Raw genomic sequence first — 55,981 nt, 5'->3', positions numbered from 1 at the left:
CAGCATCAATGCGGCAAATTCGCCGTGGCGGTGTCAATACTGCGGCACGGTCGTTCATCCGCACAGCTAGCGGTACTCGACTATTGTCAGGAACGAACGATCCTGCCAGAATGAGAACTGGTAGAACATCAATGAGCACGGGCGGTAGATCCAATCTGGAGCACCGCCCATTTTTGTTGGTCGCATATCTCTTAGAACAAAAAGAGCCCCGCCGCTAACGACGGGGCAGTGTGTTGGGGAGACAGGTCTAACGACGAACCCACTTCATCGCGTCGAAGCCGATCTTAGTGGAAATCCAGGGCTCGTTGGTGACGTCAAGCAACCTGACGAAGCTGTTCGATCCAGCCGGAAGATCGTAGGTGCCGAGACTCACCCAGGCATCGTAGACGACAAACTGGTTGACGTGAACAGTGGTGTAGTTATTGCCCGCGATCCAGATTTCGTAGTTTGCATCCTTGGTCGTTGCGTTGTTGCGGGGGATGAACGCAAAGATTTCGTATCTGCCTGCCGTGAGGTTGGGTCGCCACTGACCGACATTATCCAGAGCCTGGACCCCTTGCTGATTGTTCTGTGTCCAGAGCATTGAGCCGTTGATGCCCAGACCAGTTGCTGTGTGCCAGTAGCTCGGGGTGCCCCACTTAAAGAATCCAACGGAATTGATGTTACTAACAGCATCGGAGTTGTCGATAACGACCTCAGAGGGTCCACCGCCGCCGCCGCCACCGCCTCCTCCCCCTCCTCCACCACCAGTGGCGTCAGGGAAGAACCGGTCAAAGACATTGAAACTGGCGTTTAGGAGGTTAGGGAACTGCCGGTCTACCCAGGTTCTGCCCATCGCTTCGGCCCGAATCCCGGCTGAGGCGGTGAAGGCTCCTTGGACATTGACCTTCAGGCCGTTGGGATTGCTCTGCCGATCATAGCGACAGACAAAGTTCGGCTCCAGCGAAAAGTTCGGGCCGACGACGTCATAGAGTTTGACGGTCGCTTCAGTCAAAATCGGACAGAAGGTGACTACTGATCCCGTTGAGAAGTTCTTCTCGATCGCAAGGTCAAAGCCTTTGTTAAAGGACTTGACGAGCGACCAATCAGAGCCGTTAAACTCGGCTCCACCTTGGACCATTGCTGAGGCAGTAGCTGTGGCCGTAAACTCAGCGGCCATATCGCCTCGAACGGTCACAAAGATGTCAGCGTCGGTCTTGATAACCAATGGCACTGGTACGCCAAGCACAGTGCCGACATAGATCGTGATCGGCTTGAAGGAAAGATGCGTTAGCTTGTGCTTAACGTTGATGCCGTTAAAGCCACCGCGAACACGGAGTTGAGCTTGCCCAGAACTGGTCAGCACAGCTCGGCAGTGCTGAATGTGGAGACCGCTGACCCGAAGTTGAAAGTCCAGATCAAACGATAGGTCGATCCCGCCATCGAGCTTAACAGCGACACCACCTGCTTGGGCAATGACACGCTCGGGAACACCAATGCGAATGGCTCCACCGACCCGGCTGCTCGGTTCGACCGTGACGCCGCTGGCGACTTGGCCCTGCTCGATCACATCGTCAGCGCCAAGTGTGCGCACAACAGCGATCTCGGCATTACTGAAGACGTCCTCCAGGGTGCCCGGCTCGGTCGTAATCGTCAGTTCGCCTTCGCGTGAACGGGTGACTTTCTTTGCTTTTCGAAGAAACCCCTCACCTGTACTGGAAACCAAGACGTCGCCGTCGACAATTGGGGGAACAGAACCGGTCAAAACGAGGGTACTGGCATCAGGACGGTTGACTGTAACGGAACCATCTGAAGGGATGACCCGTACGTTGGCGTGAACCTGACCGGTACCACCGCCGGAGCTTGAGCCCGACCCACCGCCTCCACCACAGCCGACGAGAACAATAGCAATAACCGCCAAAAATGGGCGGAAAGACAACAATCTCTTCATCGATATGCCTCCGAGTGTGAATTGGCCACAGCCAGCGCTAAACGAACTGTGACTATAGTCACCAGTATATACGAAGTAGACAGAAATATGGTGCGGATTCCAATGTATTTGAAATGCCGGAGTTGTCGCTGCCAGAAGAGTTCGGTCGATTAGTGCGGGAATGGCGGACCGAGCGAGGGTTCAGCCAAGAGGGGTTTGCCTATCGCTGCGGGGTTCACCGCACCTACATGACCCATATCGAGCGTGGCACCAGAACGCCAACGATCAACGTGGTCGCGAAACTGGCCCGGGGGTTAGGGGTGGAAATCAGCGCAATCTTTACCGAGTTGGAGAGCCGGGGCGCGACGGTTGAAAAGACAACGGAACAGCCCTCGCCGCGTTAGGCGCGGTCTGTACCAGCACGAAAGTTGAGCAGACGCGTTTCGCCTGCTCTTAGTAGTCTTCGGGCAGTAGAACGGTCGTCGCTGATCTATCTGCCTCAGTGATAATCCAAAACTTCGTGCCGCACCCATCTCTGTAGACCGAGAGGAGCCTGCTGCCATGCTGCAATGCCCTGTCGTTAGCTTTGCGGTCATCGTCGTCGACCTCGCCCCAGTCACACAAAGCGTGCCGGTTCAACGCTCTGAGAACCTCAATCCACTCCAATTGGCACTCCGCGTTGGGTGTGATATATGTATTGCCAAGTTCAAATCTGTCTGCCATCGCCCTCACCTCGCCGCAAGAACGCGTGTGCTCTTGCGGCCAAGAACGGCGGCGGCAGACGCAGTGACAGCATCGCTCAGGTAGCCAGCTAGGTCAAATATGCAGGCGTTTGAGCTGGTCCAGAGAGGTGCGAAGGTAGATTCGCCCATCGATCATGCCCGCTCTATCTCAGGAGGGCCTTTTAGCTTCAGGAGCCCCAAAACCTAAACCTAACTTTCAATGTCACTTGCATTCCTTTCAACTCTCTCGGCAAGGGGCAGACGTTGATACGCTTGGAGCAGGCTCTGTTCGATAGAAACAAGCTGACTTCGATAGTGGTACAGCGACTGTGTCTCCGCAATTGGCACCCATTGCGCTAAGATTTGAAACGCGCCATCTGCGTCCTTGTCGGCAACGTGCAACCTGGCTGTTGTGACCGCTACTTTAAGAGAGTTATAGGTGTCGCCTGGCTGGGCAGCGGCTTCCAGTGCATCGCTTGCTTCGTCAAGTCTGCCCAGTGCGATAAGTGCCCGTGCTTCGACCTCTTTAGTGCCTTTGAAATCCACTCCAATTTCTATCTCTGGGAGCACGCTTTGCAAGGCAGCGAGCTGATACTCAAGAAGGCTCCTGTTCCTGACGCCATGCCGGTAAAGCTCCTCTAGGGCGATCAGTCGGTCTCGAAGATACGTTTGGAACAAGGTCCTGTGCAAACTTCGCTCGCGATCGGTTCGGGGCTGCCAATCGCTTAAGTAGCGCCCAAGGCGAGACATGGCGGATCGGCTGTAGCGCGGGGAGTCTGGATCAACCGGATAGGTAGAGATGGCTTCTTGCCAGAGCGCTGATGCTACCCAGGCTGGCTCGTAGGCGCTCGTTGCCAGGTTTTGCAGTTCGCGAGAGACGTGGATGGCTTGCCTGTGTCTCTCCGTATGCGAGCTAGTCTCGACATGAATCTTGCCACAGTGGTAGGCAAGCTCCTGTCTTGATGGCTGATGCGCCAACTCGTGCCAGAGGCTGCCCGTCGCATCCCGAACATTGCCAATTTTGCCCAGCTCGTAGAGGCTATTGCGGCACTCCAGAAACCCCCAGATTTCATCATCAGTTGCCCCGGCGGTAGGTAACTCCGTTTCGATTGGCGAAGGGGCATAATCGCGAATCCAGGCCTGATAGAGGGCTTCCTTCTCAGCGATATCTGGAAAGGCTCTGAGCAAGGTTTCGAGGGTCTGGTAGCTCAGATTGGGGTACGTACCCTTGACGATTTGAGAGATGCGCCCCGGGCTCAGACCAGCCACTGCCGAGAAGGCCGCCAGCGAGGCATATCTGCGCCGGGCCAGCAGGCGCAGTTCCTCCCCAAACGAGCGCTGTTGCACCAAGTTTTCGCCTTCCCCTTTAGACTTTTCTAAAGAATACGGCTTTCTCCCAAAAACAGCAATTCAGGGGCGCGAAGATATCTAACTGAGATGTACTACGCGCTCACAGAACTGATTGAAAGCCTGGCCCGCTCCGTTTGCAACGGTGTTGTTGTTGCCAGAACTGGTCGGAGGCGAACGAGAGATGGGCAGCTTCCGAAAGGCGTTATCGTCGGAACGATGTTCGGCGACAGTGAGCGATCAGGTCAACCCTTCGCCATTACCGAAGGCGAGCGCAAGAGACACACCTACGTTCTCGGCTCAACGGGTGCAGGCAAAACGAACCTTCTTCTGAAACTGATCCAAGCCGACATTGTGGAAAACCGCACGTTCGTCGTCATCGATCTGCGCGGCGATCTAATCGACCGGATTCTGGCCTTACTTGCTGCCGATTCCGAGTCAGCCACGGACCGGCTATGCCTCGTTGACCTTCGGCAGGACGAGTTTGTCTGTGGCTTCAACCCCTTAGTCGGCTCAGGGGATCTGCACAGCCGGGCTCTGTATGTCCTTGATGTCCTTCGCTCACAAGCCGAATCTTGGGGCGTAGCGTTGGACGAGACGCTGCGCAACACCTTAATCGCCCTGGCTGAATCCGAGATGTCACTCTGCGAGACAGAGCCTCTGCTAACGAATTCGTCTTTCCGTGAACGGATTCTGGCTGGTCTTAACGAACCGAACGCCCAATCCTTCTTCTCACTCTTCCATGATCTGTCTTACGAAAAGCAGACGACGCTGTCGATGCCGGTCATCAACAAGGTGACGCCTTTTCTAGCCGTGCCGAAGGTTCGACGAATGCTCGGCTCTGGCGTGGGAATTGACGTTATTAAGTTGCTGGACACACCTGGACAGATTCTGCTGGTCTCTCTAGCGGTAGACCGGCTTCACGGGGCGGCACACCTCGTCGGCGGACTACTTGTCAGCGCTATCCAGCACTCTGCGATGGCGCGCGTCGATCTCCCGGAAAAGAAACGTAACCCCGCTCATCTGTACATCGATGAATTTGAAACGATGGCATCGGAGTCGTTTTCATCCATCGTCGCCGAGGGACGCAGATTCGGTTTGTCGCTGACGCTCTCTCATCAAAACCTCTACCAACTCTCCACCGGCCTCCGGCAAGTTCTGCGAAACAACGTCGGCTTGCAAGTCTTCTTCCAAACCGGATCGCTAGATGCCTCTGAACTATCCGGGGAGATTGTCGGCCTTGGCTCCAAAGACGAAGTCAAGACGCTTCTTCTTTCCCAAGGTGTTGGTCAGGCCATCTTCGTTCGGCGCGGCCAACCTCCAGTCCGCGTCCAGACCGACAAGATTGACGATCCCGAGGCAACTTCCAAAGAGGTTGAGGAACTCAAGTATTCGGGCCTAACTCGTTTTGGGCGACAAGCAGAAGATGTGGAAACCGAGATTCGCGGCCGTCTTGCCAAACCACAGACCAAAACAGAACAGATTGTCCGCCATGACCGCGCCCCGGCAGTTCGCGGAGGGAAGAAACCGTGAAGCGCGGCTTTCGGCTGACGGAGCGCGATGTTCGACTGCTGAGTGATCTCTTCGGCCACTCGGTCATCACGGCGGACCAGATTGTCCGGCTTGGCTACTTCGGCTCTTTGGTGCGTTGCCGATCTCGCCTTCGAAGGCTTTGCGGCGCAGGACTTACCCAGAAGGTTAACGCTTTGCCGGTCAAGGGATCGCAGGCCCTCTACGCTGCAACTCCTCACGCGGCGGCGGTCATCGCCGAATACACCGGGCTTGGTCTGGATGATGTCCGCCTTCACCTCAAGCGTCCCTGTTCACCGCTTCTGCTTGAGCATTCATGCCGTATTACTGAGTTTCGCATCGCGGTTAGTGAATCTGCAGGCCGATTGTCGGTTGAGTGGCTGCCCGAGCCGCACTGCCGACATGCTTACTCTGTTAAACGGGGTGACGGCTGGCAGAGGCACACTTTCAAACCGGACAGTTTCTTGCGAATCGAGCACTTAGGCGAAACGCACTGCTTCTTTGTTGAGATAGACCTCGGGCATGTGTCGCGCAAGTGCTTCAAGGCCAAGATTGCCAGCTACCGTAGGTATGCCCGAGGGATTTTCCAGGAGGCTTACGCTCAAGATTCGTTTGCCGTGCTGGTCGTCACGACCGGTAGTCTGCGGCTTCGTCACCTATCTTCACTTGTTCACAAGGACGATCCCCGCTTTCTTTTCACCACGTTTGGTGCTATCGAGACCGAGAGTCCCTTGGACTGCGTCTGGCTTGACCCTCAAACCAGGTCTATCACCGGGCTTTTGCCAGACCAAGAGGTCAGTCCGTGATCCTCTGTCTTTTTTGCTTTCGGCTTTGGCCCAAAAGCGCTAAGTTCTGCGGCAATTGCACACGGAGTTTCGGCTGCCGTCTTTGCTCAAAAGGCCATCGTAGTCCTTCTGTCGCCACGGTCTGCGTTGAGTGTGCCAGCAAGGACTTAAGCAAGCCGGGACGGTATCTCTCGCTTCGCCCGCTCTCTTTGGTTCTTGCCCTTGGTCTGATCTTCCTTGGACTTAAGTTCACCGTCGCCAACTTTGGGTCGATCTCAGCCTTGGCGTACCAAGTAGCAGACGGTGTGTTCGGCTTTGTTTCGGGGATAGGCATTGCCCGGGCCGTTGCCTCGATCTTCAACTTTCTCATCATTCTCGCCCTGCCGTTCGTGCTGGGCTGGATTCTCTTTGAGCGGGGTAAGCGTCCCTCGGTCTGCCTGCAAGCCTACTGGCGGCTGGTTGGTGCGCTATCCCGGCTCTTCGTTCGTAGTTTCAGCTTCGTTGCCAAGGCGGTCTTTGCGCCCCAAAAGAGGGACAAGAGCAAATCCAAACGCAAGGAGCCCTGACGATTCATAGGAGGCCTCATGTCAAAAACATCTCTTGTCGTTTTCTCAATCGTTCTTACCGCCGGAATCCTAATAGCGTTCGCTGGATGCAAGCGGGAAGCAACGAAGCCCGTTTCGCTTGTCGTCGCCATCGATGTCAGCTGCCCAAGCCCGGAGCTGACGAACCGCTACGGCGCGGCGCTCTACTCTTTCCAGAGGCGACTGGATTCTCAAGGGGACCTGACGGTTCTTGCATTTGCCAATACCTCCCGGACGATCTATCAGGGACCACCGATCCACAGCCGGGGAACGTTCAACCAGCGGATTGGCCAGCCACTACTCGCTACCGCCAAGGCTCAAGAAAAACCCGGCACCCAGACGGCACTTGTCTTGACCGAACTCGTCAAAACTACCGAGCGCTCCAAACTTCCCGTCGTCGCCATCGTCATCACCGACGGCGGCATTGAGGATATGAGCGCTCATGTCGTTCGCTGTATTCGCGAGAGCATCGGCCTATTGTCTAAGAACCCAAAACTTGAGTGTCTGGTTGTCGCCGGGGTTTTGCCCGAACATCGAACTCGCTGGTCGAACTGGTTAGAACCGCTGGGTGATAAGGGCTTCGTTCGGGGCTCTAACGACTCTCAAGAAATGCTCATTGAGCGCATCCGACTGGCGCAAAGTGGAGGAAGCCAGTGAGAGTTGAAACCGCCACGCCGTACACCAATGTGATCCCCAGGGTCCGGGACAAAGACGGCGATCCGGTCCCTCGGCATTTCGTCTATTCTCCTCCCGTGCTGACGCATGATGCCGAAGCCATGCTAGAAGCCGGGACCGCCGCCAGAGAGTCCCCTGAGGATGCCAAGCGTCTGGTCCCATGGCTACTCTGCTGGAACGCGGTGGCCGCCTCAGAGAACGTCAAACGCCTTCGACAAGACATGGCGGATAGCCTCAACGAGCGAAACGACATGCTCCGCCGCGAACTGTCTGAAGTGCAAGACGCGCTCAAACAGGCACGGCAAGACGAAACCGAGAGAGCTTCAGACTTGGCGGCGATACTGGCCCCGCTTGGCATTGCGTTACGCCCAAGTGCCTCCTCCCTAGAGCTTGGAAGTGACGAGCCGTGTTCGTTGGAAGAACTGGCGGGTCAGCATGGACTGCCTTCACCTTCACAAAAGCCCTCAGCGCTCTACGGCTGGCTCCACAAGTTGGTCGCGGTCATCGGCGGCGGCACTGTCTTTGGCCTTAGCCTTGGTCTGCTGATCGACAAGTTAGAGCTGGCTTCCATAGGGGAAGAACTGCCGCTAATTTTGCTCTTTGTAGCGCTCGGGATTGCTGTCATGTATTTGGTCGGCTCGGTGTTGACGCCGCTTGCGACGTCGGTTGGCGGGAGCCTCTACCGTCTCGGTGTGAAAAGCTCCTTTGCGCGAAACACGCTGCCGTGGCTTTACGGCTTTCTCCTGATTGGCCTAGCCGTTGCGTTCGTCGTTATCGAGTCCAAGGTTGAGCAAGTGGGGCTCTTCAAAGGGCTGGTCGAGAGTTCCAGTCTCTCAAGCATGAAACTGACGAAGCTGGAGATGGGTTTTGTTGCGTTGACGCTGTCGCTACCCATCGTCGCCAGCTACGTCTGCTTGGGATTGATGGAGGGTGAGCGCAAGGCTAATCTGACGTACTTGGCCTACCTTCAGGCCAAAGCTCAGGACAGTATCCGCCAGGATCCTCGCTTCGCTGAAGCCTCACGACTATTTCAGCACTACAAGCTGACTTTACTCGTCCGGACTGAACTCGAAGAACACTCCAAGTCAATTACTTCCTCAATTCGTGAAACCTTCACGCTCGAAGAGCTACGCCGTCTCGAAGACCAAGAGATGGATGCGGCCGGAATCTCGTATGCTGCGGAGCGGGCGTTGCTCGGTCAATCTGAGGACGAGCCAGCCTCTGAAAGGCGATCGATTGCAGAACGCCGCAAATATGGTCGATTGGGCTGGCTGTGGACCCGGCTTAAGAAGGGTTGGACGTGAACGCAGTCCCCCTTTGTACGCACGAGCAGCGACATACCTTAGAGGAAGTGCGAAAAATCTGGTGCCGGAAGCTCGGCAGGGAAGTCTCCCTGGAAGAATCCAAGCTCTACAACGCGCGAGTTATCCAGTTTCTCAAGATTTCCATTTGGATCGACAGAAAGCCGTCGTAAAATGTGATCCCATGTCTTACGGTCGTCGCTCGGCCCGAAAGGCCGTCAAAGTTCAGGAAGTTCAGAGCGCTGTGCTTTATGCCCGGGTTTCCACTAAAGAGCAAGAGCAGGAAGGCTACTCGCTCGATGCTCAGCTTGGTCTTTTGCGCCGTTACGCTCAGGATCGCGGCTTGCAGGTGATCGCGGAATTTGTGGAGGCCGAAACTGCCAAGGAAGCTGGGCGGAGCGAGTTCCAGCAGATGCTTTCATTAGTGCGTTCAAAGCGGGTTAGCGCGATCCTCTGCGAGAAAATCGACCGTCTGTACCGTAACCTCTCTGACCGGGTCAAGGTCGGCGAGCTGGCCGTTGCGCTACATTTTGTCAAAGAGGGGACGATCCTGACGCCATCGTCTAAGAGTCACGAGAAGTTCATCCACGATATCAAGCTGGTCGTTGCCAAGAACTATATCGACAACCTCTCAGAAGAAACCCGGAAGGGAATGGAGGAAAAGGCGCGGCAAGGAATCTGGCCGTCCTATGCTCCCTACGGTTATATCAACGTGGTCAGCGGTGCAAAGCGCACGATTCGTCTTGACAAGTCCCTTGCTCCGAAGATCAAGCGTTTGTTTGTCGCCTATGCCGACGAGGGGCTGTCTCTTGATAGCGTAAGGCGACTGGCAATCGAGATTGGCTTGCGATCGCGCAACGGCAACAGAATCCATAAGAGCGGTATAGCCCAAATCCTGTCCAATCCGATTTACTGTGGCTTGATACAGTGGAACAGGCATGTATACGTCGGCAGCCATGAACCAGTTGTCTCAAAGGAGCTCTTTGAGAAAGTGCAAGATGTCATGCACGGGCGCAACCGGAACAAGACGGGCTTCGGTGTGCTGGAGTTCACCTACAAAGGGATGCTGACCTGCGCCCATTGCGGCTGCGCGATCACGGCCGAGATGAAGAAAGGCAAGTACGTCTACTACCACTGCACAGGAAGAAAGGGGAGGTGCCCTGGACAGAAGTGCATAGAAGAAGAGCAGGTTACGACCCAAATCTCAAACAAGCTCCGAGGGCTGAGGATCGATCCAGAAATACTGGAGATGTTGCGCAGGGCGCTACTCGAGAGTCTGACCGAAGAACGCGCCTTCCATGTTGACCAAAGGGAGTCTCTTGAGGCTGAGTGCAAGAGTCTGGAAGCCAAGTTGGAAGCACTCTACATAGATAAGCTGAACGGGCAAGTGCCGCTCTCAGCCTACGATAAGCTCAAGGCCAAGTGGGAGTTGGAGTTGGACCAAGGGCAATTGTTGCTCTCAAACCTCGGCAAGGCCCAGTCATCGTATTTTGAGCTCGGTGTATCCCTTCTGGAATTAGGATCGAACTGCCATTCCAGGTTCGAGAAGGCTAACTCTAAGGAAAAGCGAGAGTTGCTCAAAGTGCTGTGTTCGAACTCCCTCTACGACGGTCGATATGTACAGCTTTCGCTTCAAGAGCCGTTCAAATCCATGCTCGAAACATGTGAAAAGAACGGCGAAAACCGTGAAATTGAAAATTGGCTGCCCGCCAAGGATTCGAACCTCGATTAACAGGGCCAGAACCTGCCGTCCTGCCATTAGACGAGCGGGCAGCTCGAAGGGCGAGATTATACCTTCGTTGCTTGAGAGTGGTTGGCGGCCGGTGGGACTGGGTTTGGAGCGGGTCTGTTTGAAGGGGGGGAGCCGCTGGTACAAGCCTCTGGGCTACGGACTGGGACAAGAAAAGTATTGAGGTATGCGCACCCTGAGGCAAAAAAAATCCGGCTACACAGACGGGGATTCAGATCGGAGACATCGAAGTGCGCCTCTACAGCCTGCGCTCGGAAACATCCCTATTGGCATCAAACTTTGTTAAACGTACCTGCTCCAGAGTCTTTCGTAACAGTTGCACGCCTCTCCTTGCTGGCTATCAGTGCAGTAGCTTACATATTGCGCCAGGGCTGCAAGCATTTCTCTGTCACAGTTTGGAATCAGCTCTAATGTCAGCCAATGCTCCCATTGTCGATTACGCTCTGCTACCGCTCCACGAAAAAGCCAGTTAAGGAAGCGGGGCGTTGATTCTGGACAAAGGCTGCTCTTTGTTGGTGCCGTTGCATTATCCTCTTCAAGAAAGGCAATCAAGAAGCACGGAGCAAAGCGCTTATAGGCTTCTATCGTGAGATACCACGGTTCGACGATCCAGAAAACCGTCGGATCAGCCGCTTCACATGTCTTGCCAATCAGTTTCTGCGCTTCACGCCGTTGCATACGTGAAAGCCCTGAAGGGTGCTGCACGATCTCTTCAAGTGAACTGAAAGCGCGGCGGTCGTTGCCAAAAGCCTCGGTTATTCTGTTCATTAGCTCGGTCAGATCATTTGTGGCAGACATGACCAAACGTACCAGCTATAGATGCCTGAGGACGCACATTGTGCTGATCATTTCTTGTACCGCCTACAGTCCTGATGCTAAGACCTGTGCTTTCAAACTCACTCTCCTTCAGACGACGGTCGCACGCTCAGAATATACAGCGTCCGTAGAAGGCGGAAGTTGCTATCCGATCCCGCACTTCCCGCTCTTGGCCAGTTACAGTCTCTTAGCCTCAGGACTTCATGCAACCAACCCCAATAGACAGCGATAAGTGCGTCCTGAGGCATCATAACCGTCCGTCAGGGTTGCTTTGCGTGGCGCTTGATCCAGTCGGCGAGGTATTGACCGTCGCGCAGGGTGATAAAATTCGAGATACCACTGGCTTCATCGATGGCGTCTCTGGTGAACCGATTTGACGTTACTATCATGCCTCCATTAACACGGTCTAGCTGAATCACACCATAGAGCGATCTAACAACTGTGACGTCAATTGGATTTTTGGGCAACGGATGTTTAGCTTCGACATAGAACAGGTGTTCACCCAGGATGTTTCGATTCGATACTATAAAGTCCTTTCCGCCGTCCCTCGTCCTGGCGGTTGGTGTCACCTCGAATCCTTCGCGAGAAAGTAACTCACCCACCATGTCCTCAAATCGATCACTCGAAAGTTGTACAACCTGGTCATAGTTCCAACTAAGTGTCTTGAAAACTTCGTCCCAGCAATCGGAAAGCGTGACAAGATTGATCTCAGGTAGTGATAGATCGGTTACAAATACATTTTTCTTGTTACAACTAAACTCAACTAAGTCGATGAAATACTTTGAGTCTCTGAACAGAATTAGCTCTGGAACCTCAGTAATCCAACGATTTGTATCGTTAACGATTGATTCTGGTAGTTGAGAAAAATACACTCCGGCAGGTTTGTTCGTGTACCTGATAAGAGCGCGTAACTCCTCATCTGTAAAGGATTGTTTTGTCCTATCGCTAGTGGCATCATAGTCCCAAAGGGGAGTGATCTTAAATAGTGGTACATTCATTCTCTCAAGGAAGTCGATCTCTGTGTCACTGGGTTGTCTCGTTCCCGATGCTACGATCACTGCATCGTAGCGCGGAATAAAGTGATCGATTGTTTCAATTCCCAAAGCGATTGTATGTATTAGTTTTGGCTGAGTGGCAGTTGGCAAGAATAGTGAGCTGATGTTAGGGTCAGAAATATGCTGATTACCGATTGGAAGAATGCGATGACCCGCCGACAAAAAGCTTTCTCCCAGCATTCGTACGATGTTCTGGCCATTGTCATTATCAGCCAAAATCAGAATATTGAGCCCTTTAGCCAATCTGCATCCTCATCTTATTCTTACACATGTCCCCTCTTTGATGCTCAGGACGCAACCATCTCAAGTTTAGGCAATCCCAGCTTAACGGACTGAGGTATTCGTACCTCAGCACACAAGCGTTTTGAGGTATTAAAAGGGACATACAACAAGAAAGCATTATTGTAAAATGTATGAATGCACTATATTAAAGCTTATTCGACGTTTCTCAAAACTATCATTCGCGACCTTGATGCTATTGACATTTCTCCTTCACTATACTGTGCAGTATTAGTGTTTGGAGACCAAGTTCTGCGTTTTGATCTTGATGATAGCATTTGGCGGTCAGAGCCAGTCGACAAGCGTTGTGTCAAGCAGTGCATGGAACGGGCTGAACTCATGCGCAATCGTATTACGATCTGGGATCGGTCAGCCTTATTAATGCCTTAGGCGTTTTTGTTGCCTTGTAGGGTCGTCGACGACTCCCGACGGTGGCAATCTTAGGGAGGTGGCGCGGAGTCTTTATAGCTTGCTCAGCACGCTCAAGGGCAGCGTGACCGACGCCATATAGGCCGGATTCTGCCGATAGTCATTCACCGGTGACAGGCACTCCCACGGCGCGCCTTTCTTATCCTCTTTCTTCCGCCAGTCTTCCGCCTTAAAGTGCGCCACCATCTCCGCCACCAACTGCGGTGGCAGACCCCGATGCATCGACGACACCGTTTCAACCAACCACCCGGTCGGGACATGCCAATAAGCGCCGTTCTGATAGGTGTTCAGCGTCACCCCAGCCGTCTTCTCCCAAGCGGAAGTTGCCGAGAAATCCTTATCGGTGGGCACATGCCGCACAGCACCTTTGTAGTGGATAGTGCCCTCACGCACAGCGTTGATAACCGTTCGGCGCAGGATGTTGGCGGGCTCACCTTGAACCGCCTGGATGTGCAGGGCAAAGAGGGTGCCCCAGACATCCACTTGCCGTCCGACCCCGGTACTGGCCATCAGCCAACCGTCGTTGGCGAAGTGCTGGAGCAGGCTCTGCTCCAGCAAAGCTCGACTCTTTTGATACTCGCCGACCCTTTCCGTCTTCTTGCAAGCGCGGCAAAGGACGACCATCTGCCCAAGGGCACGGTGGCGAAGCAGGGAAGCGAACAGGAGATTTCCGGTCATGTAGACCGTGTCGCAGAACCCAAACCCGACGGCTCGCCGCTCGGGAGTGGTGAAGACGAGGCCGGTTTCGGCGTCGATCGCGGGGCAGTCGAGGGCTTTGGCAAGGCGGTCGAAGAGGGTCATCCCCTCGATGGATTCATTCAGGAAGTCCGGCTTGCGGGTGAGCAGCCAATATTCGTGGGCGATGTTGATGAATTCGTAGTGGTCGTCGATGGGCGGCAGGATGCCCCAAGGCTCGCCGCCCTGATCTTCGCCCGGGGAGTAGGTGCCGGGATAGAAGACGGGCTGACCATCGGGGCGGATGTGGTCGGCGATGGCGTAGGGCGGGATGATCGCCCCGCTTTTGAGCTTGCGCTCGGTTGGGCCGTTCTGGGTTTTGGCGACCAGGCGCAGGTGATTGAGCACAGTGGGCGCGTCGATCAGGCCGTTGCCGAGGGCCATCGAAAAGTCGCGAATCCAGAATGCGGGGTAGCTGCCGCCGGGGGTGATGAGGGGGAATCCGCAGGCGTTGCCGCCTTGTCCGGGGGCAAGAGTGGCGAGCTTGACGGTGTCTTTGGCGAGGGCGCGCAGGAAGTCCAGGTTGGCTTTGGCAATGATCTGGGTTTGTTGGGCTGCGGCCCACAGGCTTTTGGGCAGGGCGGTCGCCGCCGCGCAAGCGCCGATGCCGATGAGGAATTCCCGCCGGGTGGTCATGAGGTGAAGATACCTGGGGTTTTCACCCTGTGTTTGGTGCAAAAGAGGCGGTAACTACCCCCACCCCCTGCCCCTTCCCCCTCGCTTCGCAGGGGGAGGGGGGTCTGCTACGCGCCGATGCCGATGAGGAATTCCCGCCGGGTGGTCATGGGGTGAAGATACCGCCTACGGCTCCGATCCCTCCATATCTGCCGATATGGAGGGTTCTATGCCGAGTGTCTGATCCCTTCCCCATATGACAGGGGGAAGGGACCTGTGAGCGATAGCAAACTGTGGGATGGGGGTGGAGAAAAAGAAACCTGGAACCCCCACCCCTGCCCCTCCCCCATCACGCCGACTTCGTCGTCGAGACAAAGGAGGGGTTAAGCGGCAACGACGAAGCGTTGCCCTCCCACGCCGTTCCAAGTTTCGAGGCGCAAGAAACCGATAAACTCCTGTAGGAGCTGACCAAGGATGGCAAAGATTCGCGGGGTGTGTTTTGATATCGGCGGGGTGATGATCCGCATCTGCCACACCTGGAACGACGCCCTGGTCCATGCCGGGCTGACCCCTTCCAAGCCGTTGCTCGATAACCTTCCCCTGGGTGGCTTTCCCGAATTCGACGCCTTTCAGGACGGCCTGATCCCCTTTGACGAATACGCGATCAAGCTTGGAGAGTTCCTGGGCATCGAGCCCGATCAGGCCAAAGTCGCCCACAACGCCATTCTTAAAGAGATGTATCCAGGGACGCTCCAGATCGTGCGTGAGCTGCAGGCCGCTGGACTGGTGACCGGCTGTCTCTCCAACACCAACGAGCCGCACTGGCAGACCATGCACTCCGGCCAATTCCCGAACATCCACGAGCTGAAAGTTCGGCTGGCCTCGCAAGAGGCGGGGGTCAGCAAGCCGGAGGAGCGGTTTTTCAGGATGTTTGAGGAGCAGTCGGGGCTTGAACCGGGGGAGATCCTGTATTTCGAGGACACCTTGATCAATGTGGAGGCAGGGAAGGCCTTTGGCTGGAATGCGGTGAAGATCGATCCGGATGGGGATGTTGAGGGGCAGATGAAGGAGGCTTTGCGGTGTTACGGTGTTACGGTATGACGGCGCGAGGGTGGCACCGCTGAAAGCCGGATTTGCCGCTATCCGTCTAAACCCTCATCCCCTGCCCCTTCTCCCTGGGTCGTCAGAGAGAAGGGGTTCGTGAATGCGCCGTGCTGGGCGTGCTCCATTGCGAAGTGAAGCTCTAGGGATTTCACGCAACGGGCGCAAAGGAACCAAGCTCGCAAAGAAGAATGCGTCGAGTGCGCAAGCATTCACTAGCTGATAGCTGGCCCTCCCTTACCTTTTATTCCGAAATCTTTCCCCTGAAGTACTCCGCCGTCCTTTTCAGCCCATCTCGCAGCGGTACCTTGGCTTCCCAGCCATTCAGGATTTCGCGGGCGCGGGTGAGGTTGGGCCGGCGCTGCTTGGGATCGTCCTGAAGCGCGGGCTTGTAGGTGATCGGACTGGATGAACCCGTCACCTCCAACACCACTTTGGCAAACTCCAGCACGCTGTACTCGTCGTCCGCGCCGACGTTCACAGGCTCATGAAAGTCGGACATGGCGAGCCGCCACAATCCCTCGATAATGTCATCGACGTAGCCGAACGACCGGGTTTGCGAGCCGTCTCCATAGACGGTCAAAGGCTCGCCACGCAGGGCTTGGGCCAGAAAGTTTGGCACTACGCGCCCATCGTCCAGCCGCATACGGGGACCGTAGGTGTTGAAGAATCGGACGATGCGCGTATCCAGGCTATGAAAGTGATGATAAGCCATCGTCATGGCTTCGGCATAGCGTTTGGCTTCGTCGTACACTCCCCTCGGGCCGATCGGGTTTACGTTCCCCCAGTAGGTTTCGGGTTGGGGAGACACGAGTGGATCGCCATAGATTTCGCTCGTCGAGGCAAGCAAAAACTTTGCACCCTTCGCTTTCGCCAATCCCAGCGCCTTATGCGTGCCCAGCGCGCCAACCTTCAGCACGGGAATAGGGAAGCGGATGAAGTCGATTGGGGAAGCCGGACTGGCGAGGTGGAACACATAATCCACGGCACCCTCGATAAAAAGGAACTCGGTGACATCCTGCTGGATGAATTTGACACGGCCCGATCCTGCGTGATGGGCGATGTTGTCGGTCGATCCGGTGATGAGGCTGTCGATGACGACCACATTCCAACCCTCGGTTACGAGACGGTCGGTCAAATGTGAACCTAAAAATCCGGCTCCGCCGGTGACGACAGCGACTTGCGGCATGTGTACATTAGGTTATCCGTTTTCATGGACTCTTAGCCTCCCTAACCTGCCTTCTTTAGTGAGACACCCTTGGCGAGCGTTCGTATCATCGGCAGAAGGAACAGATAGGGGTCTGCGTGCAGTATCTGTAGCGTATGTTTGCTGTCTCGCTCTTTGCTGGCATTGCTATGGCCGTATCGCTCTCCCAAGCGCCTGAACGCTATGCCCCGGTCAAGGACACCCAAAAGCCGCCGCGCCAGCCCTATCTGCGCTACTTCACACAGGATAAGTTCGACCGAAAGATCACGTTCTATCTTTCGGAGAACCCAGGCGGGAAGAAGCTGCCGCTAGCTGTCTATGTGCAGGGGTCGGGATGCCAGTCCTGCTTTGTCATGCAGGGCGAGGCGGTGGTCCCCGCTGGCGGGCATATCGTCGTGAACGAGATCGCCGTCGACAAAGCGCGGGCCTTGATCATCGAGAAGCCAGGTGTGAAGTATCTCGATGATCCTAAGGAGGGCGGTGCAAGGGGAGCCTCCAAGGAGTTCTTGGAGCAGCACACCCTCGACCGCTGGGCCGAGGCCGTCGAAGCCGCGATCAAAGCGGCCCACAAACTGCCAGACATCGACGCCTCAAAGCTCCTTGTGATCGGGCATTCGGAGGGCGGACTGGTCGCGGCTCGGGTGGCGAAGGACCTTCGTGCGAGCCATGTCGCCGTCATGGCAGGGGGAGGCCCGAGCCAGCTCTTCGATATTCTCAGCCGTGCCCGCGAGGGTGTGTTTTTTAACGACGATGGCTCGACGCCGGAGAGCCGAGAAGCGTATGTGCTGGACGAATGGAAGAGCATCCAGGCCGATCCGATGAGCACCGAGAAGTTCTTCTTTGGGCATCCGAATCGTCGTTGGTCCACATTCCTGGCGTCGTCTCCCATTGCCGAACTGTCGGACTATAAGGGGAAGGTCTTTATCGCGCAGGGGGCCGAAGACAAGGGAGTCGATCCCAAAAGCGCGGAAGTCCTTTTTGCGGCTCTCCTGGCGAAGGGCGTGAATGTAAAGCTCGACGTGGTGGCGAATGCAAACCACAGCTTTAGGATTCTGAACGATCCCAAGATCGACGGGTGGAAGCTTGAGCTCCAAAAAATTCTGGATTGGTATTTGCAGTCAGTGATGTAGGCAGCATCTGCACACAAAATAAGAACAGCGCCGGGCAGCCGCCCGACGCTGTTTTGTTGTATTCGCAGTTACTCAGTTGGACCGGTTAAGCCACTTTCAATTGGGGAGCGGAAACCGCTACCTTTTCGATTGCCGGCCAGGTTGCCTCGTCGGGCTGCAGAACGAACTGCTCTTTACCCTCCAGGGCTGCCATCAGCCGGCTGTGTGTGTGCTGGGCAAGATCTTCTTCATCGCGAACGACGCAAACTATCTTCTCAGCTCCGCCATCAAGACAAAAGTCTTTCAGCGACATCAGCACATCCGTTGCCTTCAGGTCGAAGGACTTTGCTCGCGAATAGTCGAGCATCAGCAAATAGGGCTGACTCCCAAACTCTTCGACAACTGCTTTCAACTCTTCTGCAAAAACCGTCATCTCCTCAACAGTGACTCGCCCGCCAAGGCTTGCTTCGACTTTTGCATCATGATCGTCCCATGTTACTAGATACATTTCCCACTTAATCGACCCCCGTTTCACCCGTGGGGATCGACCTCCTCACGACTGTTGTTCCAACTCTGGGCAAGCGAAACCCCAGTATTCTGAGCGGCTCCGCTAGAAACCCGTATTTCCTTCGGCTGGCAATCTCTCTGGCGGAGAGAATTGCCGGGACCCCTGCCCCAGAATCCCTCGGTGAGGGAGACCTGGAGCCTCTAAGAACGTCTGAAGTGTTATAGTGGTGTCTACAATGCGTAACAGTTTCTTAGCGATTCTTCTCCTTTTTTCGATGGCGGTGTTTGGGTTTGCCCAATCGCCAGCAGAGCGACCTTCGGCATTGGAGGTCGCGATTCCGTTGCTCAATGCTAAGGCTGTTCAGACGGAACTCAAGCTAACGCCCGCACAGGTGAAGAAGATCGATTCGCTCCGGCAGTCGATACAAGACCTCATCATGAGCATGAATAAGCGCAGTTCACCGCCGTCGCAGTCGGAAGTTCAGGCCGCCGACAAGAAGATGGGCGGGCTTATGGGGCAGGTCTTGGCTGTTCTGAGCAAGACGCAGCAGACTCGCTTGCGCCAGATATTCATCCAGCAGTACGGGATTTTTGCAATTGTGGCGAAGGATGTAAAAGGTCTCGTCGGCATTTCGGCAGCCCAGGAATCAAAGATTCGCAAGATCCAAGAGGACGCAGATAAGAAATCAAAAGACCTCTTTGAGCAGCGCCAAGTTCAAATCCGAGCCATTCCTCAGCCAAAGAACCCGGACAGTATCAAGGAACGAGAGGCCTATCACAAGAAGATCGAGGAGATGGCTCGAAAGTTTGAGGCGGAGGACAGCAAGACCCGGCTGGCTTGGAAGAAAGCAGCAGAAGCAGCCGCTTTGGCGGTGCTTACGGCTGACCAAAAGAAGAAGTGGCAGGCCGCTCAAGGACCGAAGTTCGACTTTAGCAAAATGGGCTGATCGAGAGGATGTCGGGTATCCGACCTCCAACGCACCAAACACCTATCGGGTGGCGTCCTCCAATTCGCGGACGGCCTTTAGAACTTGATCTCTTCCTCGTCCCTCTTGCCATTCTTCGGCGAGAAGGTTCACGAGCCATGAGCCAACAACGGCCCCATCGGCGACTTGGCATACCATCCGAACGTGGTCAGGTCGGCTGATGCCGAAGCCCACGCAGACGGGCAACTCTGTTCTCGCTTTGAGCCGCCCGACGAGCCCACTGACTTCGAGCGGAACCTCACTTGCATGACCCGTGACCCCGGTTCGGGAAACAGCATAAACAAAGCCGGATGCTCGCCGACAAACTTCGTCGAGGCGTGCGTCGGTGCTTGTGGGGGCAGCTAGAAAGATGTTGTCGAGACTGTGCGCACGGCTTGCATCAATCCAAGCGCTTGATTCTTCTGGAGTTAGGTCGCTAATGATAGTTCCGTTTGCACCGTGGCCCGAAGCTGTTTCGGCAAAGGAATCAAGCCCAAAACGAAGCACGGGGTTGTAATAGCCCATCAGCACAACGGGCACCTCTATGTTTGCTTGCCCTATTGCGGCAAGCACGGCGCGTGGAGTGACGCCACGGTCGAGCGCCCGCTGACTTGAGGCTTGGATGACGGGGCCATCGGCGATGGGATCACTGAATGGAATGCCGACTTCGATCAGATCGGCGCCCGCTTCCTGCAATGTCGTGAGGATCGAGGGGAGCTCTTCGAGGTCAGGGTCTCCAGCCGTCACGAAGAGTACAAGCGCTTTTTCGCCCCTTTTCTGAAGCTCGGCAAAACGTTCGGAGATCTTTCCCATGGAGGGATATAGTTTGGCTGATTGAGGTTGAAGGCCGCAGGCTAGCTCATTCCTGCTCTCATGTCGATAAACTTCTTGAGGAGCGCGGCGATGCGGGTGCGTTCATTCGTTCGGAGTTTGGCTACGGAAGCAGTGATTGTTTTCAGAAGCGCGACGCAGTCCCTCTGGGCTTTTACGGCATCGCTGTAATATGTCCCGTCTGGAGTGTCATATTCTGCGATCCGCTTTTGATCCTTAGCCAGCCGACTGCCGATCTGCTCTACTTCTTTTTGGAGTGTGGCAAAGGATAGAGCTTTACGGTTTTCTTTGCTCAGCGGCTTTTTGAAAAGAACATCGTAAAGCGCCTCTTCGGTATCGGCAGAGACCCCAGCAATCACTGGATTCCAGATTGTTCCTCCGCCGCTGTAGGCGATGCCGACCGAGATCATGCCGTATCCAAAAGCGTCGGCAGACTTGCGTATCGCTGCAATAGCTTCCTTTCGGGTCTTTGATTCTTTGGCTAGGCGCTGGTCGTTGCGCTCCTTGAGCGCTGCTCCGTATAGCCTCTCGGCATTCGACATGTCGAGCGTACTTTGTCCGGCCTTCGAAGTGTAGAAGTCGAACCACTTTGATCGCCCCATAGATAGGATCTGGGCATTGGTTTTTCCGTAGGTTTTGGACTGTGCTTGCGCGAAAAGCGCCCCCGCCAAGAGGGAAGTCGCAATTAGAATGGATCGGAAAACCATAGACTCATTATCCTTTGATTTTTGTCAGTGAGCTCGAATCTCAAGGTATCAGCCCATCTCCCCGCAAACGTTCCAGCTTCCTGTCTGCCCCCTAGAGAACATCGAAGAATTGCGGAATATCTGCAATGTAAGCGCTTGTGAGCCGCAACAGTTGTAGAATCTTGTTGGCACTTCGAAAGGCGGTAATCTTTCGTGGTAAAGGCGGCTCATAAGGACGTGAACATGCGCATCGGCGAACGCCAAAGCGCAAGGAATGAGCAAGATGCAGTCAGGGAAATGGATAACGCTGATGCTGCCTTTTATGGTGGTTGTGCCGATACCGGTGCCTCAGGCCCGGATGATCGTTGAGTTTCCCCAAGTCCAGGTTCAACCCGGAGAATGCGCTGCCAAGCCCGAATTCGTTAAGCCAGCGACTACCGCTACCGAACTTGAGGCCAGATACATTGAGCAGTGCTTGAAGCTCACGAACGCAGAGCGTGCGAAAGCAGGGCTTGCGCCTTTGAAAATCAATCCGACCCTCTCGCAAAGTGCGCGATGGATGGCCGAGGATATGGCGAAGAACAACTACTTCGACCACATCGACAGTCTTGGACGAGGCGTTGGTGACCGGATGAAGGAGTTTAAGTACTCCTATTCCTTGGCTGGGCAGAATATTGCCGGCGGTCAGACCACCCCCGAAGAAGCAATCGAGGATTGGCTAAAGTCGCCCGGGCATCGCGCGATCATGCTCAAGCCGGACTTTGATGAGATCGGCATCGCGTATCTGCCTGCCCCTGGGCACAAGCTCAAGTTCATCTGGGTTTGTGATTTTGGACACCGGCGCTAGATCAGCGAGTTGCACAAGGCTACCAGCCGTTCCACATCTGAATCCTTCGTATCCACCACCGACACGCAGGCCCGCAACCCCCTCCGGTCAGGCGGGACCGGCGCAATCGACAGCCAGCATTCCTTCGTCTCCAAGATCGACTGAAGCGCCGCCTCCAGCGACACCGCTCCCGACTCGATACGCGGATGCGTGAAGTTGACAACCGGAAGCGGCGTCGCATTCAGAATCTCCCAGCCGCTCTCTCTCAAAAGTCTGCGCAGGAGATCGCCCTGGCGAAAGTGGCGGTCGATCATCTCGGCATAGCCGTCCAGCCCAAACGTCGCCATCGTCATCGCCACCTTCAGACCGATAAATCGGCGTGACCACTGAAGTGTCGTCATGTACGGCTCGTCCAGATCGCCAACCCGCGCAGGCATATACGATGCCTGAACCCCAAACCCCCGCACCACCGGGTCCTTCAAACGAGAGAAGAACATCCCCGCGCCCATCGGGCAGTTCAGCCACTTGTGGGCGTCGAAGGTGAGCGAATGCGCCCCGTCGATGCCGTCGAGGACGTGACGATGCTTGGGCGATAGGATCGCCGCCGCCGCCCAAGCCCCGTCCACATGCAGCCAAAGCCCGTGCTTCTCGCAGAGGTCGGCTAGCTCGGGCAGTGGGTCGATGATGCCGGATGCCGTCGTCCCCGCCGTGCCCACGACCATAAACGGAAGGCGCCCCGCTGCCTCATCTTCGGCGATCATTCGCTCAAGCATGGGAAGGCTCATGCGCAGGTCCGCTTCAACCGCGACCCTCCGCAATGCCGACCGCCCGATCCCCGTGTGGTGCGCGATCTTCTGGAAAGAGTCGTGGGCGATCTCGGAGACGTAGAACACGGGCTGACCGCTGAGCCCATGAACGCCATCGGCTGCGTATGAAGGAAACTTCCACGTCAGCCCGCAGATCGCGCCGGTTAGGTTGGATTCGGCTCCCCCACTGGTGAAGGAGGAGAAGCCCCCTTCGGTCCATCCCAGAAGGTCGGAAAAGACGGCAAGGGCATGCCATTCAACCTCGTGACACGCCATCGAATGCGAATAGGCAGCCTGCTGGGAGTCGAAGGTCGCCGCCAGCGCATCCGCCATGATCGCCGCAGGCAGGGAAGCCGTGTTGTACAGGCCAAAGTAGCGCGGGTGGGGTGTATGCACAATGCCGTCGCGCACGATCCATGCCGCGTCGTGGATGAGGTCGGGGAGCGAGCGGGGGCTGTCGAATGTAAAAGCCCGTGCCACCTCCATGCGAATCTCTTCCGGCGTTTTCACGGGCACTGCCGGGAGCGTGTCGATGTGAGAGAGGTAGTCGCCAATTTCCGATTCAAGGGCCTCGAAGTCGGCGGAGGTGGGGACGCGCGATGGGATCATAAGTGGGTTGCAGATTATCCGTTGTGGTGGGGCCTGCGCTATCGAAAAATTCACGTTAAAGTTGTATGGTCTTTGCGAAATTGAGTTACGCCCCCATATCAGGTTCCGCTGGGCTAGAATGAACAGAACTCCATGAGCAACTTTGTCACCCTCTCTCGCGACTCCAACCAAGCCCTCGGCATCGGACAGTACGCCATCGACTTTATGTCGGGCAAGCTCGGCTCCGGTCCTTCTGCCGCAGTTCTTGAGCGCACGCGGCTGTTCCACACCGACGCTGTTCTGTGCGGCTTCTCGGCGCTTGCGCTGGGAACCAACGCCCCCACCATTCTCCGCGCCGAAGCCTTGGAGTACCCAGATGCGAACGGCGCGACGGTCTTCGGCTCGAAGGCGAAAGTGAAGGCGGAGAAGGCGATTGTCGCGAACAGTTCGGCGGTTCGCGAATGGGACAGCAACGGCACGAATTTCGGCTACAACCCGGAGCTTGGGCATACCGCGGGCGAGTTTGGACACAACGACTTCTATCCGGTAGTGATGGCGGCCTGTCAGCAGAAGGGTTTGGACGGAGCGACGGCTCTGCGGGCGATGGTGTTGCTGGATGAGATTCGGGGGCGGCTGGCTGAGGTCTTCAGCCTGAAGAGCTACAAGATCGATCACGTCGTTCACGGAGCCATCGGATCGGCGGCGACCTATGGGGCGCTGATGGGGGCGACGGCGGAGCAGATCGAAAGTGCGATCGGGATGTTTGTGGCTCACTACATTCCTTGGCGGGCGATCCGTGCGGGCAAGCAGCTCAGCGACTCGAAAGGAGCCTCGGCGGCGATCAGCACGGAAGCGGCGATCCTTTGCATGAAGCGGTCGATGGCGGGCTTTGTTGGACCGAAGGATATCTTCCGAAATCCTGAAGCGGTCTTCCGCTTCTTTGAGCCGACGACTCAGGGCGCAGAGCGATGGAAGGAGAGCGGGGACTCGCCGTTTGACTTGGTGCTGGCGCATTCGGGCGACGACTTTGCCGTGATGGGGATGCACTTTAAGCTTGGGCTTTACGAGCACCAGTCGGCGGGGGCTTTGCAGGGGGTGATTGATCTGCTTTCCGCCAATCCCCAGCTGCTCGACGATCCGCAGGGCGGCAATATCGCAGGGATTACCATCCTGGCCTACGAGCCCGCTTTCGGAATCATCGGCAACCCGATGAAGAAGGACCCCAAGACACGCCAAAGCGCGGACCACTCGATGGCCTACATCGTGGCGACACTCATCCGAAAGGCGCTCGAGTACAAGGCCAAGCACGGCGCGCTTCCCACCGGCGGCGGGGCGAACGATGCGGTTTGGAAAGCCCTGATGCTTGATCCGTACGACTACCAGGTCGCCGACAGCGCGATCTACCATCCGGTCGCCCGGGCGTTGATGCAGAAGATCGATTTCCAGCACGGCGGGACGGATTATGATGCGAAGTATCCGGAAGGGATTCCGACATCGGTAAGAATCTCGTATGTCCCCCACCCCTCAGTCCCCTCCCCCATCCCGACAAGTCGGGACGAGGGAGGGGAAGTTTTGGACAGCGGCTTCGTGATGTTCCCAGCCGGACATGCCCGCAATACAACCGCCGATCTGCGCGATATTCTTCGGCATAAATTCAGCTTGTTGGGTGGATTATCATTGCCGGATGGAGCCGATGTGAGCAGCTTTGTAGAGCGATTGGAGAGCATAGGTAGCTTGAATGCTGACCAATTAGCCACTCTAACGAGCACAGCTTTTGCGAGTAGACCAGGCTATGAATAGTCCTGGTAGTTAAACCTGCTTTCCAGCATCAAAAAGCATCCTCGCAAACTTGCCAGTTTGCAGTTCTTGCGCCAATCGGCGCAAGAAAGTGCACGTTACCTGACACTCCCAGAGCCAACCATTTCTAAGAGTCATGGAAGGCAAAGCCGATGTTAAGCAGGATGCGAACACAGCAAAAGCCCGCGGTTTAAGGCGCGCTTTTGCTGTCATCGGCATATTTACTTGGGTGATTTGTCTCGCTGTCGGCTTCAACACTTTTCTTACTTGGGAGACCACCCCTGGCGTACAGGGTGGACAGCCTACTTCGACGCCAGTAAAGACAGATACGAACAAGTGGCAGATTGTCATGGTCGCCCACACGGAATGCCCGTGTACCCGCGCTAGCTTTGTCAACCTTGAAAAACTTCTGATTCGGTATCCGTCACAGCTCACCTGCTCTGTGGTTTTCTGCGGCCCGAACGCGAATCCATCTTCGAACTCTGAGAATGTGAAGTATGCCCAGCGACTAAAAGGCGCAGCCATCAAATTCCTCAGTGAAGATGAGGTCCAGGCGCAATATGAGTCGGCGACGTCGGGTCAAGTGTTTCTGTATTCTCCGTCCGGTGATTTAACGTTCAAAGGTGGAATAACCAATGGGCGAGGGCACGAGGGCGCGTCCGAGGGGACGATGGCGATTGGCGATCTTATAGAGCAACGAAAAGCTCCTGCTGCCTCCCCCGTTTATGGCTGCCCCTTACAGAGTCCGAGGTCGAATAGATGACAAGCGCACTCCCAGTACAATCTCGGGCCAATGAGCTGTTTGCAGCTCATCGCGACTCTATCTACCGCTTTACGGACCGCCTCTTTTGCTTCCTGATGATGGCGCAGTATTTAGGCGCGATCATTGCGGCGCTAGCGCTGAGTCCAAAGACGTGGGAAGGCCAATCGAGCGCGATCCACCCTCACGTGTGGACGGCTTTGATTTTAGGCGGCCTGATCTCCATGCCAACGGCGTTTATCACCGGAGTTTGGCCGGGCAGACCGTTTACGCGCTATGTCGTCGCCGTCAATCAGATGCTGATGGGCGCGCTTCTCATCCACATCAGTGGTGGGCGCATCGAGACGCACTTTCACGTATTTGGGTCCTTGGCGTTTCTTGCGTTTTATCGTGACTGGAAGCTGCTGATACCGGCAACCCTGATTGTTCTCGTCGACCATATTTATCGCGGCTTGTACATGCCGACCTCGGTGTACGGTGTCTTTGCCGGAGCACAGTGGCGGTTTATCGAACATGCCGGTTGGGTCGTCTTTGAGAACATTATTCTGGTCGCCTCGATTGTGCGCGGTTGTCGTGATATGGAAGAGAACGCGTCACGACAAGCGGAGATCGAGTTCTCAAATGAGCGTATAGAAGCTCAAGTTGTCGAGCGTACAGCGGAGTTGATGGCGAGCGAACGCCATAAGGCTGCTGTCTTGAATAACGCCATGGACGGGATCGTTACGTTCGACTCTGAGGGTCTGATCACAGAGATTAACCCGGCGGCGCTTGCTATTTTTCAGCTTGAGGCTGACGATGCGGTAGGGAAAGACTTTATCGATTTACTCATCGCCGAGCAGTGTCGTGAAGCGCTTCGCCAGCGGATGTCCAAATTCCATACTCAAGTGAGTCACGTGCCGACTCATGCACGATGGGAGTTGCTGGGACAGCGGCGCAGCGACAAGGCTTTCGAGATTGAGCTTTCCGTTTGCCCGATCAAGGGTGAGTCCATCCATTTGTTCACCGCTTTTGTACGCGACCTTTCCGAAAAGATTTCGCTTGAAACTCAATTGGCGCAAGCGCAAAAGATGGAGAGCATCGGCAACTTGGCCGCAGGTATTGCGCACGAGATCAATACCCCGAATCAGTACATCGGTGACAATATCCGCTTCTTGCAGGACAGCATCGAGCAGGTTCTCGGCGCGGTAGATGGCTTCAAGACCTTGATCGAGGGCAGTCCGGATGATCTGCAAGTGGGCGAATTGAAACCGCAGGCACGACAGATTGAAAAGGATGCCGATCTTGCTTTTATCGCTGAAGAGATGCCAGCGGCGGTTTCGCAGGCGCTCGAAGGCGTTGAGACGGTAGGCGGAATCGTCAAGGCGATGAAAGAGTTCTCGCATCCCGGTGTCAAGAACTGGACGACAGTTGAACTGAACAGAATCATCGAAGGCACCCTTACCGTGTCTCGAAACGAATGGAAGTATGTCGCCAACGTTGAGGCTGACCTCGACCCGAATCTGCCGACCTTTAGAGGGCATCCTGGCGAGCTCGGCCAGGTGATTTTGAACCTTGTCGTCAACTCTGCCCATGCTATTCGCGAGAAGCATACAGACGGCGAGAAGGGGACTATCAAAATCAAGACGTACGAGGAGGACGGCAACGTTGTTCTTTGGGTCAGTGACAACGGATGCGGAATTCCCGAGGATGTTCAGCGCAAGGTATTCGATCCCTTCTTTACAACAAAAGGCGTTGGAATTGGTACTGGGCAAGGGCTTTCCATTACCCACAACGTCGTTCACCGGCATGAGGGTCTTATCACCCTCGAAAGCACGGTCGGTGAGGGAACTGAGTTTACGCTCAAATTCCCGATAGAGCGTCGAGAGAGCGATGACGCATTCGATTGGAGCGCCGCGTGAAGACCATTTTGCTCGTCGACGACGAACGCAATGTGCTTGACGCCCTGCGCCGCATGCTCCGGGCAATGCGTGACGAATGGGAGTTTCTATTCGCCGAGTGCTTTACCGAAGCGGCAGAGATTATCCAGTCAACCGATCTTGATGCTATCGTCTCTGACCACAACATGCCGGGAAAGACCGGGATAGACTTGCTGCAACACCTGAGGGCGGGGGATCGGAATTCGAGAATTCCGTTTATCATGCTCACTGGGAACTCGGATTCAAGGCTGTTGCACGAGGCTCTCGATAAGGGCGCAACCGACTTCCTGCACAAACCTTGTGACGCTGCCGAGCTGATTGCAAGACTCAAGAACGTCATCGCTCTCAAGGATTTTCAAGAGCAGATACTTCACCAGAACGAATTGCTTGAACTGCGGGTTCGAGAACGAACGCGGGACCTTGAGCGATCTCAGAGGGACATCGTTTTTCGGCTTGCGAAGGCTGCTGAAGCGCGCGATTCCGATACCGGCAACCACATTCTTCGGGTGGGCCTCTTCTCCCTTACTCTTGCGAAGGAGTTGGGAATGGATGAGCGCTTCCAAGACGATATTCTTTTGGCAAGCCCGCTCCATGATGTCGGCAAGATCGGCATTAGCGATGCGATTTTGCGAAAGCCGGGAAGCCTGACCGACGAAGAGCGGCAAGCGATGCAGGAGCACTGCCGGATCGGGGCGGAGATTCTGAGTGAGGAGCTGCAAGCGACGTTTTCGCTCCTTTCGCGTGAGGTTGACGAATCATCAAGTTCAGGCGGGAATGCCTTGCTCGCGATGGCGGCCAACATTGCACGGTACCACCACGAGCATTGGGACGGAAATGGATACCCTGCAAGAGTTTCCGGTGAAGACATACCGATCGAGGCTCGCATTGTGGCGGTAGCCGATGTCTACGATGCATTGAGATCGCCCAGACCCTATAAGGGCGCAATGTCTGAAGGGGAGACCGTCGCCTATATTTTTGAGCGATCAGGGTCACAGTTTGATCCGAGGGTCGTGTCTGCAATGATGAGCGTTCGAGATGAGCTTGAACGCATTAGAACTGAATTGGAAGATTGCGCCGAATCCGCACGTCGTGCGGCGTAACGGTGTGTTTGCTTAGTGGTGATCATGAAGGAACAGAACGAACAATATCGAATCGTGTTTGTCGATGACGAAGCAAGGATTCTTGATGGCCTGCGCCGGATCACAAGATCGCGCTGTGCCGATTGGGATTGCCACTTCGCCAGTCGGGCAGCTGAAGCTCTTGAACTGCTCGAAGAGGGCAACTTAACTGCCATCGTATCGGACTTGAACATGCCAGGCATGACAGGGCTTGAGATGCTTCGCGTCATTCGTGCGTCGGAAAAGTACAATGCCTTGCCTGTCGTCTTGCTTACTGGGAACGGAGAGTACAAAGTACGTCAGCAGTTAATCGACGAAGGCGCTGATGATGTCCTGACGAAGCCTTGTGACGTTCTCGAACTCCGAATGCGTTTACGCAATCTGCTTGAGCTGAGAAGACTTCAGGGCTCAAACAAGGCCGCTTAAGCGTCGCGGTGAACGGTGTCTGGCGAGAAGCCAGGCACACATACCGCAAGATATTCCGCGCCCTCAGCGTCGGGCGTGGAATATCTCACCCATTCCCCAGGCTTACTGACAACGGCTTGTCCTGCCGTGACTTCTATCTCCCCACCTTCGAACTCTACGACAAGCTTTCCGCGAAGGACGATGGTGAACTCTTCAAACTCGGGCTGTTGACCTGGTTCCTTCCATCCGCCGGGGCTGCGCATGTGTGCAACTGAAACACCCGAATGTCCAGAATTGACGCGGCCTATGTATTCGTCGATGACCTTTGGCTTGTTGCCGGCGGCTTCGATGCGGGTTGGGGAAGGGATGAGGGTTGGCATTGTCGTGGGTAGTAAGTCGTGAGTTGTTATTTGTTGCTTCTGGGCAAGAAAACTTCCGCCATCATACAGCGCACAGAACCGCCTCCGCACTGCTCAATGGTCGGGATATCGATAGGGATAAGTTTGCCGTGACGTTCAAGCGCTTCGATCTGGCTTGGGTCCAAAGCGCCATATGCTCTGGCGGAAAGGACGACAAATCGCTCTCCACCGTCATTGCGAACTTGAAGCATATTGCCAGCAAACCGCTTCATCTGGGCCAAGTTAATCTCGACGATCTCTTTCCCCGTCTCGGCAAAGAGGTGTTGCAATTGTTTGAGTTGGACCTGGTCGCGCACGGTTTCCAGACACACAACGACGAACGCTTCCCCCAAAGCCATCAAGACGTTTGTGTGGTAAATCGACTTTTCTGTTGAGTCCACTGCGTCGAACATCACGAGGTGGTAGTCGAAGGCTTCGGCAAACTTTGCTGCAACCTCGGGGCTTGTGCGGGGACTGTGGCAGGCATAGACGATGCCGTTTTCTCGGTCCAGCACCATGCTGCCGGTGCCTTCGAGGTACTTTCCGTCCTCTTCAAACGGGATTAGATTTACGGTCGAAGAGATCTCATACTCGCCGAGGGAACTCAGGATCGGGTTCTCGCGCTCCAAGCGTCGGTTTTCAGAGAGCATGGGATACAGAACAACGCGTCCATCTTCGTGAAAGCTGATCCAATTATTCGGGAAGACAGCATCGGTCTTTTGGGGAGTTGGTGTGTCTTCAACAACGAGGACCCGTACTCCAACCCCTTTGAGCGCTTTCACAAACAGTTCAAACTCGTCCAGCGCTTGGTTGTGGACGGAGATGGGATCGAGCTTCGCGCCAGTTTGAAAGACGTTGCTTGATGCGGTCTCTGGGTTATAGCCAAATGCAGCCGGGCGCACCATAAGTACGGTGTCTGAGATCTGCTCTGGGCGACGGTGCATGTGTGGAAGGATATCCGATGCACGGATTTTGAGTAAGGCAGTAGGGACATTGATCGCGACGTAAGAGGAGTAGGAGCAGGATGAACAATTAGACGCGCCTTGCGAATTCGCAAGGCGCGTCCAGGAGCCATAACGTCGAAAATGACCGGGGCCGCGAAGCGGCCCTGGCCTCTGTTGGGGGTTTGTAAATGACTTACTGGGTCTCGATCGAAGTGATCTTGCTGCCCTCCATCGTCACAACGACTGCCAACGTCCATGCGCTGCCGTCTGGGTTCCGACCGCTGACCTTCGTTCTGCCAATCGTCCCTGAACTGCCCGCCTTCGATGTGTACTCGGCGTTGCCGCCTTTGGCGTTGTCATCCACGAAGTAGCCTTGTTTGGTCGCCAAAAGGATAGCGATGGATTCAAAGTGAACGAACAAATCGTAACCGTTCGGTCCTGGGATAGCCCGCTTGCTCTTTGGCATCTCTTCCTCGATCAAAGCGTTCCATTCGTCGACATTTGTAGGGTCAAACGGACGCACGGTCTGTCCCGTCACGCGATAGATCGCCATTGATGAGTCGCTTCCTACAGCTACAAACCTGCTTCGGTACGTGTCGTCAAGGTGGCTGTTGGCGATGTTGCGGTAGGCGTTTGCAGGCAGAGACAGCTGCGGAGTCTTCTGCCGGACAAGCTCAGCCGGATTGCTTGGGGTTTGGTTCTGCGGGCTGCCAGGCTTGAAGTCCACAAGAGTCTTCACCTGCGAGGTCTTTCCGCCCGGCTCGAAGACTTCCTCACGAACGGTTCCTAAGCCTGGGCTCATCCAGGTTCTTGACCGGACGTATGGCTTGCCTCCGTCTTCGCTGACGGACATTTCGATGATCACCGCTTTCTTCCGTCCTATGGGTGTATCGACCATCACGTTGTCGCTGACGACATTGCGAGTGTATTCATAGGTGGGGGGCTTGGGGGGCGGTGTGTCGTTTCCGAAACTCTGTGCTGTTTGGTAGGCAGGCTGCGTACGGTGTGACCACTTCGTCCCCGCTGTTGCCGGAAACTTCATCACAACCGTGTTGGTGTCGGCGCGGCGGAAGCCCGGTAGGTCCTTGTATTGACGGTCCATCTCATAGGCGCCATCTTTGGCGAGAAGGACATAGCCATAGCCGTTGTAGTGACCGTAGTCCGAGCGATACTCGACGACCGGCATTCCCTTGTAGCTCTTGACGCTCCATGCGACGGTTGTCCAGATCATGTCCTCCGAACCAGGCCGACTGACTTTGTAGGTCCACGTCGTGCCTTCGGTCGAGGGGAAGTATTCCGATCCCTTTGCCGAAACTTCGCCGACCTGCATCTTTGCAGCGAGAACGAAAGCTCCGGCGGCGATGGCGGCGATAACCGCCACGCTGCGCTTGGTTGTTTTTGTCATGGTATTGGCTCCTTTGTCCAGCAGCCTCCGAATCCGGGCTTCCAACTCGCCCCGTCGAAAGACGGCGATCGTCCCCCTTGGAGTCCAGGTCTGCCCGTTCCTGGTAGCCAGGGTGACGAGGCATTCGGCGAGGTGTCGTCCGGTATCGGTGGTCTGAACCACATAGCTGTCGCAAATCTTTTCTTGGGCGTCCTCAAGGTGTCTTCGAACGAGCCAGACCGGCACCGCCCACCAGTAGGCCGCCTCCATCAAAACGCAGAGCAGACGCCAGGTCTGGTGCTTTGCTTTCAGGTGGACACACTCGTGGATGAATGCGGACTTAATCTGCTCCGGTGGAAGGAAGTCGGAGATGTCTGTCGGCACGGCAACGTAGTCTTTCCCTGCCGAGAAGCAGACGGGCGCGCGTAGATCTTCTGCATGGATGAGAATTGGCACTGCCCGCAGTCCCGTCGCTTGCGATGCCTGTTCAAGCATGCTGAGCAGGGAAGTATCTTCAACCTTCTCCCAACCCTTCGCAAGTTTTGCAAGACGGAGACGTCCGATCCCGACAAGCGCCACGAGGAAGAGCGAGCCCGCGAGACCGGCAGCAAGAATGCCTGCTTTGTAGTCGAAACCAGAAGCAACCGGCGTTTGTAAAGCAGTCTGAGAGGCTACCGCCGCCCCATGAGCAGTTTCAGGAACGATCAGCTCCTCTGACGGGGGCCTGCTTTCAGTTTGCGCAGCGCCCTCGCTTGCGGTTGACCGGGCTGGTTTCGCGAAAGCGGCTTCGGTCGGAGCGTTCAAGCTGCCCAGATGCAACTGCGATGAGACGAGCACCACCAGCGGACAGATCGCGATTACCGTTATCGCGGCCTTTGCCAAGGCTTCCCGTATCGGTGGAGCCGCTTTTCGGCTAGCGAGAAGGGCCACGGCAAATAGGCCGGAAGCTGTCGCTACGGCAAGCGCCAGGTTGACCGCAAAGGGCCAAGCCGATTCGATGAAGGTTGCACTCATTTTTCCTCCTCTGCTTCATCCAGCAGCTTCCTTAAGCGTGAGATTTCATCGTTTGAGAGCTTTCCGGAGCCAAGCAGGTTCATCATCATCTTTGCGGGCGATCCGCCAAAGTAGCGGCCCAGGAATCCGTCGACGATTGCGGTTGTGGCGTCTTCGGGCTGATAGAGCGAGTGGTAGATCGCACCACGCCCTTCACCCTCTTTTGAAAGCCAGCCGCGTTCTTGCAGCCGCTGCAAAAGAGTGATAACCGTTGTTCTGGCGAGCGGTCGCTGGGTTTGGATGTGCTGCCAGACTTCGACGGCCGTCATGCCCTCTTTGCTTTTGGCAACGATCTTCAGAAGATCCATCTGCGCGCCGGTCGGCGCTTCTTCGGGATGCAGTGATTTCGACATCTGTAGAACATATTATCTCTACTGCCGTCGAAATAGTTCCAGAAAAAAGAAAAAAAAATGATGGACATGTCGATTCAACATGTCCGCAACGGTTTATTGAGTTCGACCCGTTGTCTTTTCCAAAGATAGTTTCAGCACCTGATCGGCGTGCTTGACGAAGTGGACCTCAAGCTGCTTGGCGATGGCTTCGGGGACCTCTTCTTTGAAGTCCTTGCGGTTATCTTCGGGGAGGAGCACTGTGGTCACACCGGCGCGGTGCGCCGCCAGAATCTTCTCCTTTACGCCACCGATTGGAAGGACCTGCCCCGTTAGGGTGAGCTCTCCGGTCATGGCGAGACGGGGCTTGAGGTTTCGCCCGGTGAGCAGGGAAGTGAGTGCGGTGAGCATCGTCACGCCTGCGCTCGGGCCGTCTTTGGGGGTGGCACCGGCAGGGACGTGAACGTGGATCTCCGTCTTTTCGTAAAAATCGGGGTCAATCTTAAGCTGCTTGGCATTGCTGCGGATGTAGCTTAGGGCGGCTGTGACGGATTCCTTCATCACGTCGCCAAGCTGTCCGGTAAGAATCAAACCCTTTGACCCAGCCATCTTGGCTGTCTCGATGAAGATGACATCACCACCGACAGGAGTCCAAACAAGACCGACCGCAAGTCCAGGGACAAGCTCCCTTTCCAGCACTTCCTCATGCAGATACCGTGGCGCTCCAAGCGCGGTCTCCAAGAACTTCTCCGTGATATTGACCTTGGCCTTGCGGCCCTGTGCAAACAGTAGGGTTGCTTTTCGTACGACAGAGCCGATCTCTCGCTCCAAGTTACGAACACCGGCTTCGCGCGTATAGCTGCGGATCAGCTTCTTGAGGGCACTGTCTTGAAACTCAATTTGCGCAGCCCTTAGTCCGTGTTCTTCGACCTGCTTGGGTACGAGATGCCTCACGGCGATTTCGTACTTTTCCTCTTCGGTATAGCCGCTGAGTTCGATCACTTCCATTCGGTCTCGCAAGGGCGCTGGGATCGTGTCCAGTCGGTTTGCCGTTGTCACGAAGAACACTCTGCTCAGATCGAACGGTGCGTCGATATAGTGATCGCGGAACGTCGAGTTCTGCTCCGGGTCGAGCACTTCCAGGAGCGCTGATGAAGGGTCACCGCGGAAGTCACTGCCGAGCTTGTCGATCTCGTCGAGCATGAAGACCGGGTTGTTTGTTTCGCCGCGTCGAAGGCCTTGGATGATTTGCCCGGGCAGTGCGCCAATGTAGGTGCGTCGATGACCCCGAATCTCGGCCTCGTCGCGCATGCCTCCCACTGAGACTCGTACGAACTTGCGGTTCATGGAGTGTGCGATGGAACGCCCCAGTGAGGTTTTACCAACACCAGGAGGCCCCGCAAAGCACAGGATTGGCTGACGGATCTTGCCGTCTTTTTTGACTTTGCGAACGGCAAGGAATTCGATAATTCGCTCTTTAACTTTCTCAAGTCCGTAGTGGTCTTGATCGAGGATGGCCCGAACTTCAGAAAGCTCAATATTGTCCTGTGTTGATTGGTTCCACGGGAGCGAGACGATCCAGTCCACGTAGGTCCGGGCGACGGTGTATTCAGGCGATCCGGGAGACATACGCCGCAGGCGGTCATACTCTCGGTTGACCTCTTTCAAAGCCTCTTGAGGCAGCTCGGCTTCTTCGATCTTGATCCGTAGTTCGTCAAGCTCTTCGCCCCGGTCGTCAGACTCCCCAAGTTCGCGCTGAATGGCTTTGAGCTGCTCGCGCAGGTAATAGTCGCGTTGCGTTTTGGAAAGCTCGACGTTGACCTCACTCTGGACCTTGCTCGTAAGCTCCAGAACGCGCACCTCTTTGCTAAGCATTTCGAGGAGGAGCTTGAGTCGCTGCTCCACGTCCAGAGTTTCAAGGACCTGCTGCTTCTCTTCCACCGAGAGTGTCATATGCGCGGCGACGAGGTCGCACATCACATTCGTTTCTTGGACGGCTTGGGTAAGGCTTCGTAACTCGTCGGGAAGTTGGGGGGAGAGGCGTATCGCTTGGTCGAAGAGCGCAGCGACGGACCGTCGCAATGCCTCCATATCTTCCGACGTATCGTCGGCAGGGGCGTCTTCGAGGACCTCGATCCTTGCCCGCAGGTAAGGCGTCTCTTGCAATCGCTCGACAATCCGATATCGTGCGACGCCCTGGACGATCAACCGCACCGCATCAGGCATTTTAACAAGTGTGCGGATGATCACAGCGCAGCCGTATTCGTGAACCTCATCGAAGGTTGGCAGCTCTGTGTGGGCTTTGCGTTGAGCGACAACGCCGATAACCCGGTTGTTTCCCACCACGCTCTCTTCGATGAGTTGTACGCTGGATTCGCGAGCAACGCTGAGAGGTGCGATCAGCATGGGGTAGATGACGGAGTCGCGCAGGGGCAGGATATTGATGACATCGGGGATGGGCGGTCGAACCTCTTCCTCTTCAGCATCAGGAATGGGAAGGTCGCCTATGCTCAAGTCGATGTCCGACTCGGGCAGGTTGACCTCTTCTTCAACGATCTCCTCTTCAACAGGGGTTTTTGTTTTTGCTCGTGACATTAAACTTTCCGAATCGTGATTCTTGTGTGGTTGACGCGGACGCGTGCCTTTGGAATTTCGATGTATAGGATTCCGTTACGAAACTGGGCACGCATTTGTTCGGGTTCGACGGGGCATTGCGGCAAAGGGACCTCCCGCTCGAACTCACCATAATAGACCTCAAGCTGGTGGATGCTCGTTCGCACTTCCTCACTTGGATCTGCCTCTTCGCGCGCTCCGCGTATCAAAACGCTGTGCTGTCCTGGAACGTAAAGTATCTGAACCTGGTCAGGTTCCACCCCGGCAATCTCCGCTTTCAAGACAAACAGCTTTGGAGTCTCGTACAGGTCGATGCTGGGCTGCCAAATGCCTTTGGATCGTATCGAGCGCGACACGGTTACTCCAGGCTGGCTCAGGATGAGCTGCCCGGGAATAACTTGCCACAGCCATTCATCCCGGTTTTGGCGCGCCATAGGTAAAGAGTTTACCGCCCAAGCGTGAAGTAGAACGTGGTCCCTTCGCTTGGCGTTGACTCTGCCCAAATGCGCCCGTCATGGCGTTGGATCACGCGATGGACGATGGCAAGGCCCACCCCGGTGCCCTCAAACTCCGATTCGTGATGCAGTCGTTGAAACGGCGCGAAGAGTCTGCCTACTTGGCCCGGGTCAAACCCCGCGCCATTGTCGCGGATATAAAAACAGTCGGTGCCCTGCTCCTGCTTTCGTCCGCATTCAATCCTTGCCGAAGCTTCGTTTTGTGTGAATTTCCACGCGTTATCAATCAGGTTCGTAAGAGCGATCTGCATCAGTCGTGGGTCGCAATGAGCCATTAGCTTTGGCTCCACTGTGATGTCCACTTTTCGCTCTGGGTGGCGTGTTCTTAACTCAAAGAGGACGTCGTGAGCGATATCCGAGAGGTTCACGCTTTTCATGTGAAGCTCTTCGCGCGCGATGCGTGAAAGGCTGAGCATGCTGTCGATAAGATCGTTTAGCCTGCGACTCGCGGCGATAACACGCCTCAGCGAGTCCAATCCCTCCTCATCAAGAACGGACTCGTAGTCGCGCATCAAGAGGGTGCTAAAACCTTGGATTGAGCGGATTGGGCTGCGCAGGTCGTGAGAGACAGAATAGCTGAAGGCCTCAAGTTCTCTATTGGCTTCTTCCAGCTGTGCGGTTCGCTCTTGAACCCTTCGCTCGAGCAACTGTTCATTGAGTCTCAGCTCCTCTTCTTTCGCGATGCGGACACTGACCTCGTCCTCAAGCTCCTGCTTTTGTCGCCTCACGTCATCGTAGAGTCGAGCATTCTCGATGGCGATAGCGATGTGGTTTGCGGCAATTTGAAGGTGGTTAAGGTCTTCTTCGGAGAAGTTTCGAACTCTCGTCTGAGAGAAGATCGCAATAATCCCGAGCACCTCATTGTGGAGTCGAATAGGCGCACCGGCATAAGAGACGAAACTAAAACGGCGCTCGCCATCTTCAGGGCCGATGTTATCCGTAAGATACACGGCATATGGGCTCTCAGCAATGTTGGCGATACTGACCGCTCGGCCGGATTGCAGGATGGCCTCTCCTAGTCCGTATCGCGCGGGAAGGCTTTTAGACAGAGATGATTCGGGAATTCCCGCACAAGCAAGCATGTTAAGTTGCTCTTCTTCAAGTAGTCGAAGGATGCATGCGTCTGAACCGAACGTTTTGCGCATATCTTCGCACAGGATCTCGGCCTGCTTCTTTAAGGAAAGCTCTCCTACAACGGTGCTTGTAATCTGTGCAAGACGCTCAAGTCTTTCACTAGTATCTTTTGAAGAGCTGGCTGAATCTTGCTGTTCCGGCAACTCGCGCTCGATGCCCAGAATAAACTTACGTCCGCCGGTCTCAATGACAGAGGCTGTGACTTCGAGCCAGAAGGTCGAGCCATCTTTACGGATATGTTCGACGTTAAAGCTTTGTCGCTGCTCCTGGAGGGTGTCGTTAATACGCTCCTCAACCATACTGGAAGTCGTCGGAGCATTTAAGTCTCGAACAGACATCCCCACCATTTCGGAGGGTGAATATCCATGCATTTTGGCGGCAGTTGGGTTCGCGGAGACGATCGTTCCAGACTTGACACCTTCAGCCTCAATGATGATGATCGCGTCCTTTGAGTTATGGAAAAGCTCGTGAAATGATGATTCTATAGAGTGTTTTTCGTTAATCGCTTGTCGAAGTTCTGTAATATCTAAGTCAGTGCCAACTATGCGAATAACATTGCCGTTGTTGTCGCGCTCAATAAAGCTTTTAGCCTGAATAACGCGGTTGCGGCCGTCACGCGTCGTAATACGAAACTCTGTGTCGTAGTTCGTTTCGTCTGTTATCGCACCCTTAAAAGTGTTGAGAATGCGATCATAGTCCTCTTCGTGGACATGTTTCCGAAACAGCGCTAATGGCGGGATATCCGGTGGTTCGTCATATCCAAAGTTTCGGTAAACGGTATTGTCCCAGAAGGCCTCATTTGTACTTGGTCGGTATTCCCAAATGCCGACTCCGGTGGCACTTGTGGCAAGAAGGAGCCGCTCGGACAGGGCGCGGACTTCCTCTTCGGTATAGACTCCGGCACGTCTTCGATTGATGATTTCTAAGGCGTTTGCGATGCTCGGGACGGCAAGGGGGAGCTTATCTTTTTGAACGTAATCGATCGCCCCGTCTTTCAACAAGCTAACAGCAAGATCAAGATCGATCTCCCCAGAAACGATAATAACGGGAATCTCTGGGGCCACTTCCTTCGCCAGTCGGAGGGCTTCAGGAGCGCTGAAGCGAGGCATTTTATGGTCGGAAGTGATAACGTCCCACTTTTGCTCAGTCAAAGCCTGGCGCATGGCATCCGGTGTATCGACGCGCTTCCAAACTACGTCGTATCCCGCACGCTTCAACTCGTGAATAAGCAAGAACGCTTCGTCCTCGTTGTCCTCAACGACTAGGATGTGTACCGTTGTTCCCATAACCCAAACGTAAGTAAATGCCCTCAGTTAGTATAGCGAATAGAACTCATCGCTTGTGGAGAATGGCAGATTCCAAAAGAACATGCGAAATAAATAACAAAAAACCATACCGTTTTCTTGGTATGGTTTTTTGATCTCAGTTACATGACCTTATGTTGGTGTTTGCGTGATGATGAAGCCCTGCGCGGCAAGTTCTTGACCGATGTGTCGGAGCTTCTTCATCGCTCGCAACTCAATCTGCCTTACACGCTCACGGGTCACGTTCAACTCAGCGCCGACCTCTTCGAGAGTTCGAGAGCGTCCGTCGTCAAGCCCAAATCGCAGGCGAACCACATCGCGCTCACGTCCGGTCAGCCGACCGAGAATGCCGTCGATCTCTTCACGTCGGATTAGACTCCAGGTGACATCAGTTGGTGTAGGCATGTTTGTCGATTGAATAAAGTCTCCAATCGAGCTATTGTCCTTCTCACCAACCGGCGTTTCCAGGGAGATCGGCTCTACGGCTACACGCATCATCTCGCGTACGCGGTCAACCGACAGGCCAACCTCGCGTGAGATCTCTTCCTCGGTAGGTTCGCGCTGCATCTCTTGCTGCAGACGGCTCGCCGTCTTCACAACTTTGTTGATAAGCTCAGCCACATACACCGGAATACGGATCGTGCGTCCCTGGTTAATGATGGCTCGGGCGATAGCTCGGCGAATCCACCACGTCGCGTAGGTGGAGAAGCGGAAGCCCTTCGACCAGTCGAACTTTTCAACGGCACGGATAAGACCAAGGTTGCCTTCTTGAATCAGGTCGGCAAGCGGGATACCACGAGCGTTGTACTTCTTCGCGATGGATACGACCAAGCGAAGGTTCGACTCGATGAGAATCTTCTTTGCGCCAAACCCCTGGCGTGTGATGTGCTCGCGAAGCTCCGGGGTGACCGTTTCGGGCATCCCGAACTGGGCCATCTCGCCTCGGTGAAGCAGACGAAGCAGCTGCTGCGTGTTGTCCTTCATAAGCATCTCGTGTGCTTGCACGAGCATGGCGAGGTGGACCTCTTGCTCAGGAGTCAGCAGTTGAGCGCGCCGAGTCTGGCGCATCCACATCTCAAGCTCTTCGCTGTCGTCGTGATGTGCCGGCGCTTCCGGCTCGTCGGGCTCCTCATCCCCCGTTTCGATCTCTAACAGATCTTCGTCAACCGGCTCAGAGCCGAACTCCTCTGCGAGCTGCCGTGTGTTTGCGGCCTCAGCAAAGGTATGTCGACCGGGGGTGCGAACGGTGATCGCTCGACCTCGGCGCGGTTGTGTCACTACTGCGTTTTCTCCAGGCATCAGGGGGTATAGTCCTCCAAAATATTCAAATTGCTCATACTCTTCCGGGGCGTGGCCGCAATGTAACAGGTCGTCGCAGTGCTGTGAGGCGCGTGCGGGTTCTCGTTCTTACTGTCTACTAAGATACGGTAACACATCGGAGGTCGGCTGTCAAGCAGGCAACCGAGCGCACGCTTCGTCGAGTGCGCGGCATAAATCTCAGGTTGCAATCTTTATGCCACCGAGTATTAAGACGGCGACAACAGGGCAACCTGTTGCAATAACTTCTACAGACTCATGCGTCGAATCGTTCCTGCGATCTCATTTAGAGTTCTCGCAAGTTCAAAAACCGCAGATTCAGTCGTAAATCGGCCCAAGCTTATTCGAACTGTACCTTTTAGCCAGTAGTCCACTAGGCCCAAGGCCGTGAGTACGTGGCTCGGCTCGGTGGACCGCGAACTGCACGCTGCGCCACTGCTTATGGCAAATCCCCGGCTGTCCGCCTCGACCACCATTGTCTCTCCCTGCAGCCCTCCAAACGAAACGCTGAGGATAAACGGCGAGCTTGTCGAGGGTCGATTAACCTGCACTTCAGAGGACTTCGACAGTTCCTCGATGAGGCTCTTTTGTAGAGCCTGGGCGCGTCGCTCATCCTCTAGGCGTTCGTCAATGGCAATCTCGGCGGCTTTTCCAAAGCCGACGATGCCGGGAACGTTGAGAGTCCCACCGCGAAGACCCTGCTCTTGTTCGCCACCTAAGATGAACGGTCGCAGAGATGTCCCTCCGCGCAGGTACAGAGCGCCGATCCCCTTCGGTCCATAAAGTTTGTGGGCGCTCATGGATGCAGTATCCAGATCAAGAGCCTGTACATCAACGTGAATTTTGCCGACGGCTTGCGTGATATCAGAGTGGAGAAATGCCGCGCTTTTTCGAAGTGCGGTCGGGTCAAGGATCGCTCCGGTCTCGTTGTTCACAAGCATCACGCTAATGAAAGAGGCCGCGCTCGGGGCATTCAAATCCCAACCATCGTTTGTGAGGAAAGAGAAACCGTGGTCTAATGCAGGCTCGCGCATCGAGCTATGCTCAAACGGACTCACATATCCGGTCTCGAACGATCTTAAAACCCAGTTATTGGCTTCGGTTGCGCCTGAAGTAAAGAAGATTTCGCTGGGGTCTTCTGCACCGATGAGCTTTGCCACCTGCTCACGAGCATGTTCAACGGCGGAGTGTGCTCGTTGCCCAAACCCATGAATGGAGTTCGCATTCCCGAAATCTTCCTTGAAGTAGGGAAGCATCGACTCAAGCACGCGGGGGTCAACTGGGGTAGTCGCCGCGTAGTCGAAATAGCGATCAGCGCTGCTCACAGATTAAGTTTGGCTGATTGATAGAATCCTTGCTACAAATCAAGGGCTGTTGAGCTTAAAGGTCTTCATCGCCTCATCGGCGATTTTCTCGATATCAGCTTTACGCTTTTCGCCCGCTGCAAAAGTGATCGTGACAGACTTGCCGTTGGCCAAAGCCATAAACATACAAAAGGCGGTGGTCACCTTTCCTCCACTTGGCGTAGATATCCAAATCTTGGACTTCAGGATCCCAAACTTGCCAGCTGGATAGTCCTTCTCAGAGTATTCAAACTCACTACCAGGCGCTAAGAAGGGTCGCATCGCCTGTTTGGTCTCTTCAACATTCCCACTCAGAGTCCAGCTCGTCTCGGCCTCTTCAATGACTACACTACAGCCATCGTTGTAGCCATCGTCGGGATTGTCGGTCCGATGCGCCGAAAGCTTGATAGCTCCAGTCCTGACAAGCTCGTCCCGTTGAGATTTGATTTCTTCTAGGCCTGGATTGAGTTGCGCTGCTTGATTAAGGCGTTCATCAATGTTTGGATCGGCGCTGTTCCGAGTCATCCACGATGCTGGAATCTTGATAGTGAATTCTTCGCTGTTTATCTCCTGCCAGTTTTTCGTGTTGAGATCAGGATTGCCGCTGCATCCGCAGCCCGTGACAAGAATTGTTAAGATCGCAATGACGACAGTCGATTTGAGTAGCTTCATAGGCTCGACACTTTTTCCATGGTCCTTATGTGTCACTTCATCTTAAAGGAAGTGATCGCGCTGTCGGCAATTTTCTCCATCTCGGCAGCGCGGCTGTAGATTGCCGAAAAGGTGATCGTCACCATTTTGCCGTTGTGGAGTCCAAGATAAGCCCACGATGCGAGCTTAACGTCTTCACCGCCGCGCCCCTTCCTCATGCTTGTGTATTCGATGCGAGCGAACTTCCCGGCGGGTGGCTGAACCTCCGCGTACTCAATCGTCCCGCTGGCAATGCTCAGAATCTCTTCCTTACCAATCTTGATGGCGTCGTCCATCTTGACATTGGCAGGTGCATCCAGCATGACGATGCTCATGTTGTCGCTAAACCCATCCACGTCTTTTGGGTCAAGAGCAAAGAGTTGCAGGCCTCCGTGCTCCTTTGCGTCAAGGAGGGAAAGCGCCATTCCCTTGAAAGCGGGGTTGCTTGTTTCTGCTTCGACAAGAACGGCCTCAATGTCCGATTGGTTGAGATCGAAGCTCTTCCAATCTTTGGGCAGCTTGATAGAGCATGAACTCGAACCGAATTCGGTCCATTTGCCTTCCGGGAGGTTGGCAGCCTCCATCACGGCAAAGGGGCGCTCGTCCCGTGCATAATCCTGCGTGCCACCTGCTCCAGAGTTGCTATTACAGCCGCAGACGAGTACAGCAAGCCCCGCAGCAATGACGGTGGTTATGTTACGCATAACCGAATTCTACAGCTTCTATGAGGCCTATTTCAGCTTAACTGACGTCATTGCTTTGTCAGCTGCCTTTTCCATAGCGTTGGCAGATGTGTCAGTGGCTGAAAAGGTAAAGACCACCTCATTGTTGTCTTTAGCCGTGACAAATGCCATGCCTTGGACCATGAATTGACCTCCTGAAGGAGTATTCATAGGCATCGAATACTTGATTCGAGCAAACTTGCCTGCTGGTAAGTTCACCTCGCTATAGTCAAGAGCCGCATCGGTGCCAAGCATCGCCGCCATCGTATCTCGATTTCGCTTGGCAATTTCATCAAATTTGATAGGAGTTGGGGAGGGAGAGATAATGACGTTTACGTTATCGGTGAATCCTGTGTGCGCCGTGCTTACATCAAAAGCCATCATCTTCATCTGGCCTTGAGTCTTCAATTGTCTGATTGTTGGCTCAACAGACTTAAAGTTTGGATTCGAATCGACCATGCTTTTGACCATAGAATCAAACTCTTCTGAAGTCAGGTCAAGGATTTTCCAACCTGTTGGGAGCTTCATAGAGAAGGTCGAGTGAGATACGTCTTGCCACTCAGCGGCCGGAAAATCAGCTGAACCGGCGCTTGCCGACAGCGTCGCCTTTTCTTCCTTTTGGCCGCACCCACCGATCACCATAACCAGCGCAAGGAGCGCTAGTAGTATCCGAACTTTGCACATATGTAGAGTTTACAGCCGAATGCTTAGTTTATCGAGGGCTTCTTTAACTAATCCTGGAACTTCGCTCGTTTTGTCGGCAACAGCTGCGCCCGCGCCGAGCAGGGCATCCACTTTCGACTGCGGCGTGCCTTTGCCACCCGAGATGATGGCGCCAGCGTGGCCCATGCGCTTGCCGGGAGGGGCTGTCCGCCCAGAGATGAATGAGACCACGGGCTTGGTCATCGACTTGATGTACTCAGCAGCGGTCTCTTCGTCGGAGCCGCCGATCTCGCCAACCATGACGACGGCCTTCGTCGCCGGGTCCGCTTCAAACAATCGCATAACGTCGATGAAGCGCATGCCTGGGACGGGGTCGCCGCCGATTCCAACGCACGTTGTCTGACCGAGGTCCGCGCGCGTCAATTCCCAAACGATTTCGTAAGTTAAGGTTCCGCTGCGGCTAACCAAACCGATCGGGCCTGGCTTAAAGATATGTCCAGGCATGATGCCCATCTTGCATTCGCCGGGGGTGATGATGCCTGCGCAGTTGCCGCCGAGAAGCTTTGTCGTCCCGTTCGCTTTGAGTCGATTTGTGACACGAACCATGTCTTGTGTGGGGATGCCTTCGGTGATTAGGGATACAAAAGGAAGCCCAGCCGCTTCGCACTCCAGTACCGAATCGGCAGCGAATGGAGGCGGAACAAAGATAAGACCTGCATTTGCGCCCGTTGCGGCAACGGCATCGGCGACAGAGTCGAAAACAGGAACGCCAAGGTGCTGTGTTCCACCCTTACCGGGGGTGACTCCGGCAACCACTTGGGTGCCGTACTGGATCATCTGTTCGGTGTGAAAACTGCCTTCGCGGCCGGTCATGCCACAGACGATTACGCGGGAATTCTTGTCGACGAGAATAGACATGGCGATCCTTGGAGAGCGGAGCGGAGCGCTCCGGCAACCTTCCGATTTTACCGATCCGAGACCTTCTTGATCTGCCAAATATCCCAACGTTTGGTTTTTTCGATAAAGTTCGCGTTTTGGGGAACTAAATCGACTCAAAACCCTACTACAATATGTAAGGCTGCAATGCCAACGTTTAGTCCCTCATTCGTGAGGGAGCGGGGGAACCGAACCTTTGGGGTGAACGGAAGGGAATGGACCTTCCAAAGGCAACTCTTGGCCTGAACCCGACAGCTAACCCCGTAGACGAGCGAGAGTCGCCATGACTCAGACTGATGTTGAGCAGGATGAGTTGCGGTGCTGGAACTACAAAGCTGTAGTGAAGGCAAGAAGAACATGTGGACATCGCCGTGCGGCCTGGAAGGCGCCCGTCTTTCTAAGGTCAGAAGGCAGAGATCGGGATGAACCGGTCCATTGACAATACGAAGGATTGGGGTGCTTTCGGCACCTCCTGTTGAGCAAGCCCCCTCAAGCCCAGAGGGGGCTCAACATTTTGAGAACCTTGTTCTTTCGCAAGCAAAACAAACCGAAAGAACGTCTTCGATTGCCGCCGAGTCCGTCAGTTGTCGGACCTTGAAGTGTTGACCACCGCCGACCGGACCTCGTTGCCCTTTTTCAGCTTCTCCAGAAGCTCGGCAAGCACGGCCTGTTCCGATGGTGTAAGGCGTCCCATCGCCGTACGAACCTTCTCTTGGTAAGTCGGATAAACCGAATCAAAGAACTTCTCCCCCTTCTCCGTCAGGTTTACATAACACACGCGTCGATCCTCTGAATCTCGAATTCGTGAAACGAACCCCATCGATTCAAGCTGGTCTACGATCACGGTGACATTGCCGCCCGTTTTCAAAATGTATCGCCCGATGTCTCGCTGCGAAAGCGGACCGGAAAACCGGAGCGCCTTTAGAGTCGAAAACTGAGTGGGCGAAATTTGATATGAAGAGAGCCCAGAGCTCACTTCGGAGAAGACAGCATCGGCAGCTCTTACAAGGCGCACGTACGCCTGAACGCCGACGTCGCTTGCTGCAGTAACCGTCTGATTATTAGCCATATTTTCTCCCCAACCGCCATGTACATTATATACCGTTGGCGGCGAAGGAACCTTAAGTACAGTTCACACGAGTACAATCAGCATATGAGCAAGGGGCCGACCGGCGTTCGATATGCCGAGTTAGACAGGGATACAAACGAAACTCGCGTGCAAGTTGTGCTCGATCTCGACGGGGGCACACGGCAAGACGTCAGCACCGGCATTGGCTTTTTTGACCACATGTTACAGCTCTTTGCGTTTCACGGCCAGCTTGATCTTGGTGTCAAAGCGGAGGGGGACCTCAATGTGGATGACCACCACACTGTCGAGGACGTAGGAATTGTGATGGGTAAGGCGATTTCGGAGGCGAGCGCGGCATCCGAAGGGATTCAGAGGTATGCCAGCAATCACACGCCGATGGACGATGCCCTCGTGCTTGTGGCGATCGATTTTAGTGGTCGTGGTTTTCTCGACTTTGACGTTCGATTTTCTCGCGATAAGATTGGTGACCTCTCGACAGAGTGTGTGAAAGAGTTCTTCAGGGCGATCACGGCAAACGCAGGCGTGACACTTCATATTCGACAGATCGCCGGTGAGAACGATCACCATATTTGCGAGGCGATCTTTAAGGGATTCGGGCGTGCGTTGCGGGATGCAACTATACCAACCGAGCGCAGAGCTGCGCCTTCGACGAAAGGCCAGATTGGATGATCGTCGTTCTCGATTACGGCATGGGAAACCTCCGTTCGGTGGAAAGGGCGGTTTGCCACCTTGGTTTTGAGTGCTCGGTGCAGCCCACCCTCAAAGGGGCGACAAAGCTCATCATCCCCGGAGTCGGCGCTTTTGGCGCGGCGATGGAGCACATCACTTCTGTAGCCGACGATATCCAGTCCTTTGCTCGATCTGGCCAGCCATTGCTCGGCATTTGCTTGGGTCAACAGCTGCTCTTTGAATCCAGCGAGGAGCATGGGGAGCACAAGGGGCTTGGTCTGGTCGGGGGCAAAGTACTGTACTTCCCGAAAGATATGGGGCTCAAAGTGCCTCACACCGGATGGAACGACGTTGAGTTTGAAAACGATGAACGCGGAACGATGAACGATGAATTAGGAGAAGGGAGAGGGAGTGATACACGCGAAACAATGGGTGATATTTCAGAGCCATTAACAGTTGGCGATCAGCGATCATGGACATTTGAATCACCCAATACCCAATATCAAGAACCTTCATGCCGATCCAAAATCCAAAATCTAAAATCCAAAATTGACCAGTTCTACTTCGTCCACTCTCTGTACACCGATTGCACCGACGTCGCCGACGTGGCTGGTCGCACAACTTACGGTATTCAGTTCGCATCGGCTATCCGTAAGGGCAATATTTGGGCTACCCAGTTTCACCCTGAAAAGAGTGGAGAGGCGGGGCTGAACCTCATGCGGAGCTTTCTCACATGCTGATCCTCCCGGCAATTGACATCCTTGAGGGCAAATGCGTACGGCTGACCCAAGGCGACTATGCCCAAAAGACAGAGTATTCCGACGATCCGGTCGCCGTGGCCAAGGGCTTTGCTGACGCCGGGGCGCAATGGATCCATATTGTCGACTTGGATGGGGCAAAGGCTGGGTGTCCCGTCAATCTAACGGTTGTCGAACGGATCGCTAAAGAGACTCCGGCAAAGATTGAGCTTGGCGGTGGCATTCGTTCGCTTGAGAGCGCAAGGCAAATTCTAAAGAGCGGTATTGCCCGCGTGATCTTTGGCACACGCATCGCAACAGACTTAGAATTCGTCGAACATGCGTTTGGCGAGCTTGGAAATGCAGCAATTGCCGGTGTTGACGCTCGGGATGGGATCGTGAAAGTCTCGGGTTGGACGGAAGGCGAGGATATTGAGCTTTACGCTTTCCTTCATCAGCTGGATGGTTTGGGGGTTGCGCGGTTTATCGTGACGGATATCGCTACAGATGGCGCGATGCAAGGGCCGAATCTCTCGATGCTGAAGCGAGTTTGCGAAACGGTTGCGGGCAAAGTGATCGCAAGCGGTGGAGTGAGTTCTGTGGAAGACCTGAGAGCGATAGACGGCCTGCGACTGCCCAATCTTGAGGGCGCTATCGTCGGCAAGGCGATCTATGAAGGCCGCATCGACCTGCCAAATGCCCTACAAGAACTCGGACACCAGGCCCTGTAGACCCATGTCGATCCAACTTTTTTTGTAGAATGACCTCACGGATGTACGGATTCCGTGGGTGTTTATGAATATCGATACTCTCATTGCCGATTCCATGTGGGAAATGCTGCCAGCGATTGCTGTTCCGATAGTGATCTTCATGATTCCTATCGTTGCGATCCTCACCAAACACCAACAGAAAATGGCTGAACTGATCCACGGGAATCGGAACATACAAGGGAGTCCTGAAATGGACATGTTGCGAAGGGAAGTTGCCGAACTCAAGACACTCGTCCATCAGCAAACGATGATGATCGACGAAATCGCCGGGAATCAGAGACGGCTTGGGTCGGGATCAACGGGCAGTGTGCAGAACCAGAACGGTGACCAGGGATGACACATCAACTGGTGGACCTGTTCGCCTTTGATCTCCAGGGTGACGAGATCTTGGGCCTTGTCTTGGGCTTCGTGATGTTTATGATCCCGATCGTGTACATCCTTACCAAGCATCAGCAAAAGATGGCTGAGTTGCTCAACCGAAACAGTTCGTCTCAGGATCCCCAGGTTCTCGCCCTTGCCGCTCAGGTCGAGCGTTTGACGCAAGCGCTTCACTCTCAGACTCTTGCCGTAGACGAGCTTTCGCAGAAGCTCAACACCCTGCCGCCACCCGCTCCCAAAACAACCGAAGAGACACCTAAGACATACTTAGTGAATGAGTAACTTGCCTGAGGTAGGGCAGCCGTTCATCGATTTTGTACTCGGTGACTTCGATTCCCAAGCCGCACGTGGCGGGAAACCCATTCTCGCTTTCATCTGGCGCACGGGTTGCTCGACATGCCGCTTCGCGATGCCATATTACGACCGATTGGTTCGTGCTTACCCCGAAGCAGTGATCGTTGGAGTGAGCCAAGATGGCTTAGCTGAAACCAGCGCCTATTGTCAGGAGAATCGGATTCAGATGCCGCAAGCCATCGACATGGATTTGGCGGTGTCCCGGAAGTACGGGTGCAAGACCGTCCCAACCTATGTGCTCGCGGGCAATGACGGGATCATCCGCCTTTGTTCGGAGGCATGGAGCATGAAGTATATGGAGGAGATGTCTCAGCTCCTCGCAGCGGAACTTGGTGTACCCGTCCAAGAGATCGTAAGTGAAGCCGACAACGTGCCAAGCTTCAAACCTGGTTGAGGAAGCAAGTAAGCTACGCTGGTCAGCGTATGCAGCCAAAAATCAGTATCGTCGTCCCGAGCTACAACCATGCGCCCTACATTCCGCAGTGCGTGGAGTCCGTATTGGCGCAGACGATGCCCGATTGGGAGATGATTGTCGTCGACGATGGCAGTACTGACGACTCTATGGAGGTCTGGAAGAGCTTTGACGATGCGCGGATTAAGCTCTTTCAAAACGATTCCAACCTAGGAACCTATGGAAACCAGAATCGTGGTGTTTCGCTTGCCTCAACCGACCTGATCGCGATTCTGAATTCAGATGACTTTTGGGAGCCAAACAAGCTTGCCTTGCAGTTAGAAGCATTGGACAGGAACCCTGGAGCGCCACTTTGTTACACACACGGATGGCTGGCGCCGAATACCAACCCCCTTGAGCGCAAGCGAGACCAGCATGAGGATTGGCCGATCACTGAAGAGCAGGAGTTGTTTCCCTGGCTTCTCGAATCCAATCGAGTCTTGGCTTCGAGTGTTGTCTTCCGAAAGCCGTTCGCCAAGTTCGACCCTGGGCTGCGTTACTCGGGAGATTGGATGGCATTGCTCGCCGCTTCGAATCATCACACAGTGGCGTTTGTTCCTGAGAAACTGACCTACTGGCGAATTCATCCAACAAACTCCTTTTCACTTGCTGAGAGTGCATCAGTTGAGGAGATAAGGATTCGTCAGGGACTGTTAATGGGGGCGGACCGATGGATTGATGGGCGTTGGGATAGGGCAGTGGTACGCCGTGGTCTGGGAGCCTGTGCACTCCATCTCGCCGCGCTGTATGTGCTTTGGGGGCAGATGGGTCTGGCAAGGAAAGCGGCTCGCTTAGGGATGCGATTCCATCCCAACAGGCGTGCAGCTTTTCGACGGTGGGGCGTTTGCAACCTTCCACAACAGCTAGCTCTGCGACAACTTTGGCCTGGAGTAGACGCGCCTTATCGCAGTGGCGCCGATGAGACCTTCCTGCCCATCAGCCTGAATGGGGCGACTTAGGGTTTAATCCAAGCCAATGCGACGGATTCTCCTCATCCTGGCTTTGATGTGCTCTTGCGCCACGATGGTCGGGCAGGCATTTCTTGGTGAATGGGCGGGGAAGATCGTCATTGACGCCAAGAAGACGGATGCGCGAAGCTTGCAGACGGTCCGAACTTACAAGACTGCGGCACAAAGGACAACCCTGAGTTTGTTGCTGCGAAAAGACAAGACATTCCAAGCGGTCGTCTTCAACCAGAACGGGAAGGCGATGACGATGTCGGGGACTTGGGAGAAGCATGACGACAAGGACAAGAAGCAGTCGAAGCTCATCCTCACGGCGACCGAGGCGAACGGGGTTAAGCAGAGCACACCCGGTATAACGGAGCTTGTCATCAGCAAGGATGGCAAGACGTTGACGGCGACTCTTGAGGACGAAGTCAAGACGACCAAATGGGTTTATACGAGGGAGGCAGGAAAGAAGAATGGCAAGTGAGTTTTCGTTTGATATCGTTTCACAGGTAGATAGCATGGAGGTCAAGAACGCGGTGGACCAAGCCCAGCGCGAACTGGCGAACCGCTATGACTTCAAAGGCAGCATCGCGAGCATTGAGCTAGAGAAGAATAATGATATTCATCTTCTTGCCGAAGATGAATTCCGCATGGGCCAGCTAAAAGATATCTTGATTTCAAAGCTTGTTAAGCGTGGAATCGATTTACGGTCGGTGGAAGACGGGAAGTTGGAGCCGGGTGCAGGGATATCAGTGAAGCAAACGATTACGTTCAAAGTCGGCATTGCTCAAGATCAGGCCAAGCCGCTTATCAAGCAGATTAAGGATAAAGGGCTCAAAGTCAACGCGCAGATTCAGGGCGATCAGGTTCGTGTAAGCGCAAAGAGTAAGGATGACCTACAAAAGGTGATTCAGTTCGTGAAAGGATTGGACCTGTCTTATCCCGTGGATTTTATCAACTACAGATGATCTAAAGAATAAGCTATTGCGTACAATCCTCTTCATGGATGATATGGAAGTACTTAGTGGCTTTGCTCATATACTATCGCGCAAGAATCCAGCGCAGTAGATTGGGTCTGATATAGAGTCGAGCCATTGGGGTACAGAGTTAGTAACAGTTTTTTCCGCCAGTCATAAATGTGTACTGAACTTTATTGTCATGACAGGAAAATGTCACGTCAGATGGGTAAGGCTGATGGGCAACAGCTTTTAGACAAGCAACTGACCAGTGCAAATGTGAACTTTTTTGAAAATATGAAGCCTGTTTTGTTCTAATCAAGATATAATTATTGACGAGGACCGTCCGTTTCAAATTTGGCCGGAGCCCAAGGACCTCGATCAATGACTCGACAAATAGGTGAACCCAAGCATAGGCTTGGCTTCACGCTCATCGAACTACTCGTGGTGATCGCAATCATCGCGATTCTCGCGGCTATTCTTTTCCCTGTATTTGCGCAGGCAAAACTGGCGGCGAAGAAAACTCAAGCTATTAGCAATCTGAAGAATCTTGCTACAGCTGCTCAGCTGTATCTCCCAGATTACGATGATCTGTTTCCCTTGGCAACCATTCCGGTTCCGAGCCTAGGCGCGACCGCAACGACTTCAAACCGGTTTATTCCTACTCCGGCGCGTATTGCCACAGGGCAACCGCAGGATCGAATCGATGCGACGAATTCGTTTGTGTTTAATGCGTTGCAACCTTACATCAAGAACTATGGGATCCTTCATGATCCCGCTGGCAACCGCTTTGACGGTGGTACGTATTCGATGCTCGGTGGTTTGAAGCCCCCCTTGGACGCTTCTGATCACACTTATCTGTACAATGGACTTCTTCAAAGTTACAGTTCTACCGCGATTGGCAGCGTGGCCGATCTGATCGTTTTCTGGCCCGGTACGGGAAGGCGATCTCTGATCGGAGGAAGCTATGCTTCGCCATGGCTCAACTGCCCGAACCCAACACTGCCTTGCCGGTATGTTCCTGGGTTCGTAGGGTGTTCGGTGAGCAACAACGGAGAGTCGAGCTCATATTCTTCGAATTCGAGCAACCAGGGTTACGATCTCTATAACAGCACGATGACCTATTCTTATGCGGATGGTCATGCAAAGGCTCGAAAGATCGGCGTGTTTGAAACTGGAGACCGAGACCCTCGAACGGACCCGTTTGCTCGATACAACGGTAAGTTCGTGACCAACAGATCGTGGGATGCAAACTTCTGCCACCCCTACCTTCTGAGACCGGACATCGACTTCCAGAACTGGGATGCGAGGATCATTTTCTAATGCGAAAACTGTTGATAGCCTCTGTAATCGTTTCTGTACTCTTCTCGGTCACTGGCTGTTCCTCGGATACAGCCAGCGAACCTGCGGCAAAGGGTGAGAAGCCAGCATCAACTGATCTGACCAAGACCGATAACCTCACTCCTGAGCAACAGGAGTTAGCGAAGTCTCGTGGCGTTAGCGGTGAATCCAGCGCGGGGGACAACAAGGAGACGGAAGGAGGCAGATAGCTCTTCACCGAATCTTCTGAACGGCGTGACCACACCAAGGTCGCGCCGTTTTCTCTTGTGTAGTCACTTTGACGGGTCACGCAGCCCCGAAACGGTAAGATCGTCCTCAACAATGAAGACTGTCCGAGACATCGACGTAAAGGGCAAAAGAGTGCTCGTCCGCTGTGACTTTAACGTGCCTTTAGAGGGTGGATTGATCACCGATGACCGCCGCATCACCGAAGCTCTACCAACGATAAAGCATCTGCTCGACAGCGGTGCCGCCGTCATTCTTTGCAGCCATCTCGGACGACCAAAGGGTGTTTCTCCGGAGTTCTCGCTGTTGCCGGTGGCAAAGTGCCTTAGCGAGCTACTCGACCAGCGCGTCCCGTTGCTGCCTGACTGCGTCGGTCCTGAAGTTGAGGAAGCATGTCGCGCGCTCCGATTCGGTGAGGCTATCCTGTTGGAGAATGTCCGTTTCCATCCCGAAGAGGAACAGAACGCCCCGGCATTCGCCAAACAGCTTGCCTCGCTCGCCGACGTTTACGTGAACGATGCTTTCGGCACAGCCCACCGAGCCCACGCTTCGACCGAGGGCGTTGCCCATATCCTTCCCGGCGTTGCCGGATTCCTGATCGAAAAAGAGGTGGAGTATCTCGGCAAGGCTTTGGACAGCCCGAAGCGCCCGTTTGTGGCGATCATGGGCGGGGCGAAGGTCAAGGACAAGATCGCCGTCATCGAAAGCCTGCTTCCAAAGGTCGACAAGCTCCTGATTGGTGGCGGAATGATCTTCACATTCTTCAAGGCTCAGGGGTTCAATATCGGCAATTCGCTCTTGGACGAAACCAGCATCGACTTCGCCGCAGAACTTATCAAGAACCATAGCGACAAGATCGTTCTTCCTGTGGATGTGGTCATCGCGTCTGAGCTGTCGCCAACGGCTCAGACGCGCACCGTCAAGGTGGCTGACATCCCAGACGGTATGATCGGTGCCGACATTGGGTCCGACTCTCAGCACCTCTTCGCAACGGTGGTCAAGATGGCGGGGACTGTGGTCTGGAACGGCCCAATGGGAGTTTTTGAGATGGAGCCGTTTGCCGCTGGCACGAAGGCGGTCGCCCAGGCCCTTGCCGACTCCAATGCGATCACGATCGTCGGTGGAGGCGATTCCGCGGCGGCGATTGAGAAGTTCGGATTCGCCGATCGTGTGAGCCACGTCAGTACAGGCGGGGGGGCAAGCCTTGAGTTTCTGGAAGGGAAGGTGCTTCCAGGCATTGCGGCGCTCACAGGCTGACACTTCTTTTAAGTCAACTTTTTAGCCGGGGGCACTTGCTTAGAATAGGCCTTGCAGTTTTCCTGTGCTGTCTCCGAGTGTCTCCACCCTCACCCCTACCTTGTCAAGCATGGAAAGGAAGAGGTTGTTCATCGGTGTTGGTTGGTAGCGGACGTGTCGCCCGGTGCGGATCGTGCCCTTTGCCGACCCGGCAAAGAGGATCGGGAGATCGTCGTGGTTATGGCGGTCGCCGTCGCTGATTCCGCCACCGTAAACCACCATCGAGTGGTCCAAGAGGGTGCCGTCCAGCTCCTTCGTATTCTTCATCCGCTCAAGAATGTAGGCGAGTTGAACCATGTGAAAACGGTCGATCTGCTTCTTCGACTCTAACTTCACCGGGTCCTTGCCGTGGTGGGAGATGTCATGATGGCCATCCTTCACGCCGATCAGCCCATAGCTGCGATTGCTGCCTTCGTTGGCGAACATGAAGGTCGAGATTCGGGTTAGATCGGCTTGAAAAGCAAGGATCATCATATCGCCCATCAGCCGAATGTGTTCGCCATAGTCGCTCGGAATTCCAGATGGCCGATTCCCAGCGATGAAAGCGGCCGGGTTCTCCCTTTCCATCTTGAGAATTCTCTCTTCGATTTCGCGCACGCCGGTGAGGTACTCGTCAAGCTTTTGCTGATCGCGGATGCCAAGCTGCTTGCTCAGTCGGTTTGCATCTTCAAGCACGAAATCGAGAACGCTCTTCCGGTAGCGGTCGCGCATCTGCTTACTGAGCTCCTGCTCGTCGGCTGATCCCCGCCCAAATAGTCGCTCGAACACGAGCCGGGGATTGACCTCTTTTGCATTGGGTGTGGTGGCGCTCCGCCAAGAGATGCTGGTGGAATAGGCGCAACTGTAGCCCGAGTCGCAATCGCCCGCGACGGCTCCACGCTCGCAGCCGAGCTCCAGCGAAGCAAACCGGGTCTCTTTTCCGATGGCTTGGGCGGCGACTTGGTCAGCCGAGATACCGACATTGATGTCCGAACCAGCCGTCTTTTTGGGATGGACGCCGGTAAGCCAAACTGCAGAAGAACGAGCGTGATCGCCTGGGCCATCGCCGAGTGCATGCGCCTTGTGCTGTGCCAAACCGGTGAGAACGTTAATGTTGTCCTTAACGCCCTTCAACGGTTCCAACGTGTAGGGAAGCTGGGTGAGCGCTCCATCGACTGGGGGAACCCAGTGCTCCATATTGATACCGTTCGGGACGAACATGAACGCCATGCGCATTGGCGCGCCTTGCGTGGGCATTGACTGTGCGACAGCCGTCAATGGGAGCATCTTCTCCAAAAGCGGGAGGGCCATCGCCGTGCCGATCCCCTTCAAGAAAGTACGTCTTGGTAGTGATTTGTAGCTCACGTTGTTATCGTCCTCCGTCTCCCCGTCGCTTCCGAAAGGCATCACTCTTGACGACTGCCAGAATAACCGTACTCATGCGATAATTGCCACCCTCTGCGGCCTTAGCGATTTCGTCGATATGGCACTTGTCCGCGCTTGTCAATCCTCTGCCCAGGGCGTAGATCAGCATTTTCTCACCGAACGCCCGCACAAACTGTGGCTTCTTGGCAAGCAGGTAAACCTTGAGATCGGTAGGGCCCTTGAACTTGGCTCCATCGGGCATCGCTCCTGCCGAATCGATCTTCATTCCTTCATCAGACGTTCGCCATTGTCCGATTGCATTGAAATTCTCAAGACCAAAGCCCAGCGTGTCCATCCCCTTATGACAATTTGCGCAGGCGGGATCAGAACGATGCTGCTCAAGACGCTGTCGGATCGTTTTGCCCTCGATCTTCTTGCGTTCTTCAGAAAGGTTGCCCACACCAGGTGGCGGCGGAGGGGGCGGTGTCCCCAAAATCTGCTCCAAAACCCACTTTCCACGCTTCACGGGCGAGGTTCGGGTCGGGTTGGAGGTGATAGTCAGGACACTTGCTTGGGTCAGGACACCTCCTCGCTTGGCGTCTTTGAGTGTGACCATCCTGAATTGGTTGCCAGTGACGCCAGCAATACCATAGAGATTGGCGAGTCGCTCGTTGAGGAAGGTGTACTTTGAGTCCAGGAATTCCAGAATCGGCCTATCCTGCCGCACGATATGATCGAAGAAAAGCAGCGTTTCTTGCCACATATCTTTGCGGAGCTGTTCGGAGAATTCGGGGAAGAGCTTGGCGTCGGGAGAAAGGTAGTTGAGCTTGCGAATTTCCAGCCACTGAGACGCAAAATTGTCCGCCAGCGCCCTTGCCTTGGGGTCTTTCAGCATACGCAGAGTTTGGCCTTCAAGGACCG

57 protein-coding genes and 1 tRNA gene (2 of these 58 running past the window's edge) are annotated in these 55,981 nt (G+C 54.8%); 30 read left to right on the top strand and 28 right to left on the bottom strand.

What is annotated here, in order from left to right; genetic code table 11:
- A protein-coding gene (locus KF784_11580) for a hypothetical protein (protein MBX3119698.1) crosses the window boundary here: on the top strand, positions 1 to 70 show its final stretch. The gene continues 134 nt to the left of window position 1, outside the view; only the last 70 of its 204 coding nucleotides appear in the window; its start codon lies off the left edge, out of view; its stop codon occupies positions 68 to 70.
- A gap of 177 nt (positions 71 to 247) precedes the next feature.
- On the opposite strand, the gene KF784_11575 is transcribed toward KF784_11580, so the two are convergent.
- The gene (locus tag KF784_11575) at positions 248 to 1,930 is read right to left on the bottom strand and encodes a hypothetical protein (protein ID MBX3119697.1); all 1,683 of its coding nucleotides are present in this window, start codon (positions 1,928 to 1,930) and stop codon (positions 248 to 250) included.
- A gap of 113 nt (positions 1,931 to 2,043) precedes the next feature.
- On the opposite strand from KF784_11575, the gene KF784_11570 reads away from it, so the two are divergent.
- Positions 2,044 to 2,313: a helix-turn-helix transcriptional regulator gene (locus KF784_11570; protein MBX3119696.1), complete on the top strand. Its 270-nt coding sequence runs from the start codon at positions 2,044 to 2,046 to the stop codon at positions 2,311 to 2,313.
- 49 nt (positions 2,314 to 2,362) lie between these two features.
- On the opposite strand, the gene KF784_11565 is transcribed toward KF784_11570, so the two are convergent.
- Entirely contained in the window at positions 2,363 to 2,632 is a 270-nt protein-coding gene (locus KF784_11565) for a hypothetical protein (GenBank protein ID MBX3119695.1), read from the bottom strand.
- A gap of 209 nt (positions 2,633 to 2,841) precedes the next feature.
- Entirely contained in the window at positions 2,842 to 3,981 is a 1,140-nt protein-coding gene (locus KF784_11560) for a helix-turn-helix domain-containing protein (protein ID MBX3119694.1), read from the bottom strand.
- 87 nt (positions 3,982 to 4,068) lie between these two features.
- On the opposite strand from KF784_11560, the gene KF784_11555 reads away from it, so the two are divergent.
- From KF784_11555 to KF784_11530, 6 genes are all read left to right on the top strand, one after another.
- Entirely contained in the window at positions 4,069 to 5,511 is a 1,443-nt protein-coding gene (locus KF784_11555; protein ID MBX3119693.1) for a type IV secretion system DNA-binding domain-containing protein, read from the top strand.
- A complete protein-coding gene (locus KF784_11550; protein ID MBX3119692.1) occupies positions 5,508 to 6,314 on the top strand; it encodes a replication-relaxation family protein in 807 nt (268 codons plus the stop codon). Before KF784_11555 ends, KF784_11550 begins: the two co-directional genes overlap by 4 nt.
- The gene (locus tag KF784_11545; GenBank protein MBX3119691.1) at positions 6,311 to 6,859 is read left to right on the top strand and encodes a hypothetical protein; all 549 of its coding nucleotides are present in this window, start codon (positions 6,311 to 6,313) and stop codon (positions 6,857 to 6,859) included. The genes KF784_11550 and KF784_11545 overlap by 4 nt, the downstream gene beginning before the upstream one ends.
- Positions 6,860 to 6,877: 18 nt before the next feature.
- Positions 6,878 to 7,534, top strand: a complete 657-nt coding sequence (locus tag KF784_11540) for a hypothetical protein (protein MBX3119690.1) — start codon at positions 6,878 to 6,880, stop codon at positions 7,532 to 7,534.
- The gene (locus KF784_11535; protein ID MBX3119689.1) at positions 7,531 to 8,856 is read left to right on the top strand and encodes a hypothetical protein; all 1,326 of its coding nucleotides are present in this window, start codon (positions 7,531 to 7,533) and stop codon (positions 8,854 to 8,856) included. The genes KF784_11540 and KF784_11535 overlap by 4 nt, the downstream gene beginning before the upstream one ends.
- 181 nt (positions 8,857 to 9,037) lie before the next feature.
- Positions 9,038 to 10,585: a recombinase family protein gene (locus tag KF784_11530; GenBank protein MBX3119688.1), complete on the top strand. Its 1,548-nt coding sequence runs from the start codon at positions 9,038 to 9,040 to the stop codon at positions 10,583 to 10,585.
- Here the strand turns inward: KF784_11530 and KF784_11525 are convergent.
- The 3 genes from KF784_11525 to KF784_11515 form a co-directional block, all read right to left on the bottom strand.
- Positions 10,553 to 10,626, bottom strand: a tRNA-Gln gene (locus KF784_11525). The genes KF784_11530 and KF784_11525 overlap by 33 nt on opposite strands.
- A gap of 259 nt (positions 10,627 to 10,885) precedes the next feature.
- A complete protein-coding gene (locus KF784_11520) occupies positions 10,886 to 11,401 on the bottom strand; it encodes a hypothetical protein (protein MBX3119687.1) in 516 nt (171 codons plus the stop codon).
- A 278-nt stretch (positions 11,402 to 11,679) separates the two neighbouring features.
- Positions 11,680 to 12,717 (bottom strand): restriction endonuclease, encoded by a 1,038-nt coding sequence (locus tag KF784_11515; GenBank protein MBX3119686.1) that lies wholly within the window; start codon positions 12,715 to 12,717, stop codon positions 11,680 to 11,682.
- A gap of 174 nt (positions 12,718 to 12,891) precedes the next feature.
- Between KF784_11515 and KF784_11510 the strand changes: the two genes are divergently transcribed.
- Positions 12,892 to 13,143, top strand: coding sequence for a hypothetical protein (locus tag KF784_11510; protein ID MBX3119685.1), 252 nt, complete (start codon positions 12,892 to 12,894; stop codon positions 13,141 to 13,143).
- A 72-nt stretch (positions 13,144 to 13,215) separates the two neighbouring features.
- Here the strand turns inward: KF784_11510 and KF784_11505 are convergent, their stop codons facing one another.
- The gene (locus KF784_11505) at positions 13,216 to 14,553 is read right to left on the bottom strand and encodes a hypothetical protein (GenBank protein ID MBX3119684.1); all 1,338 of its coding nucleotides are present in this window, start codon (positions 14,551 to 14,553) and stop codon (positions 13,216 to 13,218) included.
- A 453-nt stretch (positions 14,554 to 15,006) separates the two neighbouring features.
- On the opposite strand from KF784_11505, the gene KF784_11500 reads away from it, so the two are divergent.
- Entirely contained in the window at positions 15,007 to 15,633 is a 627-nt protein-coding gene (locus KF784_11500) for an HAD-IA family hydrolase (protein ID MBX3119683.1), read from the top strand.
- Positions 15,634 to 15,877: 244 nt separating this feature from the next.
- On the opposite strand, the gene KF784_11495 is transcribed toward KF784_11500, so the two are convergent.
- The gene (locus tag KF784_11495) at positions 15,878 to 16,822 is read right to left on the bottom strand and encodes an SDR family oxidoreductase (GenBank protein ID MBX3119682.1); all 945 of its coding nucleotides are present in this window, start codon (positions 16,820 to 16,822) and stop codon (positions 15,878 to 15,880) included.
- Between the two features lie 134 nt (positions 16,823 to 16,956).
- Here KF784_11495 and KF784_11490 point away from each other — a divergent pair, with 134 nt between their 5' ends.
- Positions 16,957 to 17,970 (top strand): prolyl oligopeptidase family serine peptidase, encoded by a 1,014-nt coding sequence (locus KF784_11490; GenBank protein ID MBX3119681.1) that lies wholly within the window; start codon positions 16,957 to 16,959, stop codon positions 17,968 to 17,970.
- Positions 17,971 to 18,055: 85 nt separating this feature from the next.
- Here the strand turns inward: KF784_11490 and KF784_11485 are convergent, their stop codons facing one another.
- Complete coding sequence (locus tag KF784_11485) at positions 18,056 to 18,457, bottom strand: hypothetical protein (GenBank protein ID MBX3119680.1); 402 nt, start codon at positions 18,455 to 18,457, stop codon at positions 18,056 to 18,058.
- Positions 18,458 to 18,692: 235 nt separating this feature from the next.
- Between KF784_11485 and KF784_11480 the strand changes: the two genes are divergently transcribed.
- The gene (locus tag KF784_11480) at positions 18,693 to 19,403 is read left to right on the top strand and encodes a hypothetical protein (GenBank protein ID MBX3119679.1); all 711 of its coding nucleotides are present in this window, start codon (positions 18,693 to 18,695) and stop codon (positions 19,401 to 19,403) included.
- Positions 19,404 to 19,445: 42 nt separating this feature from the next.
- On the opposite strand, the gene trpA is transcribed toward KF784_11480, so the two are convergent.
- Positions 19,446 to 20,234 (bottom strand): tryptophan synthase subunit alpha, encoded by a 789-nt coding sequence (gene trpA / locus KF784_11475; protein ID MBX3119678.1) that lies wholly within the window; start codon positions 20,232 to 20,234, stop codon positions 19,446 to 19,448.
- A gap of 41 nt (positions 20,235 to 20,275) precedes the next feature.
- Positions 20,276 to 20,959 (bottom strand): hypothetical protein, encoded by a 684-nt coding sequence (locus tag KF784_11470; protein ID MBX3119677.1) that lies wholly within the window; start codon positions 20,957 to 20,959, stop codon positions 20,276 to 20,278.
- A gap of 262 nt (positions 20,960 to 21,221) precedes the next feature.
- Between KF784_11470 and KF784_11465 the strand changes: the two genes are divergently transcribed.
- Positions 21,222 to 21,785: a hypothetical protein gene (locus KF784_11465; protein MBX3119676.1), complete on the top strand. Its 564-nt coding sequence runs from the start codon at positions 21,222 to 21,224 to the stop codon at positions 21,783 to 21,785.
- On the opposite strand, the gene KF784_11460 is transcribed toward KF784_11465, so the two are convergent.
- Positions 21,782 to 23,179 carry a hypothetical protein gene (locus KF784_11460; GenBank protein MBX3119675.1) on the bottom strand — a complete coding sequence of 466 codons (1,398 nt, stop codon included), beginning with the start codon at positions 23,177 to 23,179 and terminating at the stop codon, positions 21,782 to 21,784. The two genes, KF784_11465 and KF784_11460, sit on opposite strands and share 4 nt — an antisense overlap.
- Before the next feature lie 132 nt (positions 23,180 to 23,311).
- On the opposite strand from KF784_11460, the gene KF784_11455 reads away from it, so the two are divergent.
- The 5 genes from KF784_11455 (at position 23,312) to KF784_11435 (ending at position 29,175) form a co-directional block, all read left to right on the top strand.
- Positions 23,312 to 24,958 carry an MmgE/PrpD family protein gene (locus KF784_11455; GenBank protein MBX3119674.1) on the top strand — a complete coding sequence of 549 codons (1,647 nt, stop codon included), beginning with the start codon at positions 23,312 to 23,314 and terminating at the stop codon, positions 24,956 to 24,958.
- 133 nt (positions 24,959 to 25,091) lie between these two features.
- Positions 25,092 to 25,718, top strand: a complete 627-nt coding sequence (locus KF784_11450; protein ID MBX3119673.1) for a hypothetical protein — start codon at positions 25,092 to 25,094, stop codon at positions 25,716 to 25,718.
- Positions 25,715 to 27,613 (top strand): PAS domain S-box protein, encoded by a 1,899-nt coding sequence (locus tag KF784_11445; protein ID MBX3119672.1) that lies wholly within the window; start codon positions 25,715 to 25,717, stop codon positions 27,611 to 27,613. The genes KF784_11450 and KF784_11445 overlap by 4 nt, the downstream gene beginning before the upstream one ends.
- Complete coding sequence (locus KF784_11440; protein MBX3119671.1) at positions 27,610 to 28,731, top strand: response regulator; 1,122 nt, start codon at positions 27,610 to 27,612, stop codon at positions 28,729 to 28,731. Before KF784_11445 ends, KF784_11440 begins: the two co-directional genes overlap by 4 nt.
- Before the next feature lie 24 nt (positions 28,732 to 28,755).
- On the top strand, positions 28,756 to 29,175 hold the full coding sequence (locus KF784_11435) for a response regulator (GenBank protein MBX3119670.1): 420 nt from the start codon (positions 28,756 to 28,758) through the stop codon (positions 29,173 to 29,175).
- Here the strand turns inward: KF784_11435 and KF784_11430 are convergent.
- The 14 genes from KF784_11430 to KF784_11365 all read right to left on the bottom strand — a co-directional run bounded on the left by KF784_11430 (position 29,172) and on the right by KF784_11365 (position 45,568).
- A complete protein-coding gene (locus KF784_11430; protein MBX3119669.1) occupies positions 29,172 to 29,534 on the bottom strand; it encodes a cupin domain-containing protein in 363 nt (120 codons plus the stop codon). The genes KF784_11435 and KF784_11430 overlap by 4 nt on opposite strands.
- 26 nt (positions 29,535 to 29,560) lie before the next feature.
- The gene (locus KF784_11425) at positions 29,561 to 30,496 is read right to left on the bottom strand and encodes a hypothetical protein (protein MBX3119668.1); all 936 of its coding nucleotides are present in this window, start codon (positions 30,494 to 30,496) and stop codon (positions 29,561 to 29,563) included.
- A gap of 193 nt (positions 30,497 to 30,689) precedes the next feature.
- Complete coding sequence (locus KF784_11420) at positions 30,690 to 32,894, bottom strand: M56 family metallopeptidase (GenBank protein MBX3119667.1); 2,205 nt, start codon at positions 32,892 to 32,894, stop codon at positions 30,690 to 30,692.
- Positions 32,891 to 33,286: a BlaI/MecI/CopY family transcriptional regulator gene (locus KF784_11415; protein MBX3119666.1), complete on the bottom strand. Its 396-nt coding sequence runs from the start codon at positions 33,284 to 33,286 to the stop codon at positions 32,891 to 32,893. Before KF784_11415 ends, KF784_11420 begins: the two co-directional genes overlap by 4 nt.
- 93 nt (positions 33,287 to 33,379) lie before the next feature.
- Positions 33,380 to 35,857, bottom strand: coding sequence for an endopeptidase La (gene lon, locus KF784_11410; GenBank protein MBX3119665.1), 2,478 nt, complete (start codon positions 35,855 to 35,857; stop codon positions 33,380 to 33,382).
- A complete protein-coding gene (locus KF784_11405) occupies positions 35,857 to 36,309 on the bottom strand; it encodes an Hsp20/alpha crystallin family protein (GenBank protein ID MBX3119664.1) in 453 nt (150 codons plus the stop codon). Before KF784_11405 ends, lon begins: the two co-directional genes overlap by 1 nt.
- An 11-nt stretch (positions 36,310 to 36,320) precedes the next feature.
- Positions 36,321 to 38,810 carry a PAS domain-containing protein gene (locus KF784_11400; GenBank protein ID MBX3119663.1) on the bottom strand — a complete coding sequence of 830 codons (2,490 nt, stop codon included), beginning with the start codon at positions 38,808 to 38,810 and terminating at the stop codon, positions 36,321 to 36,323.
- A gap of 150 nt (positions 38,811 to 38,960) precedes the next feature.
- Positions 38,961 to 39,902 carry a sigma-70 family RNA polymerase sigma factor gene (locus tag KF784_11395; protein ID MBX3119662.1) on the bottom strand — a complete coding sequence of 314 codons (942 nt, stop codon included), beginning with the start codon at positions 39,900 to 39,902 and terminating at the stop codon, positions 38,961 to 38,963.
- A gap of 491 nt (positions 39,903 to 40,393) precedes the next feature.
- The gene (locus KF784_11390; GenBank protein MBX3119661.1) at positions 40,394 to 41,470 is read right to left on the bottom strand and encodes a cysteine desulfurase; all 1,077 of its coding nucleotides are present in this window, start codon (positions 41,468 to 41,470) and stop codon (positions 40,394 to 40,396) included.
- 39 nt (positions 41,471 to 41,509) lie between these two features.
- Positions 41,510 to 42,160 (bottom strand): hypothetical protein, encoded by a 651-nt coding sequence (locus tag KF784_11385; protein ID MBX3119660.1) that lies wholly within the window; start codon positions 42,158 to 42,160, stop codon positions 41,510 to 41,512.
- Between the two features lie 32 nt (positions 42,161 to 42,192).
- A complete protein-coding gene (locus KF784_11380) occupies positions 42,193 to 42,882 on the bottom strand; it encodes a hypothetical protein (GenBank protein ID MBX3119659.1) in 690 nt (229 codons plus the stop codon).
- Positions 42,883 to 42,909: 27 nt separating this feature from the next.
- Positions 42,910 to 43,584: a hypothetical protein gene (locus KF784_11375; protein MBX3119658.1), complete on the bottom strand. Its 675-nt coding sequence runs from the start codon at positions 43,582 to 43,584 to the stop codon at positions 42,910 to 42,912.
- Between the two features lie 9 nt (positions 43,585 to 43,593).
- Positions 43,594 to 44,481, bottom strand: coding sequence for a succinate--CoA ligase subunit alpha (gene sucD / locus KF784_11370; protein ID MBX3119657.1), 888 nt, complete (start codon positions 44,479 to 44,481; stop codon positions 43,594 to 43,596).
- A 598-nt stretch (positions 44,482 to 45,079) separates the two neighbouring features.
- Positions 45,080 to 45,568: a MarR family transcriptional regulator gene (locus KF784_11365; GenBank protein ID MBX3119656.1), complete on the bottom strand. Its 489-nt coding sequence runs from the start codon at positions 45,566 to 45,568 to the stop codon at positions 45,080 to 45,082.
- 84 nt (positions 45,569 to 45,652) lie between these two features.
- Here KF784_11365 and hisB point away from each other — a divergent pair, with 84 nt between their 5' ends.
- The 12 genes from hisB (at position 45,653) to KF784_11305 (ending at position 53,677) form a co-directional block, all read left to right on the top strand.
- The gene (gene hisB / locus KF784_11360; GenBank protein ID MBX3119655.1) at positions 45,653 to 46,258 is read left to right on the top strand and encodes an imidazoleglycerol-phosphate dehydratase HisB; all 606 of its coding nucleotides are present in this window, start codon (positions 45,653 to 45,655) and stop codon (positions 46,256 to 46,258) included.
- On the top strand, positions 46,255 to 46,998 hold the full coding sequence (hisH, locus tag KF784_11355) for an imidazole glycerol phosphate synthase subunit HisH (protein ID MBX3119654.1): 744 nt from the start codon (positions 46,255 to 46,257) through the stop codon (positions 46,996 to 46,998). Before hisB ends, hisH begins: the two co-directional genes overlap by 4 nt.
- A complete protein-coding gene (hisA, locus tag KF784_11350; protein MBX3119653.1) occupies positions 46,992 to 47,726 on the top strand; it encodes a 1-(5-phosphoribosyl)-5-[(5-phosphoribosylamino)methylideneamino]imidazole-4-carboxamide isomerase in 735 nt (244 codons plus the stop codon). Before hisH ends, hisA begins: the two co-directional genes overlap by 7 nt.
- A 64-nt stretch (positions 47,727 to 47,790) precedes the next feature.
- Positions 47,791 to 48,102 carry a hypothetical protein gene (locus KF784_11345; protein MBX3119652.1) on the top strand — a complete coding sequence of 104 codons (312 nt, stop codon included), beginning with the start codon at positions 47,791 to 47,793 and terminating at the stop codon, positions 48,100 to 48,102.
- Positions 48,099 to 48,425, top strand: coding sequence for a hypothetical protein (locus tag KF784_11340; protein MBX3119651.1), 327 nt, complete (start codon positions 48,099 to 48,101; stop codon positions 48,423 to 48,425). Before KF784_11345 ends, KF784_11340 begins: the two co-directional genes overlap by 4 nt.
- Positions 48,418 to 48,891 carry a TlpA family protein disulfide reductase gene (locus tag KF784_11335; protein ID MBX3119650.1) on the top strand — a complete coding sequence of 158 codons (474 nt, stop codon included), beginning with the start codon at positions 48,418 to 48,420 and terminating at the stop codon, positions 48,889 to 48,891. Before KF784_11340 ends, KF784_11335 begins: the two co-directional genes overlap by 8 nt.
- A gap of 29 nt (positions 48,892 to 48,920) precedes the next feature.
- Positions 48,921 to 49,907, top strand: coding sequence for a glycosyltransferase (locus tag KF784_11330; GenBank protein ID MBX3119649.1), 987 nt, complete (start codon positions 48,921 to 48,923; stop codon positions 49,905 to 49,907).
- A 16-nt stretch (positions 49,908 to 49,923) separates the two neighbouring features.
- On the top strand, positions 49,924 to 50,382 hold the full coding sequence (locus KF784_11325; protein ID MBX3119648.1) for a hypothetical protein: 459 nt from the start codon (positions 49,924 to 49,926) through the stop codon (positions 50,380 to 50,382).
- On the top strand, positions 50,372 to 50,866 hold the full coding sequence (locus KF784_11320; GenBank protein ID MBX3119647.1) for a YajQ family cyclic di-GMP-binding protein: 495 nt from the start codon (positions 50,372 to 50,374) through the stop codon (positions 50,864 to 50,866). The genes KF784_11325 and KF784_11320 overlap by 11 nt, the downstream gene beginning before the upstream one ends.
- A gap of 372 nt (positions 50,867 to 51,238) precedes the next feature.
- Positions 51,239 to 52,177, top strand: coding sequence for a prepilin-type N-terminal cleavage/methylation domain-containing protein (locus KF784_11315; GenBank protein ID MBX3119646.1), 939 nt, complete (start codon positions 51,239 to 51,241; stop codon positions 52,175 to 52,177).
- On the top strand, positions 52,177 to 52,404 hold the full coding sequence (locus KF784_11310) for a hypothetical protein (protein ID MBX3119645.1): 228 nt from the start codon (positions 52,177 to 52,179) through the stop codon (positions 52,402 to 52,404). Before KF784_11315 ends, KF784_11310 begins: the two co-directional genes overlap by 1 nt.
- 112 nt (positions 52,405 to 52,516) lie before the next feature.
- Positions 52,517 to 53,677 (top strand): phosphoglycerate kinase, encoded by a 1,161-nt coding sequence (locus KF784_11305; GenBank protein MBX3119644.1) that lies wholly within the window; start codon positions 52,517 to 52,519, stop codon positions 53,675 to 53,677.
- A 39-nt stretch (positions 53,678 to 53,716) separates the two neighbouring features.
- On the opposite strand, the gene KF784_11300 is transcribed toward KF784_11305, so the two are convergent.
- On the bottom strand, positions 53,717 to 55,102 hold the full coding sequence (locus KF784_11300) for a DUF1552 domain-containing protein (GenBank protein MBX3119643.1): 1,386 nt from the start codon (positions 55,100 to 55,102) through the stop codon (positions 53,717 to 53,719).
- Positions 55,065 to 55,981, bottom strand: the final stretch of a protein-coding gene (locus KF784_11295; GenBank protein MBX3119642.1) for a DUF1592 domain-containing protein. Its footprint extends 1,420 nt past the window's final position; 917 of the gene's 2,337 nt are visible here — the last part of the coding sequence; its start codon lies off the right edge, out of view — the gene reads right to left on this strand; its stop codon occupies positions 55,065 to 55,067. Before KF784_11295 ends, KF784_11300 begins: the two co-directional genes overlap by 38 nt.

This window comes from Fimbriimonadaceae bacterium (genome assembly GCA_019638775.1).
In the GTDB taxonomy this organism is placed as follows: Bacteria; Armatimonadota; Fimbriimonadia; order Fimbriimonadales; family Fimbriimonadaceae; genus JAHBTD01.
Note: the sequence above shows the minus strand (reverse complement) of the source record. Positions and strands in the feature narration are given on the sequence as shown.

What these genes read in the sequence shown, in the direction of transcription:
- hisB (MBX3119655.1), top strand. Translation starts at nt 45,653, where the DNA reads ATGAGCAAGGGGCCGACCGGCGTTCGATATGCCGAGTTAGACAGGGAT.
- KF784_11540 (MBX3119690.1), top strand. Translation starts at nt 6,878, where the DNA reads ATGTCAAAAACATCTCTTGTCGTTTTCTCAATCGTTCTTACCGCCGGA.
- KF784_11315 (MBX3119646.1), top strand. Translation starts at nt 51,239, where the DNA reads ATGACTCGACAAATAGGTGAACCCAAGCATAGGCTTGGCTTCACGCTC.
- KF784_11375 (MBX3119658.1), bottom strand. Translation starts at nt 43,584, where the DNA reads ATGTGCAAAGTTCGGATACTACTAGCGCTCCTTGCGCTGGTTATGGTG.
- KF784_11415 (MBX3119666.1), bottom strand. Translation starts at nt 33,286, where the DNA reads ATGTCGAAATCACTGCATCCCGAAGAAGCGCCGACCGGCGCGCAGATG.
- KF784_11380 (MBX3119659.1), bottom strand. Translation starts at nt 42,882, where the DNA reads ATGCGTAACATAACCACCGTCATTGCTGCGGGGCTTGCTGTACTCGTC.
- KF784_11300 (MBX3119643.1), bottom strand. Translation starts at nt 55,102, where the DNA reads ATGCCTTTCGGAAGCGACGGGGAGACGGAGGACGATAACAACGTGAGC.
- KF784_11340 (MBX3119651.1), top strand. Translation starts at nt 48,099, where the DNA reads ATGACACATCAACTGGTGGACCTGTTCGCCTTTGATCTCCAGGGTGAC.
- KF784_11465 (MBX3119676.1), top strand. Translation starts at nt 21,222, where the DNA reads ATGCAGTCAGGGAAATGGATAACGCTGATGCTGCCTTTTATGGTGGTT.
- KF784_11345 (MBX3119652.1), top strand. Translation starts at nt 47,791, where the DNA reads ATGAATATCGATACTCTCATTGCCGATTCCATGTGGGAAATGCTGCCA.
- KF784_11420 (MBX3119667.1), bottom strand. Translation starts at nt 32,894, where the DNA reads ATGAGTGCAACCTTCATCGAATCGGCTTGGCCCTTTGCGGTCAACCTG.
- KF784_11405 (MBX3119664.1), bottom strand. Translation starts at nt 36,309, where the DNA reads ATGGCGCGCCAAAACCGGGATGAATGGCTGTGGCAAGTTATTCCCGGG.
- KF784_11400 (MBX3119663.1), bottom strand. Translation starts at nt 38,810, where the DNA reads ATGGGAACAACGGTACACATCCTAGTCGTTGAGGACAACGAGGACGAA.
- KF784_11520 (MBX3119687.1), bottom strand. Translation starts at nt 11,401, where the DNA reads ATGTCTGCCACAAATGATCTGACCGAGCTAATGAACAGAATAACCGAG.
- hisH (MBX3119654.1), top strand. Translation starts at nt 46,255, where the DNA reads ATGATCGTCGTTCTCGATTACGGCATGGGAAACCTCCGTTCGGTGGAA.
- KF784_11565 (MBX3119695.1), bottom strand. Translation starts at nt 2,632, where the DNA reads ATGGCAGACAGATTTGAACTTGGCAATACATATATCACACCCAACGCG.
- KF784_11335 (MBX3119650.1), top strand. Translation starts at nt 48,418, where the DNA reads ATGAGTAACTTGCCTGAGGTAGGGCAGCCGTTCATCGATTTTGTACTC.
- KF784_11575 (MBX3119697.1), bottom strand. Translation starts at nt 1,930, where the DNA reads ATGAAGAGATTGTTGTCTTTCCGCCCATTTTTGGCGGTTATTGCTATT.
- KF784_11555 (MBX3119693.1), top strand. Translation starts at nt 4,069, where the DNA reads ATGTACTACGCGCTCACAGAACTGATTGAAAGCCTGGCCCGCTCCGTT.
- KF784_11330 (MBX3119649.1), top strand. Translation starts at nt 48,921, where the DNA reads ATGCAGCCAAAAATCAGTATCGTCGTCCCGAGCTACAACCATGCGCCC.
- KF784_11365 (MBX3119656.1), bottom strand. Translation starts at nt 45,568, where the DNA reads ATGGCTAATAATCAGACGGTTACTGCAGCAAGCGACGTCGGCGTTCAG.
- KF784_11430 (MBX3119669.1), bottom strand. Translation starts at nt 29,534, where the DNA reads ATGCCAACCCTCATCCCTTCCCCAACCCGCATCGAAGCCGCCGGCAAC.
- KF784_11495 (MBX3119682.1), bottom strand. Translation starts at nt 16,822, where the DNA reads ATGCCGCAAGTCGCTGTCGTCACCGGCGGAGCCGGATTTTTAGGTTCA.
- KF784_11500 (MBX3119683.1), top strand. Translation starts at nt 15,007, where the DNA reads ATGGCAAAGATTCGCGGGGTGTGTTTTGATATCGGCGGGGTGATGATC.
- KF784_11425 (MBX3119668.1), bottom strand. Translation starts at nt 30,496, where the DNA reads ATGCACCGTCGCCCAGAGCAGATCTCAGACACCGTACTTATGGTGCGC.
- KF784_11310 (MBX3119645.1), top strand. Translation starts at nt 52,177, where the DNA reads ATGCGAAAACTGTTGATAGCCTCTGTAATCGTTTCTGTACTCTTCTCG.
- sucD (MBX3119657.1), bottom strand. Translation starts at nt 44,481, where the DNA reads ATGTCTATTCTCGTCGACAAGAATTCCCGCGTAATCGTCTGTGGCATG.
- KF784_11530 (MBX3119688.1), top strand. Translation starts at nt 9,038, where the DNA reads ATGTCTTACGGTCGTCGCTCGGCCCGAAAGGCCGTCAAAGTTCAGGAA.
- KF784_11395 (MBX3119662.1), bottom strand. Translation starts at nt 39,902, where the DNA reads ATGTGGATGCGCCAGACTCGGCGCGCTCAACTGCTGACTCCTGAGCAA.
- KF784_11385 (MBX3119660.1), bottom strand. Translation starts at nt 42,160, where the DNA reads ATGAAGCTACTCAAATCGACTGTCGTCATTGCGATCTTAACAATTCTT.
- KF784_11455 (MBX3119674.1), top strand. Translation starts at nt 23,312, where the DNA reads ATGAGCAACTTTGTCACCCTCTCTCGCGACTCCAACCAAGCCCTCGGC.
- KF784_11510 (MBX3119685.1), top strand. Translation starts at nt 12,892, where the DNA reads ATGCACTATATTAAAGCTTATTCGACGTTTCTCAAAACTATCATTCGC.
- KF784_11490 (MBX3119681.1), top strand. Translation starts at nt 16,957, where the DNA reads ATGTTTGCTGTCTCGCTCTTTGCTGGCATTGCTATGGCCGTATCGCTC.
- KF784_11320 (MBX3119647.1), top strand. Translation starts at nt 50,372, where the DNA reads ATGGCAAGTGAGTTTTCGTTTGATATCGTTTCACAGGTAGATAGCATG.
- KF784_11505 (MBX3119684.1), bottom strand. Translation starts at nt 14,553, where the DNA reads ATGACCACCCGGCGGGAATTCCTCATCGGCATCGGCGCTTGCGCGGCG.
- KF784_11435 (MBX3119670.1), top strand. Translation starts at nt 28,756, where the DNA reads ATGAAGGAACAGAACGAACAATATCGAATCGTGTTTGTCGATGACGAA.
- KF784_11325 (MBX3119648.1), top strand. Translation starts at nt 49,924, where the DNA reads ATGCGACGGATTCTCCTCATCCTGGCTTTGATGTGCTCTTGCGCCACG.
- KF784_11485 (MBX3119680.1), bottom strand. Translation starts at nt 18,457, where the DNA reads ATGTATCTAGTAACATGGGACGATCATGATGCAAAAGTCGAAGCAAGC.
- trpA (MBX3119678.1), bottom strand. Translation starts at nt 20,234, where the DNA reads ATGGGAAAGATCTCCGAACGTTTTGCCGAGCTTCAGAAAAGGGGCGAA.
- KF784_11470 (MBX3119677.1), bottom strand. Translation starts at nt 20,959, where the DNA reads ATGGTTTTCCGATCCATTCTAATTGCGACTTCCCTCTTGGCGGGGGCG.
- KF784_11305 (MBX3119644.1), top strand. Translation starts at nt 52,517, where the DNA reads ATGAAGACTGTCCGAGACATCGACGTAAAGGGCAAAAGAGTGCTCGTC.
- hisA (MBX3119653.1), top strand. Translation starts at nt 46,992, where the DNA reads ATGCTGATCCTCCCGGCAATTGACATCCTTGAGGGCAAATGCGTACGG.
- lon (MBX3119665.1), bottom strand. Translation starts at nt 35,857, where the DNA reads ATGTCACGAGCAAAAACAAAAACCCCTGTTGAAGAGGAGATCGTTGAA.
- KF784_11460 (MBX3119675.1), bottom strand. Translation starts at nt 23,179, where the DNA reads ATGATCCCATCGCGCGTCCCCACCTCCGCCGACTTCGAGGCCCTTGAA.
- KF784_11570 (MBX3119696.1), top strand. Translation starts at nt 2,044, where the DNA reads ATGCCGGAGTTGTCGCTGCCAGAAGAGTTCGGTCGATTAGTGCGGGAA.
- KF784_11445 (MBX3119672.1), top strand. Translation starts at nt 25,715, where the DNA reads ATGACAAGCGCACTCCCAGTACAATCTCGGGCCAATGAGCTGTTTGCA.
- KF784_11480 (MBX3119679.1), top strand. Translation starts at nt 18,693, where the DNA reads ATGCGTAACAGTTTCTTAGCGATTCTTCTCCTTTTTTCGATGGCGGTG.
- KF784_11450 (MBX3119673.1), top strand. Translation starts at nt 25,092, where the DNA reads ATGGAAGGCAAAGCCGATGTTAAGCAGGATGCGAACACAGCAAAAGCC.